The organism is Paraburkholderia bannensis (assembly GCF_014200455.1).
Taxonomy (GTDB): Bacteria; Pseudomonadota; Gammaproteobacteria; order Burkholderiales; family Burkholderiaceae; genus Paraburkholderia; species Paraburkholderia bannensis_A.
Window position 1 is genome coordinate 1 of sequence record NZ_JACHBW010000014.1, and the last position, 57,671, is coordinate 57,671.

Here is a 57,671-nt window from a genome sequence, read left to right on the forward strand (position 1 = left end):
TTCACCAGCATCAGCGTCTGGCCGTACATCGTCGCCACGGAGAGCTTGTGCGGGCGAATCGTCGGCAGATCGACGAGGCGGGTTTCGATGCGTTCAATCGTCACTGAGGTCATGGCGGGCGTTGCATACGTGGAGTTCATGGAATGGTTTTATACGCCCCGCCCAAATGGACCGTCCAATACTTTTGGACACCGGTTTCCATACCCTGCAGGTATAACGGCTTTTGCGTATTCGCAGATAGTGCGGCGCACCATACCTGGATGGAATCGTAAGACGAGATGCCGATGCTTGCTGGGAGGGGCTTTGATGGTGTTGCCGAAGGTTTTGCGCCGTGAACGAAAAACGCCGCTTCAAGGCAAAGCGGCGTTATCAAACCTGGGTGCGAACCGGCGACTGGATTCGAACTTTATCGCAGTGCTGCCCCTGCTCCGGCATCGAGCCGACGGCGATTTGCCGTATCGCGCGTCGCCTGCCAGTAGTAGAGCGGCGAAGTGAGCGCCGTCATCCTGCATGGGCTCTTTCACCCATCGGTTCAGAGGACTGATTGAAGTTTTCGCTTGTATGACACCTGCACGCTGAGCAGACCGGCCGCGTCCTTGACGCACAGCCGGTCATTTGCCCTGCATCACCCGCGCAACTGAATCCAGGTCGTCTTCAACTGCGTGTATTTGTCGAAAGAATGTAGCGAGAGATCGCGGCCAAAGCCCGATTGTTTTCCGCCGCCAAACGGCACGCACACATCCAGCGCGTCCACGGTATTGACCGACACCGTGCCCGCCTTCAGCGCGCGTGCCACGCGATGCGCGCGATTCAGGTCGTCGGTCCACAGCGAAGCAGCGAGTCCATACGCGCTGTCATTGGCGAGGCGTAGCGCCTCTTCTTCCGTGTCGAAGGCGCTGATCGCGAGCACCGGGCCGAACACTTCCTCGCGCGCGATCGGCATGTCGTTGCGCACGCCGGCGAAGATTGTCGGCTCGATGAAATTGTCCGAGCCATTGAAGCTCAGACGCTTGCCGCCCTTGAGCAGTCTCGCGCCGTCGCGCTGGGCCCGTTCGATTGCACTCACGATGCGCGCGGTCTGGCCCGCATCGACGATGGCGCCCGCGCGGCTTGCGGGGTCGAGCGGATCGCCCGGCATCCAGTCGCGCGCCTTGCTCAACAGACGTTCAATGAATTCGTCCTGAATCGAGCGCTGCACATACAGGCGCGAATTCGCCGAGCAGACTTCGCCCTGATTGAAGAAGATGCCAAAGGCCGCTTTTTCAGCGGCAAGATCGAGATCGACGCAATCCTCGAAAACCAGATTCGGGCTTTTACCGCCGCATTCGAGCCAGACCTGCTTGAGATTCGACTCGGCCGCATAACGCATGAAATACTTGCCCACCACGGTCGAGCCTGTAAACACAAGGCAATCCACATCGGGATGCAGGCCGAGCGCGCGCCCCGCCTGCTCGCCCAGACCGGGCACGACGTTGAGCACGCCTTCGGGCAAGCCGGCTTCCAGCGCAAGTTCCGCCAGACGCAGCGCGGAAAGCGGCGACTGTTCCGCGGGCTTGAGCACCACGCTGTTGCCCGCAGCCAGCGCGGGCGCGAGTTTCCACGCGGCCATGTCGAGCGGGAAATTCCACGGTACGACGGCCGCCACCACGCCCAGCGCCTCGCGCGTGATCGTTGCGAACGCATTGGGGGCCGTAGGCGCAACCTGATCGTAGAGTTTGTCGAGCGACTCGCCGTACCAGGCGAACACGTGCGCGGCGCCAGGCACGTCGATGTTGCAGGCATCCGCCACTGGCTTGCCCATGTTCAGCGAATCGAGCAGCGCGAGTTCCTCGCGGTTCGCAAGCATCAACTCCGCCAGACGCAGCAGCACTTTCTTGCGTTCGATGGGCGGCGTGCGCGACCAGACGCCCTTTTCGAAGGCTTCGCGCGCCACGCGCACGGCCAGATCGACGTCTGCCTCGTCGCATGCGGCGACGCGCGCGAGCAGCCGGTTCGTGGCCGGATTCACAGCGTCGAACGTCGCGCCCGAAACGGCAGCAACGCGCCGCCCGCCAATCAGTGCCTGGTCGAAGAAAACCTGCCCGGCAGCGCGGCGCTGCCAGTAGCCGAGATCAAACATGCTGGACTCCTGTAGGGCGGCCTTGGCAGCCCTGTTCATAGGGGAAAGCGAGGGTTAGCGGCGATGGTGAGTGATTTTTTCGCAAAGGAAAATGAATAAGAATATTCTCGATCCATACGATAAAACTAAGCAGAAAAGTTCTTTTCCCGGCTGCGCTGCCAGGGTAAGGTAGTGGCAAAAAACGCCTTACGCCGCGTACAAATAACCACGCATTTCAAACCGATTCATCAAGCCGCACACCTGAACTCCCAAGTGAGCGCGGCCGTGCAGCAGAGGTCCACTTGGCTTTCTACACATTGCGTCAACTCAAGTACTTCGTGACCACGGTCGATGCTGGCAGCGTGGCCGAGGCATCGCGTCAGCTTCATATCGCCCAGCCCTCCATTTCCAGCGCAATCAAAGGGCTGGAAGAGAGCTTCAACATCAAGCTGTTTATCCACCACCACGCGTAAGGCGTATCGCTCACGCCCGGCAATATGCGCTTCTATCGCAAGGTCCAGGAACTGCCGCGCATGGCGCACGAATTCGAACGGAACGCGCTGGCTGATAACGACGTCATCACCGGCCAGATCGACATCGGCTGCTTTGAAACCGTCGCCGCGCTCTATCTGCCACAACTGATCGCGGGCTTTCGCGAGCGCGCCACCTCCGGTCTCGTGAGCGCGCGCCTCAAGCGGGGTCAATTGACCAAGCCCGCGCAGCTATTCGTGGACTTCTGCCGCGAACGCCTCGCTAGCCTGCACGAAGCGCGCGGCTGATATTCAGCTCATGGCGCGCGAGGTACTGCGCGAGCCGTTCAAGCATGGCGTCACAATCCGTGAGCTGTGTCTCGCTGATGAACTCATCGGGCTTGTGGCCCTGGTCCATGCTGCCGGGGCCGCACACCACGGTCGGGATACCCGCCTGCTCGAACAAACCGCCTTCGGTGCCGAACGCCACCGTGCCGAAATCCGTCGAACCGCTGATATGTGCAAGCAGACGCGCGGCCTCGCTTTCGGGCGGCGTCGCCAGCCCAGGATATTCACCGAGCGCTTGCCATTGAATATTGGTATCGGGCTGCACGGCGCGCATGGCGGGCAGCAATTGCGTTTGCGCGTATTGCGCCAGTTCGTCGGCGACGGTTTGCGGCTCGAAACCCGGCAAGGCGCGCACTTCGAAATCGAATTCGCATTCCGCCGGCACGATATTGAGCGCGCGGCCGCCCTCGATGAGCCCCGTTTGCACCGTCGAATACGGCGGATCGAAGCGCTCGTCGCGATGCTCCGGACGTGCGAGCCGCGTGCCGATCTCGTCGAGTTGCCCAATCAGGCGGGCCGCGTAGTGGATCGCGTTGACGCCGTAGGGTGCGTACGCCGAATGACAGGCCGCGCCCTTCACGCAGCAGCGCATCGCCAGTTTGCCCTTGTGGCCCAGCACGGGCTTGAGTTCCGTTGGCTCGCCGATCAGGCACAGCAGCGGCTTGTGCGGCCGCCTCGCCAGTTCTTCGAGCATCGGACGCACGCCAAGGCAGCCCACCTCCTCGTCATAGGAAAACGCCAGATGTACCGGTGTTTTTAGATCAGCCGCGAGAAAAACCGGTACTGCGGCCAGCACCGAGGCGATAAAGCCCTTCATATCCGCCGTGCCGCGTCCGTAAAGACGACCGTCGCGCACGCTCAGGCGGAACGGCTCGACCGTCCACGCCTGACCGTCCACCGGAACCACATCCGTATGCCCCGAAAGCACCACCCCCCCGCGATCCTGCGGGCCGATGGTCGCAAACAGATTCGCCTTGCTGCGTTGCGCGTTGTAGAAAAGCTCGCTGCGTATGCCGAATTCCGCGAGATAGCGTTCGATAAACCCGATCAATTCGAGGTTCGAATCGCGGCTGACCGTCGCGAAACCGATCAGCCGTTCGAGCAAGGCGCGGCTGGTGCGCTCACTCATCGCCTGGCACTCCATAGCTTGGCGCGGCGGTGGGATTGAGCGCACGCGTCAGATAGTCCTGCATCTGCGGACAATAGTCCTGCCACAGGCGGTCAAGCGCGCCCAGCGGATCGTGATCCGCCCAATCGACGCGCAGATCGACCACCGGCCAGGTGTGATCGTCGACGATCTTCAACGCCGCCGAATGCACCGGCCCCGCTTCGCCGCCCGCCGCCATGGCCGCGTGCATGGCGCCCAGCAGCCGATCGGCGAGCGTGCCCGCCGCGCCCTCGAAGGCCCGCACCATGGCCTCGATCACCTCGGGGCCTGCGAGCATATTGCCCGCCGCCACGCACTGCTCGCCCGCCACGGCGTGATAAACGCCCAGCGCTTCCTTGCCGCTGAAAAATGCGGTGCGGCCCAGCGCGTCGATCACCGTGACCTGGCGGTACTGGCTCCAGCCGTTCGAATTCAGCGCCCGGTCCAACGCGGCGGCGGGGTCGAGTTGCCGATGCTCCAGCAGATCGAGCACCTGCGGCCCGAGCGCCGGCAGCGTGACATTCTGCGTGGCCACCACGCCCACGCCCGCACGCGCCCACGGGCAGCGCGCGCCCACCGCGATACTCGACGAGCTGATGGCAATGCCAAGCTGCCCGGTTTCGGCGCAACGGCCCACAATCGAAAAAGTCATGGCGTGCTCTCCTTGATTTTCTGCCTGGGTTTCAGGCCTGAACCGGCGTCCAGCCGTCCGGAATCACGGCGATCACATCGATTTCCATGAGCCATTGCGGCTGCCCCAACGCCGACACCACAAGGCCGGTCGAAATCGGAAACACGCCCTTGAGCCATTTGCCCACTTCCTGGTACACCGGTTCGCGGTAGCGTGGGTCGATCAGATAGGTGGTCGTCTTGACGATGTGCGTGAGGTCGCTGCCGGCTTCTTCGAGCAATTGCCTGACGTTCTTCATCGCCTGTTCGGCCTGCGCGCGCGGGTCGCCCAGACCCACCAGCCTGCCGTCGAAATCGGTGCCCACCTGGCCGCGCACGTAGACGGTATTGCCGGCGCGAACGGCCTGGCACAGATCGTTGTCGAGCGTCTGGTTCGGATAAGTATCCCTGGTATTGAACATGCGGATACGGGTATGCGTAGGCATTTAAGCGACTCCAATTGCGTTGTTGACTTCTGCGCCAGCTTCCACGCCTGCTGTGTGCTGGCCGGGCTTGTTCTGCTCGCTCTGCTCTCTTTGCTTGCGCTGCGTTGCGTCGCGATAGTCGAGGTATTGCGACTGCGTGGCGATATGGCCGGCAACGTGCTTCGCGTCGTGCCACACGCCCCAGATAAACGATGATCCGCGCCGCGAGAGCCACGGCCGGCCCACGAAATAAACGCCCGGCTCGCTGGACACGCCGCGCTGATGCTTCGGCTTGCCCCTCGCGTCGAAGGCATTCACCTGGAGCCAGCCGTAGTCGTTGGCGTAGCCGGTCGCCCAGACCACCGAAGTCACACCGGCGGCGCGCAGGTCGAGCTCCAGAATGGGCTGCGTCACGCATTCAGGGTCCGGCACGCTGACGCGCGCCTCGGGCTCTTCCGGCAGTTCGAGACCATTGCGCGTCACGTAGGCATCGGCCGCGTCGAGCAGCGAAAGATAATTCGCGTCGCCATTCGCAAGATGCGTCGCGAGATCCGCCTCGAACGTCGCGACGCCATCGTTGAAGGCTTTGGTCACGCCCACGAGCGTCATGCCTTCGTGCGCGAGTTTGCGGAAATTCACGGTATGGCCGCCGCGTGCGCCGCTCACCGCGATCGTTACGTGTTCCCGTCCCGGCACGGCGGTTTCCATGTCCCAGAGGCCCAGCACGCCCAGCCACCAGCAGAAGTCACGATTGCGATACGCGCGCGGCGGACGGTCATGCGGCCCGACCGACAGATAAACGCGCTTGCCCGCGCGCATCATTTCTTCGGCAATCTGCACGCCCGATGAACCTGCGCCTACCACAAGCACCGCGCCTTCGGGCAATTGCTGCGGATTGCGATAATCGGCCGAGTGAATCTGCACGAGATCGGCGGATGCCCTGGGTGCAATCGGCGGAATCACGGGGCGCTGGAACGGGCCAGTCGCCACCACGACGCGTTGCGCCTCGATCACGCCACGACTGGTTTCAACGGTAAAACCGGGGCGGCCTTCGTTGCGTACGACCTTCGTTACCTCCACGCCGGTGCGGATCGGTGCGTCGATCTGCTTTGCATAAGCCTCGAAATAGTCGGCCACGCGATCCTTGGATGCGAAAGCGTCCGGGTCGAGATCGTCGAATTCCAGGCCGGGAAAGCGGTCGTGCCAGGCCGGGCCGTTTGCCACCAGCGAATCCCAGCGTCCGGTTCTCCAGCGCTCGGCGATGCGCTCGCGCTCCAGCACGAGATGCGGCACGCCCAGCTTGCCCAGGTGTTCGCTCATCGCCACGCCGGCCTGGCCGGCGCCGACCACGAGCGTATCTACGGTTTCGATTGTCATTGCGGTTTCCTTATGCACGGCGGTCTGTAATCGGCGTCGACAGCGCCTGTGCGACTCCATGGTGAGTGGTGTTGTCTCGTGTTGTGACGTGCTGTGTCGTGCTGTGTCGCGCTGTGTCGTATTGCTTCGTGCCTATTCTGTTCAGAGCCCGCAATCTGCGAAACGATGATTTTTGTCGTTCCTGCCAGGAAAAATTTTCGGCTCTTTTTTGAAATGCCTTTTCATTCGAATTGGCGCGCAATAAAAAAGCGCCCGCACGCTCCCACACGAGAGCGAAACGGGCGTGGAGATCACCCGCGTGATCTGTCGATGACCGTCGCTCTATGACGCCTCGCCGAGCACCTTCTTTGCCGTCGCATCCACCGCCTGGCGCATCTTGTCCACCAGTTCGTCGATCTGCGCATGATCGATCACGAGCGGCGGCGCGACGATCAGGCGGCCATTGGTCGAGCGCACGATCACGCCCAGATCGAAGCCCACGGAACGGCTATGCCACGTCAGATCCGCTTCATTGGCAAAGCGCTCGCGCGTGGTCTTGTCCTTCGCGAACTGGATCGCCGCAACGGCGCCCACACCCTGCACCTCGCCAATTAGCGGGTGATCGGCAAACGCGTCGCGCAAGGCTTTCTGCAGATACGGGCCGGTATCCGTCTTCGTGCGTTCGACGAGGCCGCCTCGGTCGAGCACGTCCAGATTCGCGAGCGCCACCGCAGCTGCCACGGGATGGCCCGAGTAGGTCAGCCCATGCGCGTAGACGCCGCCGCGCTCGACCAGCGCTTCGCCCACGCGACGGCTCATGATGAGGCCGCCCATCGGCACATAGCCCGACGTCAATCCCTTCGCAATGCAGATCAAATCCGGTTCGAAACCAAAATGGCGATGCGCGAACCATTCGCCCGTTCGGCCAAAGCCGCCGATCACTTCGTCCGCGCAAAGCAGCACGTCGTATTGGCGGCAGATGCGCTCGATTTCCTGCCAGTAACCTTCCGGCGGAAAAATCATGCCGCCGGCCCCCTGGAACGGTTCGGCAACGAAGGCGGCCACCTTGTCCGCGCCGAGTTCGAGAATCTTGCGCTCCAGCGATTGCGCAGCAGCCTTGCCGAAGACCTCCGGCGAGAGATCGCCGCCGTTCGCGTACCAGTAGGGTTCGTCGACGTGCGTGATATTGGGGATCGGCAAATCGCCCATTTCGTGCATGAATGCCATGCCGCCCAGCGACGCGCTGCCCACCGTCGAGCCGTGATAGCCGTTTACGCGCCCGATCAGCACTTTCTTTTCGGGCTTGCCCATTACGTCCCAGAAGCGCCGAACGGTGCGGATCAGCACTTCGTTCGATTCGGAGCCCGAGTTCGTATACACCACGTGGCTAAACTTCCCGCCCAGCAGTGAAAACAGTTTTTCCGAAAGATTGATGACCGACGGATGCGTGGTGTGAAAGAACATGTTGTAGTAAGACAGTTCTTTCATCTGCACCGCCGCCGCGTCGACCAGCTCCTTGCGCCCATAGCCAACGTTAGTGCACCAGAGGCCCGACATCCCGTCCAGATAGCGATTGCCGTCGTTGTCCCAGAGATAGACACCCTCGCCTCGCACCATCACGCGCGGGCCTTCCGCGTTCAACGCCTTTTGATCGACGAAAGCATGCAGATGATGCGTGGCATCGCTCGTCTGGTAATCACGGGTGCTGCGCTGGGGAAGATCGTGTGCATTCATTTTCAGATTCCAGAATTCGGACTTCGATTGGTCACCGTTGCTCCTGGTGCTTACCCTCGGTGCTCGCGGCAAGTGCGACCACCCGCTTCGAGCCACTTTCCATCGACAAAATACGAAGGTAAAGAAAGCAATTTCTGGCTATTGCATTGGATTTATCTATGCAATACGACCGCTGTGAATGGTGCACCCAACCCAGACTTTCAGTGTGCTTTCCGCATTTTTACTGTACCGGATTCAAACATAGAGAAAACCTATCCATGAGCTAGCTAAACTATTTTTTTCTCGCGATTTTCACAGTGCTACGCTTCAGCCGTCGTTCGTCACCGCCCTGATTTTTCGTACGTCCATCAACGCTTTCACGCACTGGGCGCATGTCCTCCCGTCTTTTTCATCCGTAGAGAGAACATCATGAGCATCGATCGATTCCGGCAGATTGCGCGTCCCGCGATTGCATTGGCTTCACTGGCCTCTATCGCCAGTGTGGGCAATTTGATGGCCACGCCCGTCATGGCCGCCGAAACGCAGCTGAACATCTATAACTGGTCCGACTACATCGGCAAGGACACGATTCCAGACTTCGAGAAACAAACGGGAATCAAGGTCAAATACGATAACTACGATGGTGACGACACCCTGCAGGCCAAGCTACTCGCAGGCAGCTCCGGCTACGACATCGTGGTGCCCACGTCCAATTACATGGCGCGCCAGATTCCCGCCGGCATCTATCAAAAGCTCGACAAGTCGAAATTGCCCAATCTGGCGAATCTCGATCCCGGCCTGATGAAGATCATCGCGCAAGCGGATCCGGGCAACCAGTATGGTGCGCCTTACGCCTACGGCACCGATGGGATGGGCTACAACGTGCAGGCCGTGCAGAAAGCGCTGGGCGGCAACGCGCCTGTGGATAGCTGGGCGCTGGTGTTCGATCCTGAGAACATGTCGAAACTCAAGAGCTGCGGCGTGTCCTTCCTCGATCAGGCCGTCGACGTATTCGCGGCGACGCTGCAATACCTGCATAAAGATCCAAACAGCACCAACCCCGGCGATTATCAGGTGGCCTACGAGACGCTGAAGAAAATCCGCCCGTATATCACGCAGTTCAATTCGTCCGGTTATATCAACGACCTGGCGAACAACGATATTTGCGTGGCATTTGGCTGGTCGGGCGATATTGGTATCGCGCATCGCCGTGCGGTGGACGCGAAACGCGCCTATGAGATCAAGTTCTCGAATGCCCGGGAAGGCGGACTGATCTGGTTCGACATCATGGGCATTCCCAAGGACGCGCCCCATCCGGAGGCGGCGCTCGCGTGGATCAACTACATCGAGGACCCGAAGGTCAACGCTGGCATCACCAATGAGGTGTTCTATCCCACGCCGAACACAGCGGCGCAATCCTTCGTGACCGCATCGGTAGCCAATGATGCGGGCGTGTATCCGCCGCCGGAGGTGCTCGCGAAAATGACGATGATGAAGGCACTCCCCGCCGACATCCTGCGCCTCGAAAACCGTCTCTGGGCTCAGCTCAAGACCGGGCACTAAAAGCCCATCCGCCTCGCGGTCCGCAGCGTGTCAAGCAAGAACGGCGATGGCGGCTTGGCGCTCAACTGCAACGGCATGGATCCGTACAACGGCTTTGGTATCGGTGCGGACTGCCTGGCAAATTCGCAAGCGAACGACGGGCTGGGCTTCGAGTGCAAGGGCGCGGTGCGTCAGGACGTAGCGCTGGACCTGCTGTTCTACCCGACCCAGCCGATCACGGTGAAGGTGGAATTCCGCCACGACTGGGCGTCGCGGAAGGTGTTCCGGCGTAACGACGGTTCGTACAGCAAGAGCAATGACTTGCTGGGAGCGCAGTTCATCTACTCGTTCTAGCCAGCGAGTCAGGGCCGCGCATACTGGTGCTTGATCAGCTCCTCGGCAAACGAGGCGAAACGCTGCACCACCATGCGCGGCTTCATCGTGCGCGAGTGCGCAATGCCCAAAGTCGTCGCGACGACTTTTTCCTTGAAGCGCTTCACCACGAAATCCCCGCCATCGACGGTTTGCGTCGATTTGAGCGGGAAATTCAGGATGCTGTAGCCCAGGCCATTCGCCACCATACCGCGCACCACTTCAGGTTGCGACGAGCGGAAAACCGGCACGGGCCGCTGCCCGATCGCATCGAATAAAGAAGAAAAATATTCGCGACTATGCGGCAGATCTAGCATCACATACGGTTCGCCGACGAGATTCGCCAGCGACACCGCACGATGTTGCGCAAGCGGATGCTTGCTCGGCAGGATCACATACGGCGGCAGTCGCACCAGCGGACGAAATTCGATGCCGTCGGTGAGATCGATATCGTAAGTCAGCGCAATATCGAGCGAGCCGTCGTGCAGCCCTTCGAACAAGCCATCCTGGTGCGCCTCCATGGTTTTGAAGGCAATGCCCGCATGATCGGCCAGAAAGCGGCTGATCAACCCGGAAAGCAACGGCGGCGCCAGCGAGACGAGACAACCCAGCGCGATCGTCCCCGTCATGCCGGTATCGAGCCCGCGCGCGACCGACTGCAGTTCCTCGGCGTTTTTCAAAAGATCGCGTGTTTTACCGAGCAATTCGCGCCCTGCCTGTGTCAGCGAAAGACCGGCTGCATGATGGCGAATAAACAGTTGAATGCCGAATGCGTCTTCGAGTTCGGAGATCGCACTGGAAATGGAAGGCTGCGAGATATGCATCAGCCGCGCGGCGGAGGTGAACGACAGCGTTTCCGCGGCCGTCACGAAGTAGCGCAACTGGCGCAGGGAAAAATTGAGGCGGGAGCTTTCCATTTCAGGCGAGCGCGAGGGAATGAATGGCTATGACGATGTGATATCACGCCAGAATTCCGCGTGCAGGGCAAGTCATGGAAACGACACTTGCCCCGCACGCGGAAAGCCCCCTCGCCTCGCTTAATGGACCGCGCTTGCTCCGGGTTGCGAAATCTTCGACGTCTGCATCGCCGTGCTGTCCGAATCGGCATTACGCGGCGCATCGCCGGTATTGGCGATCCAGCCGCCGCCCAGGTACTGATACAGATCGACCAGGTTGGTCAGCCGGTCCAGATTGGCGCTGATGAGCGATTGCTGCGCCGTGTACAGGTCCGTCTGCGCGCTCAGCACCGTGAGGTAGCTGTCCACGCCGTTGCGATAACGAAGATCGGACAGCGAATAACGGCGCTGCTGGGTGGTGGTGTACGCGCGCAGATCGCTGATCTGCGTGTCGTACGTGCCGCGCGCCGCGAGACCATCAGCCACTTCGCGGAAGGCCGTCTGGATGGCCTTTTCATACGTGGCCACGTCCTCGTCCTTCTCCAGCTTCGCCACGTCGAGCGCCGCCTTGTTCGCGCCGCCCTCGAAAATCGGCATGGTGATGGTCGGGCCGAAATCCCACGCGAGTTGCCCCGGCTTGAAGAGCGAACCCAGGCTCGCACTCGCATAACCGAACTGCCCCGTCAGGCTGATGCTCGGGAAAAACGCGGCGCGCGCTGCACCGATATTGGCGTTGGCGGCCTTGAGCGTTTCCTCGGCTTCGAGAATATCGGGGCGGCGCGTGAGCAGTTCGCTCGGCAGGTTGGCCGGAATATCGGCAAGCAGATCCTGCGAATCGAGCGGCAGGCCCGCTGGCAGATCGGCCGGCAACGGCGCGCCCAGCAGCAGCACGAGCGCGTTTTCGGCCTGCGCACGCAGGCGCAACTGGCTTTCGTAATTCGCATGCGCCTGTTGCACGACGCCTTGCGCCTCGCGCAGATCCAGCTCAGAACTCGTGCCCGTGTCGTACTCGGTCTTGGTGAGTTGATACGACTTCTGCGCGGAGTCGAGTGTTGCCTTCGTGACCTTGAGCGAATCATCGTAAGCGATCATCGTCAGGTACTGGTCGGCCACTTCCGAGACCAGCGTGATCTCGGCCGCCTTGCGCGCCTGCGCCGTCGATAGATAAGTGTGCAACGCCTGATTCGAGAGGCTGCGCACCTTGCCGAAGAAGTCCAGCTCCCACGACGCGCCGGCCTCAGCCTGATAGTCGCTCGACACGGTCGCGCGGCCCACGTACGAGAGATCGGCGGGCGTGCGCGTGCGCGTGCCGGTGCCGGTCGCGGAAAGCGTCGGCAGCAGGTTCGCGCGTTCGATGCGGTACTGCGCGCGCGCCTGCGCCACCTTCAGCACGGAGACGCGCAGATCGCGGTTGTTCTGCAGCGCCAGCTCGATGAGCTTTTGCAGGCGCGGGTCCTTGAAGAAGTCGCGCCAGCCGATATCGGCCGCTGCGATCCCCTGCGCCGTGCTCGCACCATCGGTTGCACCGGTGGGCTGGCTGTCGTACGCCGGCCCGGTCGGATACGCGGCGGACACGGGCGCGGCGGGTTGCGTGTAATGCGGCTCCAGCGTGCAGGCGGAAGTCAGGCAGACCACCGCCGCGGCCAGCGCGCTCAACGTGAGCTTATTCATGGCCGTCCTCCTGCGCGAGCGCCGCTTCGGGGTTTGCCAATGCATTGGCCGGTTTTTCACCGCCGAACTTCGATCGAATGACCACATAGAACATCGGAATCATGAAAATGGCGAGGAAGGTGGCCGTGAACATGCCGCCGATCACGCCCGTGCCGATTGCGTGCTGCGATGCCGAACCCGCGCCGTTGCTGATACACAGCGGCAGCACGCCTAGCACGAAGGCCATCGACGTCATCAGGATCGGGCGCAGACGCAGACGTGCCGCTTCGAGCGCCGCCGCCACGGCGGACATCCCTTGCTGCTCCTGCAATTCGCGCGCGAATTCCACGATCAGAATCGCGTTCTTCGCCGATAGACCCACCGTCGTGAGCAGGCCTACCTGGAAGAACACATCGTTTTCGAGGCCGCGCAAGGTCACCGCGAGCAGCGCGCCGATCACACCAAGCGGCACAACCAGAATCACCGCGAATGGAATCGACCAGCTTTCATACAGCGCCGCCAGACACAGGAACACCACGATGATCGAGATCGCATAGAGCAAGGGCGCCTGGCTGCCCGACTGGATTTCCTGGAACGACAGCCCCGTCCACGCATAGCCGATGCCTGCCGGCAGTTTCGAAGCGAGTTGCTCCATCGCGTTCATCGCCTGGCCGGTCGATTTTCCGGCTGCGGCCTGCCCCTGGATTTCCAGCGCGGAGATGCCGTTATAGCGTTCGAGCTTGGGCGAACCGAAGGTCCACTTGCCCTTCGCGAAGGCATTGAACGGCACCATCGTGCCCGACGAGCCACGCACATACCAGCGGCCCAGATCGTCCGGGTTCATACGGAACGGCGCATCGGCCTGCACGTAGACGCGCTTGATCCGGCCATCGGTATCGAGGAAGTTGTTGATGTACTTCGAACCCCATGCAATCGAGAACGTATCGTCGATATCGGAAGCGGCCACGCCCATTGCTTCGGCCTTCTCGCGATCGATATCCACCTTGTACTGCTGCGTATCGCTCAGACCGTTCGGGCGCACCAGCGCGAGACTCGGATCCTTCGCGGCCATCGCCAGCAACTGGTTGCGCGCGGCCATCAGCTTCTCGTGGCCAAGCGAGGCGTTGTCGGTCAACTCGAAGTCGAAGCCGGAGGCCGTGCCCAGTTCAGGAATCGAAGGCGGATTGATCGGGATGATCGTCGCGTCCTTGTAGTTCGCGAAGTGCTGGAACACGCGGCCCACCAGCGCCTGCACCTTCTGGTTCGCGGCGCGGCGTTTGTCGAAGTCCTTCATCTGCACGAACACCATGCCGGAGTTCTGGCCACGGCCCGCGAAGTTGAAACCGTTCACCGTGAATACGGATTCGACGATGTTCTTCTCGTCCGTGAGCAGGTAGTCGGCCACGGCCTTGAGCGAGCGCGCCGTGGTTTCCTGGGTCGAGCCCGGCGGCGTCTGGACCTGTACGAACATCGTGCCCTGGTCTTCATCGGGCAGGAACGACTTCGGCAGGCGCACGAACAGGAAGCCCACGCCAACGATCACCGCCAGATAGATCACGAACCAGCGGCCCGAACGCCTGATGACGTGCTGCACGCCGCCGTGATATTTGTCGCGGCTCTTGTCGAAGGTGCGGTTGAACCAGCCGAAGAAGCCCTTCTTGACTTCGTGATGGCCCTTGGGAATCGGCTTGAGCAGGGTTGCGCACAGCGCGGGCGTGAGCACCAGCGCGACGAGCACCGACAGCACCATCGCCGCCACGATCGTCAGCGAGAACTGACGATAGATCGCGCCCACCGAGCCGCCCGAAAACGCCACCGGCACGAACACGGCGGACAGCACCAGCGCAACGCCCACCAGTGCGCCCGTGATCTGGCCCATCGCCTTGCGGGTCGCTTCCCTTGGCGGCAAGCCTTCCTCCGCCATCACGCGCTCGACGTTTTCGACCACCACGATGGCGTCGTCAACCAGCAAGCCGATTGCCAGCACGAGACCGAACATCGACAGCGTGTTGATCGAGAAGCCCACCGCGCCCATGATCGCGAAGGTGCCCAGCAGCACCACCGGCACGGCGATGGTCGGGATCAGCGTGGCGCGCAGGTTCTGCAGGAACAGATACATCACGAGGAACACCAGCACGATGCCTTCGATCAGCGTCTTGACCACTTCCTCGATCGACAGGCGCACGAACGGCGTGGTGTCGTACGGATACTTCACCACCAGACCGTGCGGGAAGTTCTTCGACAGTTCCGCGAGCTTGGCCTGCACCAGCTTCTGCGTTTGCAGCGCGTTCGCACCCGTCGCAAGCTGAATGCCGAAACCGGCGGCTGGCGCGTTGTCGTATCTGGTGTCGAAATTATAGTTTTCGCCGCCCAGTTCGATGCGCGCCACGTCTTTCAGGCGCACCTGCGAGCCGTCCTGATTCACCTTCAGCAGCACATTGCCGAATTCTTCTGGCGTCCGAAGGAACGATGCTTCCGTGATGGTCGCCTGCATCGCCTGGCCCTTCACGGACGGCGTGCCGCCGATCGAACCCGCCGCCACCTGCACGTTCTGGTTCGTGATCGCCGTTTCCACGTCGACGGGTGTGAGCGCGTACTGATTGAGCTTGTTGGGGTCCAGCCAGATGCGCATCGAGAACTGCGTGCCGAACAGCGTGACCGTGCCGACGCCATCGACGCGGCTCAGCGGGTCTTCGATATGCGAAGCCACGTAGTTCGCCAGATCGTAGCGGTCCATGCTGCCGTCGGAGGACACGAAGGCCATCACCATCAGGAAGCTGCTGCTGGACTTGGTGACCTTGATGCCGGCTTCCTGCACCACGGTCGGCAGGACCGGCGTGGCGAGTTGCAGCTTGTTCTGCACCTGCACCTGCGCGATGTCGGGATTGGTGCCCGCCGCGAAGGTCAGCGTGATGGTGGCCGCGCCCGAATCGTCGGACGTCGACGACATATACAGCAGATGGTCGAGACCGCTCATCTGCTGCTCGATCACCTGCGTCACGGTGTCTTCGACGGTCTTGGCCGAAGCGCCCGAGTAGCTCGCGCTGATCTGGATGGAAGGCGGCGCGATGGTCGGATACTGCGCCACCGGCAAGTTGAAGATGGATGCTGCGCTCGTCATCATCAGGATGATCGCGATCACCCAGGCGAAGATGGGCCTGTCTATGAAAAATCGAGCCATTTAATGCAACCTCACACTGCGCCAGCGGACGCGGCCGCGGCCGACGAAGCCGCATCGGTTGCGGGCGCAACGGTCGATGCGGGAGTCACGCCCTGATCGACCGTCTTCACGGTCTCGCCCGGCTGCACCTTCATGCCGCCGGAGATGACCACACGGTCCCCTGCTTCCAGGCCCTTTTCGACGATCCAGTTATCGTTGTTCACGCCGCCCGTGGTGAGCTGGCGCGATTCGATCCTGTTCTGCGCATTGACCACGAGCGCCGTGGCATTGCCCTTCTGGTCGTGCTGGACGGCGGCTTCGGGCAGCAGCACGGCCTGCTCGTTGTAGCCTTCGTCGATGCGCGCGCGCACATACATGCCCGGCAGCAGCACATTCTGCGGATTGTCGAACGTGGCGCGCACGGTGACCGAACCCGTGGTCTGATCGACGGTCACATCCGAAAATTCGAGGTGGCCATCGCCCTGATACGGCTGGCCGTCTTCGAGGATCAACTGCACCTTGGCCGCGTGCGGGCCGGTCAGCGTGACCTTGCCTTCGGCGGCGGCGCGGCGCAGTTTCAGGCCGTCGACGCTCGACTGCGTGAGGTCGACGTAGACGGGGTCGAGCTGCTGCACGGTCGCCAGTTGGGTGGCGCCGCTCGATTGCACATAAGCGCCCGGCGTTACCGACGATTTGCCGATGCGCCCGGAGATCGGCGAATAGACGTTGGTGTAGCCGAGGTTGATCTTCGCGGTTTCGACGCTCGCGGCGTCGGCTTCCACATCGGCCTGCGCCTCGCCTGCGGAGGCCACGGCGTTGTCGTAGTCCTGCTTGCTGACGGCGTTGGCGGCGACCAGCACCTTGTAGCGGTCGGCCTGCGCCTGGGCGGCGATCAGCGTCGCGCGCGCCTTGGCGAGCGTGCCCTTGGCGTTGTCGAGCGAGGCCTGATACGGCGCCGGATCGATCTGATAAAGCAGTTGCCCGGCCTTCACCTGGCTGCCTTCGATGAAGGTGCGCTTGAGCACGATGCCGGTTGCGCGCGCCTGCACCTCGGCGACGAGATGCGCGCTGACGCGGCCCGGCAATTCGACGGAAACGGGCACAGCGGTGGTCTGCACGCGCATCACGTTGACTTCCGGCGTGGCGGCGGCGGGGGCTTGCGGCTTGTCGGAGCAGGCGGCAAGTCCGATGGCGGCGCACATGACTGCGATGGCGCGAAGAGTGGGCGTTTCCGGTGTGATGGCGTGGATTCCTGAATGTCTTGTCATATTCGCTTGAGGCGCGGCGGGCTTGCGGCCCTACCGTCTTACCAATCCCTTAAACATTGCTTCACGCGCAATGTACGCGGCATGGCAAAGCGCTGTGTTACGCGCCAAACGCTCCGTAAGATTCACTAAGCAAGCGAGTAAAACAGGCAGGTAAGATCGCCCCAACTCGATGCCCAACGAGCGCCCAGCCTTTGCTGGTGGCGCTGCGCAGCGGGGTCGGATACCGTTCGTGCGCACCGCGATGCGCGCGAGGTGAAGAGAATTTGAAGGGCGGTCTGATATGAGAAGGACGAGAGAGCAGTCGCTCGCATTGCGTAAAACGCTGCTCGACTGCGCGGAACAGATATTCGCGCGCAAGGGTTTCGCGCAAACCACGCTCGACGAAATCGCCGCCAAAGCCGGTGTGACGCGCGGCGCGATCTACGTGCATTTCAGGAACAAGGCCGATGTGTTCGAAGCGCTGTTCGAGCGCCCCGATCTGTCGCTTGCGCCCTTCGATCTGCCCTCGCGGCCCGCCAGCATGCGGCCGATGGCGTGGCTCACGCAGGAATTGCGCGGCAAGCTCAAACGGATGCTGGGCAATCGCTCGGCGCGACGGCTCTACGGCATCGCGCTGGCGGACGCCGAATCGGTGCGCCGTAACGCGGCCCTCGCCAAACGCATGGAACTGGCGGTGGCAAACGCCGAAACGAAAATCGCCGATGTGCTCGGCGATGCGGCGCGCGGCGGCGAGATCGACAGTGCGCTCGACACGCACGCATCGGCGCGCTTTATCTACGCAGCGCTCACCGGGTTCTTCTGCCGCGAACTATCGGGCGGCCAGCCCGGCGCCGACGATACGCTCGTCGCGCGCGTGGTCGATACGGTGCTGTGTTGCGTACAGCTCAGCACTCCAGATCATCTTGCTCCGCAGGCCGTGCGCCGTGTTGACTGTGTGGACGCCGCCATTCAACCCGCCTTGCGCGGATAAGGAAAGCTCATCGTCACGACCAGGCCGCCTTGCGCGGCATTGGTCACGTCCATCGCGCCATCGTGATGACGCACGAGCCGGCGCACGATCGCCAGCCCCAGTCCGCAATGGGCTTCGCCGCTGCGCGCGGCGTCCAGCCGCACGAACGGGCGCTGCACGCGATGCAGATCGTCTTCGGGCACGCCCGCGCCGTGATCTCGCACACGCAGCACGTAGCGCCCTTCTTCCTTTGAGGTGGACACTTCCACCGGCGGCTCGCCATAGGTGAGCGCGTTTTCGATCAGGTTCGACAGAATGCGGTCGAGATCGACAGCGGGCAACTGGAAGCCCTCGCCCGCGCGCAGATCGAGTTTGACGAGCGCTTCGTCGTCCTGTTGCGCGCCGTAATCGCGGCGGCAATGCTCATCGACACCCACCAAAGCCGATTGATTCACGCTCTCGCGCGCGAAGTCCAGGAACTGCGTGACGATGCGCGACATCGATTCGGTCTCGCGCAGGAAGGCGGCGCGGTCCGTATCAGTGGTGAGCAGATCGGCGCGCAACTGCATGCGCGTGATGGGCGTGCGCAGATCGTGCGCGATGCCCGCCAGCATGACGGCGCGCTCGCGCTCCGCTTCCGCGAGTTCGCTCACCATGTCGTTGAAATCGCTGGCTAGTTCACGTATTTCGCGCGGCCCCGCTTCTTCCACGCGATGCACGCCGCGGCCGATACGATATTCGCGCGCGGCCCGCGCCAGCGAGCGTACGGGACGCTGCACCTGCCACGCGAACACCACCGCCACGATGATCGCGCCAATCAAGGTCAGCGCCGAAAAACCCTTGAAATGGCTGAGCGGCGGCATAAATGCGGGCAACACGATCCAGTACGACGCGCCCTGTTTGCGCACCCACACGCCGCCGTTGTCGGGCTCGACCACGACGTGGCTGCCCGGTCCAAGGCGCGGGCGCAGCGTCTCTTCGAACGGACCGTTGGTATCGGCGCAAGGCGCGGGACAACCCGCGGCGATGGCACGGTCCACGCCGACGTACTGGATGCCCAGCGTCTTCGCCACTTGATCCGAGAGCACGGGATCGCGCTCGCGCACCTGCGCGGCCACCACCATATAGTCGATCGAGCGCTGCGCATCGATGCGCGCGCGCGCCTGGTCGATCAGCAACAGCGCCGCGAAATGCGCCGCGACGATCAGACCGATCGTCATCAGCGAAAGCCGGACAAACAGCGTGTCAAAGGTCCGCTTGATCTGCATTTCAGTCGGCGTCCTGAGCGGCGTTGTTATCGACGTCTTCATCGGGCACGAACATATAGCCGACACCGCGCATGGTCTGCAGGCGGCGCGGGTTGGACGGATCGACTTCGATCAGACGGCGCAGGCGCCAGACCGGCACGTCGATGCCGCGCTCGGTCACTTCCGCACCCGGCCCGTGCAACAGGTCGAGCAGGCGCGAACGCGAGAGCGTTTCCATCGGATGCAGCGCGAACACTTCGAGCATGGCGTATTCGCTGCCGGTGAGCTTGATGGGCTCGCCGTCGCGCAACAGCGTGCGGGTGGCGAAGTTCAGCTCGAACGGGCCGAAGCGGCACGGCGCGCGGCGCTCGGCGGGCGCGCCGCGATCGGGGTCGCCCTGGCGGCGCAGCACGGCGCGAATGCGCGCGAGCAGTTCCTGCGGCATGAAGGGCTTGCCCAGGTAATCGTCGGCGCCCAGTTCGAGGCCGACCACGCGGTCGGTGCCGTCGCTACGGGCCGTGAGCATGATGACGGGAATACGGTCTCCGCGCCCGCGCAACTCTTTCAGCGCGGTGAGGCCGTCGACGCCAGGCATCATCACGTCGAGCACGATGACCGAGGGGCGCTCGCGTTCGAGTCGGCGCTCAAGCTGCATTGCATCGTGCAGCACGGAAAATTCGATATTGCGTTGCTGGAAGAAGACGCGCAGGAGATCGCGCAAGGCTTCGTCGTCGTCGACCAGCAGGACCTGGAACTCAGGATCGGACATCGGGTGCGCCTCCGGAAACGGCAAGGCAACGGTCAACGTGCCGGGATACGGTTATGTGCTGCAAATTCAGTGGCAAGGCGGGTGAGTCGTTAGGGTAAAGCGGTGCGGATCTGCGTGAATCGGCGTGAATCGGCGTGAATCAGGTCACCGCGACTATTTTGCCCTGGCGGCGCCTGTCCCGACGGAACGCATGCGTGAACTCGCGGTACAACTCACGACGCCGCGAGCCGCTGGGCCGAAAAGCGCAGCCCGTCGAACAGACGCTCGGCGACGCGTTGCGGAAAGCCTTCGGGCAGGTTCGCTCCAACGGTATCGATCACCTTTGGCGTGCGTTCGACGAGGCGCTCGATGATCGGCGCGGCATCGGGACCGTAGTGGCACAGCTGCGCGGTAGCGTCGAAGTGCGCGCGCGTCACGTCGCGCATGCGGTAATGGCGGCTCTTGCCCCACACGGCCATCGCGAGCGTGGCCTTGTGCCACGACCATTGATTGCCGCCGTCGCCCTCCACCGGCCAGATCGACATGACGTCGTAGAGCGGCGCGAGTTGAAAACGCCCGCCCGCCAGCAGGCGCAGGCTGAAATTCTTGGCGTGGCCGTCGGGCGCGGCCATCATCCAGAAGGCGATCTGCGCGGCCAGAAAGGTTTCGATATCCTCGCGCGCCGCTTGCGACTGGCGCAGAAGATCGGCGATCTCGCGCACGCCGGGGCCGCCCTGCGCTTCGTACTTGAGATGGGGCGCCACGCCCAGCGCCTGGCAAAAATCTTCCTGCGGCAAGCGTAGCAACGCGCCGCTGCGCGAGACGGCGCGATCGAAACGCTCGACCGCCAGCACCTTCTGCGCGCCAAAGGTCGCAATGCTCGCCGACGAGACCGGCAGCCCATAGGCCTTGAGCACGGCCAGACACAGCCACTCGTTTTCGACCGAGGTATTGAAGTCCACCTTGCGATGGCCGATGAAACCAAGCGGCAGCTTGAGGATGTGCGTGGTGGGCGTCGCGCCGTGCGGCAGCAGCCAGCGGCCCGCGTGATAGAGCAGCGCGGTCTTTTCCTGCGCGCCGGCCAGCGAAATGCGCAGTTCTTCTTCGGTGTCGCCAACGCCGGGCAGCACCGCGCCCGAGGTCTCCAGCAGCAGCTTTTCGATGGCGGCATCGTCGAGCGGCGTGCCGTCGATATGCGCGAGCGGCGCGGGCGTTTCGTCCTCATCGAGCAGTTGCACCGCGCCCACGCAGTCGCGCCCGATCGCCTTGAGCAGAGCGAAGGCCTCGATGGAATCCGTGCGAAAGCGCGCGGCGATACGGCGGCGGATCACCGCGCTATCGGGCAGCAGATTGTCGAAGTAGTGATAGACGCGCGTGCCGCGCAACGGGCGCTCGCCCACGCCGAACGGCAGCGAAAGCGACAGCGGACGCCCTGCTTCCGACGCCTTCCAGCGCGCGTCGTAACGCAGTTCGGCCTCGCCCGCGCCGGTCAGCGTCCAGCTGCCGACGCGCTCGCCATTAGCCCAGATCGACAGGGTGCGCGAATGCGATTTGCGGCCCATCGGCTACCACTCCGGCCCGTCTTCGCGGGCTTCGTATTGCGGCGTTTGGCCGTGGCGCGTCTGCACGCACAGTTCGAGATCGTAGAGCGCGAATAGCGCCAGCATCTGTTCGAGCGAGATGCTGGCCGTGCCGGTGGTTTCCAGCGCGGACAGGCGCGGCTGGCCGATGCCGAGCCGGGCCGCGACCTGCGTCTGGGTCAGGCCGCGCTCTTTTCTGGCCGAATGGAGGATCTCAGCCAGTCCCGCCGGCGTATGGACGATGATCTTCATGCGATATTCCTGTAAAGCATAAAACGAATCTATGCCTGTAGACGATATCTTAACAATATCGCTGACGAGCATAAACAAGAAATATCGCTGATACCAATAATACCGGTAGGCAGATCAAGAAATCGATCAAGAAACGACCCAGCAAGCCGATCGGACAGCTCAGGCCGAAGCCGCCACCTCCTGACGGAACGATGCGCCCGCATGCCGCTGCGGCAGCGTATCGCCCTGCCCGAACAGCTTCTTGCGCAGCGTGCCCTCCTCGTACGCCGTTTTGTAGATGCCGCGATTCTGTAATTCGGGCACGATCAGATCGACGAAATCCTCATAGCTTTCGGGCACCACGGTGCGGCTCAGATTGAAACCGTCCACATCGGCCTCGTCAACCCAGGCCTGCAACTCGTCGGCGACCTGGGCCGGCGTGCCGACGATGGCCGGATAGCGCCCGCCCAGCTCGAACATCTCCAGCAGCGAGCGGCGCGTCCAGCCGTGCTGCTTTGCCGTACGCGTAGCCGATTCGATGGCGTTGCCCGGCGTGTAGTCGACCGGCTCGTCCAGATCGTACTGGGCGTAATCGATGCCCGTGCTCGCCGCGAAATGCGCCAGTCCCGCCTCACGGCTCGCATAACGCCGATAATCCGCGTACTTCTCGTGCGCCTCGCGCTCAGTGGCGCCCGTCACCACCGCCGCGCCGACGAACACCTTCACATCGTCGGCACGCCGCCCGGCGCGCACCAGTTGCTCGCGCAGCGCGCGCACCGTCTCGCGCCCCACCGCGCGGTTGGGCGGCGAGATGAACACGCATTCGGCGTGACGCGCGGCGAAGCGCTGCCCGCGTCCCGAACTGCCCGCCTGGAACAGCACCGGCGTGCGCTGCGGTGAAGGCTCGGCCAGATGGTAGCCATCGACGTTGTAGTAGCGCCCCGCATGCTGCACGCGATGCACCTTCGCCGGATCCGCGTACACGCGCGCGGCCTTGTCGCGCAGCACCGCATCGGCTTCCCAACTGCCTTCCCAAAGCTTGTAGAGCACGTCGAGGTACTCGTCGGCACGCTCGTAGCGCTCATCGTGCGGCAATTGCTCCGACACGCCCATCGCCCGCGCCGCGCTGTCCAGATAGCCGGTCACGATATTCCAGCCGATACGCCCCTGCGTCAGATGATCGAGCGTGGAGAAACGCCGCGCCAGCAGATACGGCGCTTCATAGGTGAGATTAACCGTCACGCCGAAACCCAGATGCTGCGTGACCGCCGCCATCGCCGGCACGAGCAGCGTGGGATCGTTCACGGGCAACTGGATCGACTCGCGCAGCGTCACATCGACATTGCGCTGATATACGTCGTAGACGCCGACGATATCGGCCAGAAAGAGGCCATCGAACAGGCCGCGTTCGAGCGTGCGAGCGAGATCGGTCCAATAGGCGATCTTGCGGTAATCCGCCGACCGGTCGCGCGGATGCGTCCACAGCCCATGATTGATATGACCCACGCAATTCATATTGAACGCGTTGAGCAGGAGCGTCTTTTTGTTCGCTTGTGCCATGGTTGCAGACCTCACAAAGCGCCGTGGCGCGGCGGCAGCGCATCGTTCAGATAGAAGTTGCCGATCGCGTGATACTTCCAGCGCACCGGGTCGTGCAGCGTGTGCGTGCGCGCGTTGCGCCAGAAACGGTCGAGACCCAGACCGTCGAGCGTCGCCGCCGTGCCCGCGAGTTCGAACAGGCGCGAACCGGCGTCGAGCGAAATCGTGGTGGTGAGCGCGCGCGCCTCGGCCACCGCAATCGAGGCTTCGGCGACCGATTGCTCGTTGGGCGCGGCCTGCGCGGCATCGACGAAACGGCCTGCGCGCCGCACCAGCGCCTCGGCGGCGCTCAGACGCGCGGACAGATCGCCGAACTGCGCGATGGTGAGCGGGTCGTCGGCGGCGCGCTCGACCTTCGCGTCGATCCACGGACGCGAGCGTTCGCGCACGAAACGCAGCCCGGCGTCGAATGCGCCGCGCGCCTGGCCCAGATCGATCGCCGCGTGAATGATCTGCGCGAGCGGGCCGATGGTGGTCGCGCGCTCGAACGAAGTCTGGAACGGCACGATCCATTCCTGCTCCACGCGCACCCCGTCGAACTGCACCGATCCGCTGCCCGTCACGCGTTGGCCGAAGCCGTCCCAGTCGTCGGTGATCGTCACGCCATCGGCTGCGCGCGGCACGAACACGAGATACGTCACGTCGCGCCCGGCCTCCTCGCTCACCACCAGCGTGGGAATCCAGTGTGCATAGAGCGCGCCGGTGCAGTAGAACTTGCGCCCGTCGATGCGCCAGCCCTGTGCGTCGCGCGAAAGCCGCGTGCGACGCACGAAATCCTTGTGGCCGATCTCCGCCAGCGCGTTGCCGAAGCGTTCGCCAGCCAGCACGCGGTCGTAGAAAAAGCGCTTCTGTTCCTCGCTGCCGCCCACGCGCAGCACTTCGAGCGCGTAGAAGTGATTCTGCGGGATCTGTCCCAGCGAGCCGTCCGCCGCCGCGATGGTCGCCGTGACCTCGGCCAGCGTGCCGCTGTTCACGCCCGGACCGCCGAATTCGCGCGGTACCGTGATCGCCCACAGCCCGCTTGCCACGAAGGCGTCGAGTTCGTCCCAGGGCAAACGGCGCTCGCGGTCGCGCAACGCTGCGTCCTGCGCGAAGTCATGGGCCAGGCGCTGTGCCACGGCGATGGCCTGCGCATCGCTTGCGATACGCGCAGGCGTTTGTTGCGGGGCTCGCGCCGGCGGTTCGCCGCCGCGCTCCAGCAGCGCTGAAGAAATATCGACATTCATGCTTCTATTCCCGATCGGATTCTGTCCGATGCCTGTTCAATTCCACGAATGGCGCGCGGGTAGCGCACCGTTGAGGTGATAGTTGCCCAGCAGATGCAGCTTCCAGCGCACCGGATCGTGCAGCGTGTGCGTGCGCGCATTGCGCCAATGGCGGTCGAGGTTGTGCGCCGCTCGCGTCGCCGACGAGCCCGCGAGTTCGAACAGCTTTTCGCTCGCTTCCAGTGCGATGCGCGTGGTCAGCACCTTCGCCGCTGCGACCGCCACCGAGGCGCGCGCGCTGGCCTTCTCGCTCAGGCCGTTGCTGAAACGCTCCACCGCGAGTTCGTCGAGCAGGCGCCCGGCGTCGAGCAGCACTTCATGCGCGGCGTGCAGATCGATCTGTAGACGGCCGATATCGGCGATGATGTAAGGATCGTCCGCGGCCCGCGCAACGCCCGAGTCCATCCACGGACGCGCGCGCTCGCGCACGAAGGCGATGGCGTCGGCAATCGCCGCCTGCGCGATGCCTTGATCGATGGCGGCCTGAATGATCTGCGAAGTCGGGCCGAAGAGACCCGGCTGATCCGCCAGTTGCCAGAGCGGCAAGACGTCTTGCGGGTCGATGGCGACGTTGTCGAAGCGCACCGTGCCGCTTGCCGTGGTCCGCTGGCCAAATGAGCTCCAGTCGTCGATCACGGTGAGACCCACGGCGTCGCGCGGCACCCAGACCTGCACGGCACGGCCTTCGTCGTCGGTGGCGCGGGTGGGCACACGATGCGCGAACAAGGCGCCCGTCGAGTAGAAGCGCTCGCCGTTCAGGCGCAAGCCATCGGCTGTCGAGGAAAGACGCGTGGCGCCCTGCAGGATCGTGGGCGCAGCAACTGAACGGCGTTCCGGCCCGGCGTTGCCGAAGCGATGCCCCGCCAGCGCCTCGCCAAACAGGCGCTGCTTTTGCGCAGGCGATCCGCTTTCGCGCAACAAACCCAGCACACCGAAATGATTTTGCGGAATCTGCCCGAAGGCAGGATCGGCTGCGCAGAGAATCACGAACACTTCCGCGAGCGTGGCGTACGAGACTTCCGCGCCACCGTATTCGCGCGGCACGGTGATCGCGCCCAGCCCGCTTTCGGACCAGCGCTCCAGTTCGTCCCACGGCAGCGCGCGTTCGCGGTCGCGCTGCGAAGCGCTGGATGCAACGGATTGCGCGAGCCCGCGCGCCGCTTCGAGCGCCTGGGCATCGTTGGCAATGCGCCTGACTCGGCGCGGATCGGGTAGCTGCGGCACACGCGCCGCGGCGTTGGAATGATCACTAGTGGGCATGGCAATTCGACTGACCAGATTGGCGTCCCGCACGCACTGACTCTCGATGTCACATGATGTCAGCGCTTGAACGCGGGTCCTGCTGGCATTTGAACAGTGCGAACTCCAATCCCCTACTAGTTTTTCTGCGATTGCATATGACGTTATCGGCTATGAGCGCATGCATGCGGGGCATTCGTCGGCGTTCGCCCTGGCGCGTGCGTGACGCTCGGCCGCGGCATCGCCATAGTCTTCGCTGTCGATGTCATAGCCGGACGGCTCCCAGCGAATCGCCAGCAAGACGAGCAGCGACGTCAACGGCGCAATCGCAATCACCCAGAACACCTTGGTGCCCAGCGCCGCCGCCAGCACCGGGAACAGGAACAACGATACGGTGGAAGACGAGCGCACCAGGGTCTGATTGAACCCCACGCCGATACCGCGCAGCGAAGTCGGATAGCTGAGCGACGCATAAGTCATCGAATGCGAGCCCGGCCCGAAACCTTGCCCAAACAGATAGGCCCCAAGCAGCAGAATGGCAAGCGCGACAAACACGCCGCTCGACGGATGGCCGATCAACGCGAGACCCACCAGCGCGATCACCTGCAAGGTATGACCGAGCACGGTCATCTTCCACGCGCCTACCGTAGGCGCGGTGCGCACGCCGATCAGGCCGCCCACGAACGCGAACAGCAGATTGAGCAGCAGCGACGCGACGATGGTCGTCAGCGGCCCCTGCTTAAGGAAACTCGCGATGATGACGGGCAAGCCGAAGATGATCGCGTTGTAACCGAACGAAGACGCCGCGCCGATGGTGGCCGCGAGAATCGTACGGCGGCGATAGGTGGCATTGAACAGCACGCCGTAGTTGCGCCACGTTGCGCGCGGCGCGATGGCGGCCTGGGCTTGCGCCGCGGTTTGATCGGCGGGACGTTCGACCACCGCATCGATACCCCACGAACGCTTGAGAATGCGCGCGGCTTCGTCGAGATCGCCCTGATTCGCGGCCCATACCGGCGACTCGCTGATATAACGGCGGCGCACCAGAATAATGACGATCGCGGGCACCGCGCCGAAGGCAAGCGTCAGCCGCCACAGCCAGTCCGTGTGATGCGCGGGCAGGATCGCGTAGAGCCCGAGGATCAGCAGATAGCAGGTGCTGGTGGCCGCATACCAGGCGGGGCACCAGGCCGCGACGCTCGCCGCCTTGTTGCCGCGCCCCGCCACGCGCGAGAATTCGGCGAGAAAGGCCATCGCCACCGGCAGATCCAGCCCCACGCCAAAACCCATCAAAAAGCGCGCGCCGCCCAGCACCCAGGCGTTGGGCGCGAGGCCTGCGATGATGGCGGCCACCACGAAGAACAGCATATCGGCCATGAATACCCGATATCGGCCGATGCGGTCGGTCAGATAGCCGCCGAACAGCGCCCCCAGAATCGCGCCGAAGGTGATCGCGGCGGACACCAGCCCCACCTGCGCCGGCGTCAGCGCGAACTGGCGCGCGATGTCCTTCACGCCATAGGCGAGCGAAGTGAGGTCGTAGGCATCGAGAAACACGCCGCCCAATGCGATGGCAATCACCGCACGTGTGCGCGTGCCCTGAGCGGGGCCTGAATTGACGAGCCGCGCCACGTCTTCGGCGCTCCGAATGACGGTGTGGGCGGGGGCATCGGCGTGATTCGAGGCGCCGTGTGCACCGAAACCGGCATCGTGAGAAGGAACAGCAATGGTTGACATACGCGAAATCCATCCAGATAGCATTCGCAGCATCGTAGACAGGGCATCGCACCAGTCAAAGCGACGTTTTCACATATGCTTTGCGCAAATCGCGGAAACCGCCGCGCGTCAGAACAGCGCTGGTACGAAGGCACTTTGCACGCCGCATCATGTGCTTATGACAATCCGTTCGATAACCAACGCGCGCGAAATTATTTGGCGGCGGCGCGGGCACCCCCTAGCATCGCCCCATCTTTCACTACGTCACGGTAATACGGATATGAACAAGAGCAAGAGAACCCTGCTGGCATCGGCGCTGGCCTCCATCGCGCTGGTCGCGGGCGCGGCCCTGGTGCCGTTCGGCCAGTCCGCCGCAGCGGCGCAGCATACGGTGCGCGTGGGCATCATGTCGGGCGAGGACGAGGACGTCTGGCGCGTGGTCGCCGCCAACGCCGCGCAGCACGGCATCGACGTCAAGGTGACGACGTTCTCTGATTACACGCAGCCTAACGAAGCGCTCGCGCAGCACGATCTGGACGCCAACTCGTTCCAGCACAAGCCGTATCTGGATGCGCAGATCGCCGCGCGCCACTACGCGATCGTGCCGGTGGGCTTCACTTATGTGCAGCCGATCGGCCTGTATTCGCGCAAACATCATTCGGTTGCCGAACTGCCGACCGGTGCGACCATCGGCGTGCCGAACGATCCCAGCAACGAGGGCCGCTCGCTGTTGCTGCTGCAATCGTATGGGCTCATCAAGCTGCGCGACAATGTCGGCCTGCTGCCCACCGCGCGCGATATCGCAAGCAATCCGAAGCAAATCAAGATCAAGGAACTCGATGCGGGTATCGTCGGGCGCGCCATCGGCGATCTGGACGCCGCCGTCGTGAATACCGACTGGGCCGTCAAGGCCGGCATCCGCATTCCGCAGGAACGCATCGCGCAGGAAAAGGTGGACGGCAGCCCGTATCGCAACTTTATCGCCGTCAACGAGAAGGACGCCAACGCACCGTGGGTGCGCGATCTGGTGGCGAGCTACCAGCAGGCTAACGTCGCGCAGAAGATTCTCGCGGTGTATCACGGCACGACGCTGCCGGCGTGGAACGGCGCGCCGCAGCAATAACGCACCGGTGTAGCGGGCGTGGCCGCTTTCAGCGCGAAAGCGGCCACGGGTGTAACGTTGCGTTTCCAGCCGAAAAGAAAGGAACGCCGCCATGACCGCCAATGCCGCTAATGCCTCCGGTACTGCCAAACCCACCAAAGCCGTCAAAATCCCCGGTCCCGACCATCCCATTACGATCGAGCGCAATCCTTCGCGCGTGGTCGTGAAAGTGGCGGGCAAGATCGTCGCCGATACGCGCCGCGCGCTGACGCTGCGCGAAGCCAGTTACCCCGGCGTGATCTACATCCCGCGCGAGGACGCCGACATGGCCCTGCTCGCGCGCACCGATCACAGCACCTACTGTCCCTACAAGGGCGACGCCTGTTACTACTCCATCGCGCCGGGCGGCGAGCGCTCGATCAACGCGATCTGGACCTACGAAGCGCCTTACGACGCCGTCGCGCAGATCAAGAATCATCTGGCGTTCTATCCAGACCGCGTCGATTCCATCGAGGAACTGCCTGGCTGAGTCCGCTTGCCTGCAAGGACGCTTAGCGACGCTGCGCGCTCACCGCCGGCACGCCAATCAGCAGGGCCAAGCCGCTCACCGCCAGCAATGCGGCGAGCGCGTACAGCGCGTTATCCATGCTGCCCGTGTGTGTCTTGATGAGGCCGATTGCCCACGGGCTCACGATGCCGCTGGTGATGCCGATACTGCTGATCAGCGCGATGCCTCCCGCCGCCGATTTGCCCGAGAGATACGCGGGCGGCACGGCCCAGAAGATCGGCAGCGCGGCGAAGATCAGCACGGCGGCGATCGACAGAATCGCCATCATCGCGGCAAAACTCGCCAGATGCAGCGTGAGCAGGGTCAACGCAATGCCTCCGCCGACCGTGCAGGCCGCGAAGTGCCAGCGGCGCTCGCCGCGACGGTCCGAACGGCGCGCAATCAACATCAGCCCCACCGCGCCGACCGCATTCGGAATCACCGTGTACAGACTGATCGCGAGCACGTCATGCACGCCGAAGTCGCGGATCATCAGCGGCATCCAGAAGTTCAGCGTGAGCGAGGCGCAGGTCAGCGAAAAATAGATGAACGCAAACAGATAGACGCGCGGATTACCCAGCGCAGCGAGGAATGCGCGCGACGAATGGGCGTGCTTGCCGTCGCGCGCGGTATCGCCGTCGCCGTCGCGCTGCGCAATCAGATGCGCTTTTTCCGTGTCGCTGAGCCAGCGCGCCTGCGCGGGGCCGTCCACCAGCTTGAACGCCGCCATCAGCCCGAGCAGCACTGCGGGCAGGCCTTCGATCGCGAACATCCAGCGCCAGCCTTCGAGCCCCATCGCGCCATTCAGATCGCGCATGATCCAGCCGGAAATCAGTCCGCCCAGCACGCCAGCCACCGCCACGCCCGCGAAGAAGATCGAGAACACCGCAGCGCGACGGCGCGGCGGGAACCAGTAGGTCAGGTACAGCACGATGCCGGGAAAGAAGCCCGCTTCGAACACGCCCAGCAGGAAACGCAGCGCGTAAAAGTGCGCGGGGGCATGCACGAACATCATGCAGGTCGAGGCGATCCCCCACAGCAGCATGATGCGCATGAAGGTGCGGCGTGCGCCGAAGCGCGCGAGCAGCAGATTGCTGGGCACTTCGCACAGCACGTAGCCGACGTAGAACACAGCCGCGCCGAGGCCGTACATCGCATCGCTGAAGCCGAGATCGTGCTTCATCTGCAATTGCGCGAAGCCGATGTTGATGCGGTCGAGAAACGACACGACGTAGCAGACGAACAGGAACGGGATGACGCGCCAGGCGACCTTGCGGTACAGCAGGTCATCGCCGGCATTCAACCCCTGGGCTTGCGATGCGGCGGCGTTAAGGGCGAACGCAGACTCGGACGCGGGGTCCGTGACGATCGATTGAGGCATGAGCCTGTCTCCAAACCATGTGGTAACGGCGTCTGATGCGCCTTTGTAACGACCCGGCCGATAACGGCTCAGGTCAGCGACGGCAGCTCTGACCGGCATCGCGCGTCGATGTTGCGTCGCAGCATCGACACTTGCGCCTGCCGGTCACTTTCTGACTACCGTAGGCGCATCATAGGAGTGGCACAAATTATTTGTCAATGGCAAATCGTTTCGCCAAAGGTAAACCGCTTACCTCAGCCGGCGCGGCCATCCTTGCGGCAGGCAGGGCGACGGCGCGTCTATGCTTCGTCTGTTGGGCGTTTGCGCGCCTTTGTTTTTGAGCCCTTCCCCCTCCCGGAGTCATCAATGAAAGCCATCAAACTGATCGCGCCCGCCGGTCTGGACAACCTCAAGCTCGTCGATATCGCCACGCCGGGCGAGCCGCAGGCGGGCGAAATCCGCGTGCGTGTGCACGCCAGTTCGCTGAACTACCACGATCTCGGCGTCGTGCTCGGTCGCATGGGCGCAGCCGATGGCCGCATTCCGATGTCGGACGGCGCGGGCGTCGTCGAAGCCGTGGGCCCGGGCGTAACGGAATTCGCCGTGGGCGATCACGTGGTCTCGACGTTCTTCCCGCCCTGGCTGGATGGTGCGCCGACGATCCCCGACTTCTCCGCCACACCCGGCGACGGGGTGGACGGCTATGCGCGCGAAGCCGTAGTCGCACCCGCCACCGCCTTCACGCACAGCCCGCGCGGCTACACCCACGCCGAAGCGGCCACGCTCACGACAGCCGGCTTGACCGCGTGGCGCGCGCTGGTGGTGGACGGCGCGTTGAAAGCGGGCGAAACCGTGCTGGTGCTCGGCACGGGCGGCGTGTCGGTGTTCGCGCTGCAATACGCAAAGGCGATGGGCGCCACGGTGATCGCCACCTCGTCCTCCGACGAAAAGCTCGAACGCGCGCGAAAGCTGGGCGCCGACCATCTGATCAACTATCGCCGCGAGCCGCAATGGTCGCGTCAGGTGCTGGAATACACCAACGGACTGGGCGTCGATCATGTGGTCGAAGTGGGAGGTCCCGGCACGCTCGAACAATCGATTCTGGCAACGCGCGTGGGCGGACATATCGCGCTGATCGGCGTGCTGACCGGCATCGAAGGCCCCGTGCCGACCGGCACGATGATGCGGCGGCAACAGCGTCTACAGGGTTTGATCGTCGGCAGCCGGCAGCATCAGATCGATCTCGTGCGCGCCATCGACGCCACCGGCGTCAAGCCCGTGATCGACCGCTCGTTCCCACTCGAAGCAATCGGCGACGCCTTCCGGCTGCAACAGGCCGGTGGGCACTTCGGCAAGATCGTTCTGGAATACTGAACGATCAATCGTGAGCGAGAGGGCGAATGAGTCACCGCCGCGCGAATTGCTCGCGATACGCAGCGGGACTCGTCAGCGCGATGCGGCGGAAATGCCGCCTGAGCGATTCCTCCGAGCCGAAGCCCGCAAGATCCGCTACGCGATCCATCGGCAGATCGGGCCGCGCTTCGAGCAGATCGCGCGCAATGCTCACGCGCTCGCGCACGATCCAGGCGTAAGGGCCCATGCCGGTCGCGTCGAGAAACTGGCGCTGGAGCGTGCGCGCGCTCATCGCGGCACGCTCGGCCAGCGACGCCACGCTATGGTCGAGGCGCGGATTCGCGCGCACCCAGTCCATCAGCCTCGCAAGCGGGCTCGCCTCGTCGCGCGGCATCGGTCGCGGCACGAACTGCGCCTGCCCGCCCTCCCGATGCGGCGGCACGACGAGCCGCTGCGCCACGCGGTTGGCCACTGCGCCGCCGTGGTCGCGGCGGACCAGATGCAGCAACATGTCGATGCCCGCCGCTGAACCCGCCGAGGTCAGCACCTGGCCTTCGTCGATATAGAGCGCGTCGGGCTCGACTTGCAGTTCGGGATAGCGCTGCTGCAAGCGCTGCGCGTAACGCCAGTGCGTGGTCACACGCTGACCGCCCAGCACGCCCGCCGCCGCCAGCACGAACACGCCGGAGCAGATCGAGCACAACCGCGCGCCGCGTGCATGGGCAGCACGCAACTTCTTGAGCAAGGCCTCGGGCGGCCGCTCGTCCGGATCGCGCCAGCCCGGAATCACGATGGTCTGCGCGCGATCGAGCATCGCCAGCGTATAAGGCGCGCAAACCGTAATGCCGCCCGCGGCTCGCAACGGCCCGCGCTCGGCCGAGCAGACGGCGAAGCGATACCACGGCACATCGAGTTCAGGGCGTTCGAGCGCGAACAGTTCGGTCACGCAGCCGAATTCGAATGTGCAGAGGCGGTCGTAGGCGAGCGCCACGACAAGATGGGCGCGATGGGTGACTTGGCGGGCAGGATCGGACATGGCGCGATGTTACCGGAGATTGGCAATCGCGCCACTGTCGCGTTTTCGGGGCGGGCCCGAGAATGACCGCTATCGACACCACCAACAGGAGCCAGGCATGTCATCCGTATCCGAAATCCCCGCCGCGCCCAGCGAAGAAGCGCTTGCCCATTTCAGCGCCTCGCTGAGGTTCGAGACCGATTGCGCCGACGTCCACGCCGCGCTCGCTGCCGCCGCGCCGCCCGACTTCGTGCTGCTCGATGTGCGTGGCCCGGCGCTCTTTGCGCGCGGCCATGTTCCGGGCGCGGTGAATCTGCCGCATGGCAAGATCGTGGAATCGAAGCTCGCGGGCTATCCGCCTGAAACGCTGTTCGTCACCTACTGCGCCGGCCCGCACTGCAACGGCGCGACGCGCAGCGCGATCCGGCTGGCGCGGCTGGGGCGTCCGGTCAAGATCATGCCGGGCGGCATCACGGGATGGATCGACGAAGGATTTGCGCTAAACGAACTAGAATCGCATGCCCTGGCCACCACCGAAGGTATTGCCCAACCATGATCACCTGCACGCTGCGCTACGTCCTCGACCCTTACCGTCTTACCGAATTCGAAGCCTGCGCCAAGATGTGGATTCCCCTCGTCGAGCGCTTCGGCGGCCAGCATCACGGTTATTTTCTGCCCGGCGAAGGCGCGAACAATATTGCGCTCGCCCTGTTTTCATTTCCGAGCCTGGCCGCCTACGAGACCTACCGCGAGCAATCCCGGCACGACGCCGATTGCCAGGCGGCCTTCCGGTACGCGGACGAAACCCGCGGCATCGTGAGTTATGAACGCAGTTTCATGCGCCCCGTATTCGGGTAGGATGCTGCGTAGCGCGCCGCACGGACCGCAGCGCGCCTCAACTTCTCACTTTGCACCCGACATGCAACAAGGCACTCCGGCCACCGCCGCCAGCTTTGCCAGTATGGGCGTCGATCTGCTCGACTTCTTCGACGTCACGCCCACCTCCCTGTGGCTCGAAGACTATAGTCTGCTGCGCGCCCTGTTCGAGCGCTGGCGCGAGGCCGGCGTGACCGATATCCGCGCCTGGCTCGAAGAGGATCCGCGCCGCGTAGCCGAATGCTCGGCGTGCATTCGCGTGCTCAAGGTGAACCGGCATACGCTCGCGCTCTATGGCGCGCGCAGTCACGAGGAACTCACCGCCCACCTCGCCGAAGTCCTGCGCGACGATATGTTCCAGGCGCACGTGGGCGAACTCGAACAGATGTGGCAAGGCAGTTCCACCTTCGAAAGCAAGAGCGTGAACTACACGCTAGGCGGCCGCCGCATGGATATTTTGCTGCGCGGCGTGATCCTGCCGGGCCACGAAAACGACTGGAGCCGCGTGCTCGTTTCGATCGAAGACGTCTCGGCGCTCGAAGAAGCGCGTCATCGGGCGGCCGCGAGCGAGCAATACGCGCTCGGCGTTTTCGAGCATGCGCCGGTGTCGCTGTGGGTCGAAAATTTTTCGGCGATCCGTGAGTTGCTGGACGAAGTACGCATGCAGGGCATCGTCGATTTCCGCACTTTTACCGACGTGCACCCCGAATTTGTCGAGCGCTGCATGAGCGAAATCCAGGTGCTCGACGTCAATCACTACACGCTGGGCATGTATCGCGCGCCGGACAAGGCAACGCTGCTCGCGCGCCTGCCGCAGGTTTTCCGCGACGAAATGCGCCCGCATTTTCGCGAGCAATTGCTCGACCTGTGGGAAGGCCGTCTGTTCCAGCAACGCGAAGTCATCAATTACGCGCTCGACGGCAGCGAACTCAACGTCCATCTGCAATTCTCGGTGTTTCCGGGTCATGAACAAAGCTGGGATCTCGTGCTGCTCGCTCTGACCGACATCACGGCGCGCAAGAAAGCCGAGGCTTACCTCGAATTCCTCGGCAAGCACGACGTTCTCACCAAGCTCAAGAATCGCTCCTTTTACGTCGATGAAGTGAACAGGCTGCAGCGCAAGGGCCCGTTCCCGGTCAGCGCGATCGTACTGGACATGGACAATCTGAAGACCGTCAACGATCAGCTCGGCCACGCGTGCGGCGACGCATTGCTGCGCCGCGCCGGCGAAGTGCTGGCGAAAGCGATCCAGAAACCCTACCAGGCCGCACGGATTGGCGGCGACGAATTCGCGGTGCTGATGCCCGGCGCCGACGCGCGCGATGCCGAAATTGTCGCGGACAGCATCGGCAAGCTGGTCGAGCTGAACAACCAGTTCTATGGCGGCCCGCGTTTGAGCTTTTCGCTGGGCTGGGCCTGCTGCGAGGAAGGCGAAAGCGTGGAAGGCATGCTGCGTAGCGCGGACGCGGCCATGTACGAGGCCAAGCGTCGCCGTAACGAACTCGCGCGCCATGGCGCTGCGTCGCCGGAACAGCTCGCGACCTCGCGCAAGGACGCTCTCTAGGCCATCACTTCGGACAACGCATATTTTGCCGATGTAAACGGCAACCGGGAGCGGGACGCAATGCGTTCCGCTCCCGGAGTGTGATGCAACCTACCGCCGCGCATGCGCAGCCGAAACCGCGCAGTGGGCGTGAATCGGTTCGAACGCAACCAAGGCGCAAAACGCCCGCGTCACGTCATGAACCGCGCACGCGCCGCGCGGCGGCGGCCAGGCATCACGACGCGTTGACGGCGTCCTTGAAGGCCTTCCCGGCCGTGAACTTGACCGTCTTGGCCGCAGCGATCTGGATTTCCGCGCCCGTGGCCGGGTTGCGGCCGACGCGTGCTGCACGCTGGCCGGTCGAGAACGAACCGAAGCCGACGAGCTGCACGGAATCGCCCGACGTGACCGCCTTGGTGACCACTTCGAGGATCGCGTCGATTGCCGCGCCCGTGGCTGCCTTGGTCTCGCCCGTGCTTGCGGCGACTGCGTCAATGAGTTCCTGTTTGTTCATCTGCTACCTGTATTGAGTTGAGAAAACCTGCATACCCTACCTCACGCGGGCAAAACAGGCAAATCGCGTTGCATATCGAAACGTAAGGCACACGGGGCTTACAGACGCCCCGGGTGGGCAGGAACGATTCATGCAAGGCGATTTTCTCAGCTATTTAGTGTCTATTTCGCGTATTTTTACAAAAACCACCGATATTCGCGTGCGGCAATTGCGTTCATAAAATCGAGGTGGTCCTGCCGTCTATTTTCGCAATAGACCATCACAAAGTCCTCGCCGAGCGCCTCGCGCACCCCGGCGTGGCTGCGCATGGCGGCCACCGCCGAGAGCATATCGCCCGGAAAATCGACCCCGCTCGCGCGGTTTTCGTTGAGCGGCGCGATTGGTTCGCGACCCGCATCGAGCCCATATTCGATCCCGGCGAGGATGGCGGCGAGCACCAGATAGGGGTTGGCGTCGGCGCCGGCGAGCCGATGCTCGATGCGCAAATTCGCCTCGTCCGACTCCGGAATGCGGATGCAGGCGTCGCGATCCTCGAAGCCCCAGCTCGCCCGGCTAGCCGCATTCACCATCGCGCCATAGCGCCGGAATGCGTTGTGACTGGCGGCAAAAATCGGCATGCAATGCGGCAGCAGCGCCAGACACCCCGCCACGGCATGACGCAGGGCGCGCCGCTCGTGCGCCGCCAGCACGTTGCGGCCCGCCTCGTCGTAGAGACTGACGTGAACGTGCATGCCGCTGCCCGGCGCATCGAGCCAGGGCTTCGACATAAAGCTCGCGCGGTAGCCGTGTCGCATTGCCACGCCTCGGGTGCTGCGGCAGAACAGCGCCGACCAGTCAGCCGCGCGCAACGCGTCCTCGCAGTGGCCGAAGTTGATTTCGAACTGGCCGGGGCCCAGCTCCGCAGTGATGACCGTTGCGTCGACACCCTGTTCGCGCGCCGTCTCGACCATCTCGTGCAGCACCGGCGCGAAACGCGAAAGCCGTTCGATATGCATATTCGGCTGATCGTCGGGATCGTCGCACAGCGGGTCGCGCGCGTGCTGCGGCAGTCCCTCGCGCAGCTTCGCGTCGAACAGATAGAACTCCAGCTCGAAGGCGACCACCGGTTTGAGACCCCGCCGCGCGAAACGCTCCAGCACGCGCGCAAGCACTTCGCGCGGCTCGAATGCAATCGGCGCGGCCGTGCCGTCCGAGGTGATGAGCATCTGCGCGAGCGGCTGCTGCTCCCAGCGCACCCGTTTGAGCGTGCCCGGCACGAGACGGCGCGCGGCGTCGGGATCGCCATCGTGAAAGCAGTATTCGCCGATCGGATACACACCGCCCTGCGCGCCCAGCAGGATGCAGTTTTGCGGCAGCTTGAGCATGGCGCCGGCGGCGACTTTTTCCAGCATGCCGATGGGGTAACGCTTGCCATAGAAATGGCCCGGCAGATCGAGGCAGATCAGATCGACATACTGCACGTCGGGATGGGTCGCGCGAAAAGCGCGTACTTCGCTCAGGAGATCGGGGGCGAGGTCGGTCACGTCGGGTCCTTTTATACGCCAGCAGTTTTAATCTGGATTACGAACTAATTAAAAGACGAGCACGCGTTGAAAAGCGTGCTGAAACTCCATCAATCGTGGCTTTGACCTGCGATCAGGTGAACACCCAAAGCACGCGCGCCGGCTGCTCCGCGAGATTCGCATAACTGAAGCGGCAACGCGAAGGCAACTGGAAACTGTCGCCGGCTTTGAGCGTGACCGGTTCGCCGTCACTGTCGAGCCAGATCGTCAGCTCGCCATCGAGCACGAAACCGCCCTGCTCGTCACTATCGTCGACGGGACGCTCGCCGCTGGTCGCACCTGGCTCCAGCAGACTTTCGAGCATCGAAAAGCCCGACGACATGCTCGGCGACACCAGCACATCCGTGATGCCGCCACCGTAATAAAGCGTGCGGCGCTCGCCCGGACGCGTCACCCACGGCAGCGCGCGCGGCTTGCTCACGCTGTAGAAGTAGGTCGTGGGCGTCTGCAAGGCCTCGCCGATGGCAGTGAGATCGGCAACAGTCGGTCGCGACAGGCCGCGCTCGACCTGGGAGAGAAACCCCACCGAACGCCCGATGCGCTGCGCCAGCTCCGAAAGCGTCACCTTCTTGTGCTTGCGCAGATCGCGAATCAGGATCGCGAGTCCTTCGATCTCTTCCTGCCTGTCCATGCCGGTTTCCCCCTCTAAACGACGTCGCGCAGGCGATACCAGAACTTGCCCAGCGCTTCGAGCGGCGCAGCCAGGGCATCGCCGCCCGGAAAACGCGGATTATGGATGGCCTCGTAGTGCGAGAGCAAGCGCGTATCGCCGAGGATCGCGTCGGATACCGCGCGCGCCGCGGCCAGCGTCGGCAGCACGCCATGACCGGAGAAACCTTGCAGCCAGTAGCGTCCGCGTGCATGCCCCACGTCGGGCGTGCGCCGGATGCTGATGTCGATATGACCGCCCCACGCATGCTCGAATTCGACGCCGCGCAGTTGCGGAAATGCGCGTTCGAGACTCGGCCGGATGGCCGCACGGATGTCCTTCGGGATACCGCCCAGATAAGTGCAGGCGCCGCCGAACAGCAGCCGGTGATCGGGACTCAAACGGAAATAGTCGGGCACGAACTGATTGTCGATCACGCAACTATTGCGCGGCAGCAGTTCGCTCGCGAGCGCGGGATCGAGCGGCGCGGTCGCCACCTGATACGTGCCGACCGGCAACACGCGGCGCGCCAGTTCGCTGTCGAGCCGGTCGATATAGGCGTTGCAGGCGAGCACCAGGGTATCCGCGCGAATTGATCCATCGGGCGTGTTCGCGATGAAACCGGATGGCGTTTCGCGCCACTTGAGCACGCGGGTCCGCTCGAAAATGCGGCCGCCCGCGCGCTCAATGGCGGCGGCGATGCCCAGCGCGAGCTTGAGTGGATTGAGGTGGCCCGCTTCGGGATCGTAGAGCGCGGCGCGATAGCGCGGGCTGCCGATCCAGTCGGGCATGTCCTGTTGCGGGATCACGCGCAACGCGTCGTAGCCCCACTTCTGCGCCGCCTCATCGCGTGCCTCTGCGAGCAGCGCGACGCGGTTGCGCTTCACGGCGGCCCACAGACTGCCGGGCCGGTAATCGATGTCGAAACCATGACGCTGCGACAACTCGCGCACTTCGCGCGCAGCCCAGCGCATGCTGTCCCAGAGTTCGCGGGCGCGCTCAACGCCCAGCGAATGCTCAAGCGGCCCCATATCGCACGACCAGCCCAGCAAAGCCTGACCGCCGTTGCGGCCCGATGCGGCCCAGGCCACCCGGCTCGCCTCGACCACGACGACGCGTTTGCCGGCAAGCGCGAGACGCAAGGCCGTATGCAGACCGCTGAATCCCGCGCCGACGATCAAGACGTCCGCGTCGCAATCCTCTTGCAGCGCCGGGCGCACGGGCGCTGCGGCAGGCAGCGTGCGGGCGTAGTAACTCTCTACGTGCTGGGGCGACTCGACGAACATGGCGGCATCCGTGAAATTTTATCGGCTTAATTTCATGAAAAATTAGCACGGCAATTTCACGGAGGCAAGCGGGGGGTTTCCTGCCCCCTTATCGACTCATCGGCCGGCAGCAGCGGCCCGGCGCGCCCATTCGCGCACATACGCCGGTTCACCGTCTGGCAGCAAGTCGCCGTCGCGCTCGGGCGCGAGCGGTTGAAGCGCCATCGGCAGCACACCCGCCCAGACCGGGCGATCGAGATCCTCCTCGTCGTCCTTGACGCCGTGCGCGCGTACTTTCGCGACCGCTTCGTCGAGCGGCAGGCGCAGCACCGTGGTCGCGGCCAGTTCGTTGCGCTTCCCCGCGCGCGCTTCGTGCACACGTCCGGGCGCGATGTGCTCCATGAATGCGTCGAGGGCGGCGCTCTTATGGTCGTCCGCGACGACTTCGAAGGCCCCGTAGATCATCGCCGAGCGATAGTTCATCGAGTGATTGAACGCCGATCGTGCGAGCACCAGGCAATCGATGTGTGTGACGGTCACGCAGACCTGCGCGCCCTCGGCGGCGAGTTTGAGCATGCGGCTGCCATTGGAGCCGTGGATGTAGAGATGATCGCCCTCGCGCCAGCACGCGGTGGGAATGCAATGGACGCCTTGAGCATCGGCAAAGGCGACGTGGCAGACGTAGGCTGCATCGAGAATCGCGTGCAGCGTGGCGGGATCATAATCGGCGCGCTGGGCGATGCGTCGCACACGCGTGCGCGACGACGGCGCGCCCTGGGTTGCGACGGAATCGACGGAGTCGGTATCGTTGTTGTCGCTCTGGGACATCCTCGGCTTCTCCTGTTCAGGGGTGGGGAAAGCCGATCACGTTAGCGAAGCCGTGGCTCCAACGGTAGACCCAGCATGAGCTCAAGACATAGGGCCAGCATGCCTCGCGGATTCTGCAGGGCTATCGTCAGTCCTTTACCGGCTTTTTGCGCATAACACGCAACGGCTTGGCCGCGCTGTCTGTCGCCCGAGCCGCGCGCCGTGGCGTGCGGCGCGCACCCGGCGCGACATGCGCGGGTGCTGCCGCATTCGCCTTGCTGCGTAATGTTTCGAGTTCTTCCGTTTGCGTAGCGTGCGCCGTGCGCAGCGCATCCAGACGCCCTTCGAGCATCCCGGCCTGATGCCGCAGATCGCCCAGTTGGCCTTGCAGCGCCTGCATTTCAGTGCGCGCGGTCTCTTCGGCGAGCGTGGCGCGTTTGCTTGCGGCCTCAAGATCGCGTTGCAGGCGCGCATTGGCGGCGCGTTCGCGCTCGATTTCGAGCAGCGCGCGTCTTTCTGCCGCCTGCAGACGCGTTTGCGCGAGTTCGGCGCCCGCGCGTAGCTTGTCGAGTTCCGCGGCGAAGTCGGCACGCGCCTGGACGAGTGCAGCGTCGCGGTCCCGGCCCGCCTGCTCAAGGCCGGCGATTTGTCCTTCCAGCGCCACGCGGGTGGCTTCGCCCGCTGCCTGCGCCTGCTCCAGTTCGTGGATGCGGACCTGCGCGGCGAGCAAGGCCGTGGTCCGCTGCTCCAGCGCCGTTTCCGTGCGCGCGAGATCGTTCTGCAAGGCAATGACGCGGGCCTCAGCTTCGCGCCGCGCCTCGCTGACTTCGCCTCGCAACACTTCCAGCGACGCCTGCGCGGCTGCCGTGGCGCGCGTCCACAACGCAGCGACCAGTTCCCCTGCTGCGCCCTGCAACTCTTCTGGCAGATCCGCATGCTCAATACGCACGCGGCTCTTTTCGCGCAATTCGGCCCAGAACTCGGAGAGAACCGCCGTGGGTGTGCCCATGCTGCCGCGTCGCACCAACTGATAGAGGCGGTTGGCGGTAGGCGTCACGCCGAAGCGGAAGAACAGCAGGGCGCAGACCTCCCGATACAACTCCCGCGTCTTGGGAAATTCAACCTTAAGACGTTCGATTTCAGCGGTGATGCGGACTTCGTCGGGAGCAGCGTCGGTCATAGTGGGGCTCAATGCTTTTGATTGATAAATATTACAACGTAAACCGTCAATTTTCTACTTTTTGTTATCATTATTTAGACATTACTTTTATAATGTTCGAATTTAAAGTGCAGCATGCTTGATTGAGCGCGCCTTGCGCCCGTGCCTGTCGATTTGTGAGAAGTTGCGAAGCTCGCCGGGCGCGAGCCGCCAGAAAGGAAACGCGATCAGCCCTGCTCTTGGCGAGCCAGGCGCTCGTGCAGCGCGCCAATCTCCGAATCCGCGAACACTTCGATGCCATGCGCGCGGAGCAATGCCGCGGTCACCCCTGCCCCTGCATGACGCCGGGCCGAAAAACTGCCGTCGTAAATAAACCGGCTACCGCACGAAGGGCTACCGTCGATGAGCAAAGCAAAGCGGCAATCATGCTCGCGTGCTGCCGCGAGGGCCGCCCGCGCACCCACCACGAACAGCGCCGTCACATCGGCCCCAGCCAGATCGACCACCTGCGCATCACCCGCCAGCACCGCTTCACCCGACTGCGCCTGTGCGATTTCCGCCGCCGGTCGCGGCACACCAAAACCACCCATCAATTCGGGGCAAACGGAAACGATGCGCCCTTCGCGCTGCCACTCGTCAAGCAGCGGATGCGCGAGCGTCTTCGCCGCGCCGTTGTATCGGACCGGGCTGCCAAGCAGACACGCACTGACGAGAATCTTGTGAATCATCGAAATTGAGGCGGAGGCGGCAAGCGGAAAACTGGAACCGCGCAACCGTCACTGATCCTTCGCAGCGCGCATCAACGCTTCAGAGAGTTTGTCGAAATGACGCAACGCGGCAGGCGTGAGTTCGACCTGCTTGCGGCGTGCGTCCTCGGTATCGCCCAGACGGATCCAGCCCTTCTCGCGCATCGATGTCAGCCGCGCATGCAGCGTGGCCGGCGACCCCAGTTCGCTCTTGCCCATGATGTCCCGCACGGACAGGCGTTCGTGCGTCTGATTAACGCGCGCCACCAGTTCAAGGATGCGCTGTTCGAGCGGATCGAGCGCCGGCAGCGCGGGCAGGCCGCGCAGCGCATCCGCCAGTTGCAGGAAACGGAAGTAGATATCAGCAGGGCGCGTCATGGTGAGGAAGTCGCCTATCGTCGACTGCAGTCCTTCCCATGCATGTCGCGCGCATGGGAGCGCGAGGCATTCTACCGCGCCGATAAGCGCACCACTGCTTTTGCATCGGGGATCTGGCGCCACGATGCCGGAGGCTTTCTTCTAATTATTTCTATCAGGTGCTATTCGAACCAGACCGGGTTCGCGCGAGACCCATAGGTCATCGAAACTTCGCCCATAAACACTTGCTGCGGGGCTTGCTGCGCGCTCGTTTTCCAGCACGCGCGCGATGCGCTCGTACAACGTGAACCAATCTACCGCCAGCACCGGCACGTTGATATCGCCGCGGGCGCGATAGACGAAAAAGCGCATCCAGCTATCGAGGAAAACGCCCTGGCCCGGCATCAGCAGACACGGCGGCCTGGCAACGCGCGGATAGTGCAGGCGCGTTTCGCCAATGGCGTGATTGAGGGATGCGTCGTCATCGCCATCGGGCACGCGATGATCGCGCACCGCCTGATCGACTAGCGACATGGGCAACTCCACGTACGCCACGCGCACGTCGCTGACGACGTGCAGCGCCGCGCTGCCGGCGATGTCTTTTGCGCCGTCTCCCGCGAATACGCGCTTGGCCACCACCGCGCGCGCCTGGGGAGGCAATGCGCCAAGCGGCATGGCGCCATGGAAAAGCGCCTCGCGAAACAGGGGATATCGGACCAGCCAGGTGTCGGATGAAGCCATACGACCAACCGCGCGACGCGGCGCGCCCGCGCAATGTGCGGGGCGCGCTGCGTCGCTTCGGAGCTCTCTCAGGTTCTATTGTTATAAAAAATATAACGTCAATCCGTTCGATCGACAAGAGGCACGGTGGAAATTTGCACCATACGAAACGCCCCTCAACGTAATGAGGACACGCCGGCCCGATGGGAATGGCCCGCAAGTTGGCTTCATCGTCATGCAAACGCAATAAAACGCATGCCCTGAATATTTTTCGATTTTTTTTCGTGGCGCGCGATTTATTTTCGGAACCATTCTATAGAAAGCTATTCGTAAACACCAAATTCGACGCTGGCGATGCGGGCCTTGCCACTCGCCCCACTTCTGGAGCCTCAAACGATGAACCCTCCGAAACGCTTTCTGCTAGCCAATCTCGCCTGGTCCGCTGAAGTCGCCACCCGTGAGCCGGACTTCTTCAGCCAGCTGGCACAAGGACAACAGCCGCGCGTGCTCTGGATCGGTTGCTCGGACAGCCGCGTGCCCGCCGAACGCATCATCAACGCGAGGCCCGGTGAATTATTCGTACACCGTAACATTGCGAACCTGTTCGCCGCCGACGACACCAACGCCTCCAGCGTGGTCGAATACGCCGTCCACGTGCTCGAAGTGGAACACATCATTGTGTGCGGCCATCATCACTGCGGCGGCGTGCGCGCCGCGCTGTCGGCGCCCTCGCCCGCGCTGCCTCTCGTGAACCGCCGTATTGCCGGGCTGCGCGAACTCGCCGCGCGCCATCGCGCCAAACTCGACGCCATCGCGGATATGGACGCCCGCGTCGACCGCCTCGCCGAACTCAACGTGATCGAGCAGGTCCAGCGCCTCGAAGCATCGCCGATCCTGCGCGACGCCAAACGCAGACCGCAGGTGCATGGCTGGGTCTTCGGCCTGCGTGAAGGCCGGCTTCTGCAATTGCACGAAGCGAACGACGCAGCCAGCACGCAAACCGCCATCGCCGCCGCCTGAAAGTCCTGCCGACTTCCCTCCCCACTCCTGGAATTTCCATGTCGAAATCACGCTCCATCGACTTCACGACCCTGCGCAGCGACCTGTTCGCGGGCATCGTGGTCTTTCTCGTCGCGCTGCCACTGTGCCTGGGCATCGCCACGGCTTCCGGCGTCGAGCCGTTTGCCGGGCTGCTCTCGGGCATCGTCGGCGGCCTGGTGGTCGCGCTGCTCAGCGGTTCGCATCTGAGCGTGAGCGGCCCGGCTGCGGGCCTCGTTGTGATCGTGGTGTCGGCGATCGGCACGCTCGGCAGCTTTTCGGCCTTCCTCTGCGCCGTGCTGATCGCGGGCGCGCTGCAAGTGGTGTTCGGCCTGCTGCGCGCCGGTCAACTGGCGAGCTTCGTGCCGGTGCCCGTCATCAAGGGCATGCTGGCGTCGATTGGCCTGCTGCTGATCGTCAAGCAGGTGCCGTTGGCGATGGGTGTCGGGGCGCCCGCATCGTCGGCCACACTCGCGACGCCGGTTGGTCCGGTGCTTCTGCCTGCACTCGCGCTCGCCGTCGTATCCGTCGCATTATTGTTCGTGTGGGAAACGCCGCGCGCCAAACGCTTCGCGCTGGTGCGCGCCGTACCGGGACCGCTCGCGGTGGTGGCGCTCGGCATCGGCGTGACGGTGTTGCTCGATATGGTCGCGCCTGCTCTCGGCTTGCCGGCCGGGCAGCGCGTGGCGCTGGATTCGCTCGGCTCGTTCGACGCGCTGGCTGGCGCGCTCGCCCTGCCGGATTTCACGCAACTGGTGGACGCCGATGTCTGGCGCGTCGCGCTCACGCTTGCCGTGGTGGCAAGCCTCGAAACCCTGCTGAGCCTCGAAGCCGTCGAGCAGATGGACCCGCAGCGTCGGCGCGCCTCGCCCGACCGCGAACTCAAGGCTCAGGGCATCGGCAATATGGTTGCCGGTGCGCTGGGCGGCTTGCCGATCACCGCGGTCATCGTGCGCAGTTCCGCCAATCTCAACGCGGGCGCGCGCACGCGTCTTTCAGCCTTCGTGCATGGCGTGTTGCTGCTGGTGAGCGTGTTTGCTTTGACGAGCGTGCTCAATCTCATCCCGCTCGCCTGCCTCGCGGCAATTCTGATCCAGACCGGCTACAAGCTTGCGAAGCCACAACTCATCGTGGCGATGATGCGCGAAGGCGCGGAACGCCTGATTCCCTTCGTCGCCACCATTGTGGGCGTGCTCGCGACCGATCTGCTGATCGGCATCGGAATCGGCATTGCGGCGAGCATGCTGCTGGCGATGCGCGCCAACCTCGACGACACCTTCGCACTGGCCGAACACGACGACCACTACCTGCTCTCGTTTCGTAAGGATGCCTCATTTCTTGCGAAGCCGATGCTGATGCGCTGCCTCGCCCGCATCCCCGATCACGCGACCGTGCTGATCGATGCGGAGCGCGCCGATTTCGTCGATCGCGACATACGCGAAACGCTCGATCGCTTCATTGCCGATGCACCGCGACGACATATCGCCGTGGAGCGCATGCAGTGGCCGCGCATCGATGCAAGCGCGCGGCGGCGCCTGCCCTGGGCACGTCCGGCGAGCACGACCTGAATCGGCATTGACGAAAAAAAAGCGCGCCCGAGGCGCGCCTGAATGATCGCTACTTGCTCCCCGCGCCGCCGTGCGATGTGACATGCACGGCGGCGCAAGAATCTTGCTGCTGCGTCAATCGAAATTCTCACGCAGCCATTTCTTGTTCAGCTTGCCCACGCTGGTTTTCTCGATCGCATCGACGAATTTGACGATCTCAGGCACCGCATACTTCGAGATCTTGCCGGTCTCGACGAACTGCATGACATGCGTGCGGATGTCCTCGGCGCTCACGGGCATGGCGCACTCCGGGTGCAGGACGACTACGGCGGCCGGGCGCTCGCCCCACTTCTCGCTCTTGATGCCGATCACCGCCACTTCGGCCACCGCCGGATGCTGCGAAATCAGACTTTCGACATCCAGCGACGAGACCCATTCGCCGCCCGACTTGATCACGTCCTTGATGCGATCAGTGATCTGCAGATAGCCATCCGTGCCGATGCGCGCCACATCCTGCGTATGCAGGTAACCGCCTTCCCACAGCACCTTCGAAGCCTCGGGATTGTGCAGATAGCCTTGCGTGAGCCACGGGGCACGCACCACCACCTCGCCGCTCGCGAGACCGTCGTGCGGCACGTCACGCATTTCCTCATCGACGATGCGCAGATCGACGAGCGGAATCGGCAGGCCCGTGCGGCAGCGCAGGCTCACTTCTTCGTCGAGCGTGCGCGGCTCGCGCGACGGCATCAGTTGCGCGAGCGTGAGCACCGGACAGGTTTCGGACATGCCATAACCCGTGAAAATATCGATGCCGCGTTCGAGCGCCGCACGTGCAAGCCCGTTCGGCAGCGCGCCACCGCCAATCACCACCTTCCACTTGCTGAAATCGGCGGTCTTCGCCTGCGGACAACTGAGCATCATGTGCAGGATCGTGCCCACGCAATGCGAGTAGGTCACCGCTTCTTCGCGAATCAGCTCGACGATGCGATCCGGCACATAACGGCCCGGATAAACCTGCTTCAGACCCATCAGCGTCGCGATATACGGCATGCCCCACGCGTGCACGTGGAACATCGGCGTGAGCGGCATATAGACGTCGCCGCGATGCACACGCTGGCCGTCCTCGGGACTTGTGAGCGCAGCCATCACCGTGATGGTGTGCAGGACAAGCTGGCGATGCGAGAAATACACGCCTTTCGGCAGACCGGTCGTGCCAGTCGTATAGAACGTGGTGGCACGGGTATTTTCGTCGAAGTCCGGGAAGTCGAATTGCGTACCGCTGGACGCGAGCAAACGCTCGTATTCGTCGGCAAATTCGAGGCCCGGCGGCGGCGTCACATTGCCTTCGTCGTCGATCAGCACCAGGGTGTGCACGCGCGGCAGTTTCTCGCGAATGGCCTCCAGAACCGGCAGGAAATCCGTGTGCACCAGCACCACTTCCGCACGAGCATGATCGATCGTATAAGCGATTTCAGCCTGTGAAAGACGGATGTTGACGGTCTGCAGCACTGCGCCCATCATCGGGATGGCGAAATAACATTCGAGGTAGCGGTGGCTGTCCCAGTCCATCACCGCCACCGTGGTGCCGTGCTTCACGCCCAGACGCTCGAGACCGTTCGCGAGCCGCGCAATGCGTTCCTGCAACTGCGCATAGCTGATGCGAACCTTGCCGCGATAGACGATCTCCTGCTCGCGCGCATGCGCCATCGGCGTATGCAGCAGGCGCTTGATCAGGAGAGGATAGGCATAGGCGGACTGAGCGTCCTCGTTCTCGTCGCTCGCGTCGTTGGCTTGATTCGCCTCGTGATACATGTGTTTCTCCAGTCTCGTGCCGAACGCTAATGGGATTTAGCCCGGATTCGGGATTTAGCCCAAACTCGGGATTTAGCCCAGATTCTCGAAAATCGCCGCAATACCTTGACCGCCGCCGATGCACATCGTCACCAGCGCATAACGCCCGTTCACACGCTGCAATTCGTGCAGCGCCTTCACTGTGATGAGCGTGCCCGTCGCGCCGATCGGATGGCCCAGCGAAATACCCGAGCCGTTCGGGTTCACCTTCGCCGGATCCAGCCCGAGTTCCTGCGTCACCGCGCACGCTTGCGCCGCGAACGCTTCGTTCGATTCGATCACGTCGAGGTCTTCGATACGCAGGCCCGCACGTTGCAGCGCGAGGCGCGTGGCCGGCACCGGGCCGATGCCCATATGCAGCGGATCGACGCCCGCATGCGCGTAGGCGACGAGGCGCGCCATCGGCGCAAGACCCCGTTTTTCGGCGGCTTCGCGCGACATCAGCAGCACGGCGGCGGCGGCGTCGTTAATGCCCGAGGCGTTGCCGGCCGTGACCGTGCCGTTTTCCTTCGCGAACACCGGCTTGAGCTTCGAGAAGTCTTCGATCGTCGCGTCGGTGCGCAGATGCTCGTCGGTATCGAACACGACTTCGCGGCCCTTGACGGTGCGCGTAACCGGCACGATCTGGCTGGCGAAACGGCCTTCGGCAATTGCCTGCGCGGCACGGCGATGCGATTCGAGCGCCAGCGCATCCTGGCGCTCGCGCGAGATATCGAACTTGCGCGCGACGTTCTCGGCGGTCACGCCCATCGGCACCGTATGGAACGGATCGTTGAGCGCGCCCAGCATCATGTCGACGAGGCGCACATCCCCCATGCGCGCGCCAAAACGCGCGTCCGGCGTGATATAGGGCGCGCGGCTCATGTTCTCAGCACCCGCGCCGATGGCAACATCGACGTCGCCCAGCAGAATGGTCTGCGCCGCCGAGACGATCGCCTGCAGGCCCGAGCCGCACAGACGGTTGACGTTGAAGGCGGGCGTCGATTCCGGAATACCCGCGTTGATGGCCGAAACGCGCGACAGATACAGATCCTTCGGTTCCGTGGCGATCACATTGCCGAACACCACATGGCCCACGTCTTCGGGCTTGACCTCGCTGCGGGCGAGCACTTCGCGCAGCACCAGCGCACCCAGTTCGGTAGGCGACACATCCTTCAGGCTGCCGCCGAACTTGCCGATCGCGGTCCGTACGCCACCAACGACTACGACTTCCTTGCTCATTTTGCACTCCTCATTCGATGGGGCTGCGCGCCTGCGCAGCGGGCATTACATGTTCGGATAGTTGGGACCGCCGCCGCCTTCGGGCGTGACCCACACGATATTCTGCGTCGGGTCCTTGATATCGCAGGTTTTGCAGTGCACGCAGTTCTGCGCGTTGATCTGCAACCTGTCTGCATTCGAATCGTCTTTCACGAATTCGTAGACGCCTGCCGGGCAGAAGCGCGCTTCCGGTCCCGCGTAGGTCGTCAGATTGATGCCGACCGGCACGCTCGCGTCCTTGAGCGTCAAATGCGCGGGCTGATTCTCTTCGTGATTCGTGTTCGAGATGAACACCGAAGAAAGCCGGTCGAATGTGAGCTTGCCGTCAGGTTTCGGGTAGATGATCGGCTTGCATTGCGAAGCAGGCTTGAGCGTTTCGTGATCGCGATGCTGGTGATGCAGCGTCCAGGGCACCTTGCCGCCCAGCACCTTCTGTTCAAGGCCCACCATGATGGTGCCCAGATACAGGCCCTTGCTCATCCACTGCTTGAAATTGCGCGCCTTGTACAACTCTTCATGCAGCCACGACTGCTTGAACGCTTGCGGGTACGCCGTGAGTTCGTCGCTTTGACGACCAGCCTGCACTGCTTCGAACGCCGCCTCGGCAGCCAGCATGCCGGTCTTGATTGCCGCGTGGCTGCCCTTGATGCGCGAGACATTGAGGAACCCCGCATCGTCGCCCACCAGCGCGCCACCCGGGAATACGAGCTTGGGCAATGACATCAAACCGCCCGCCGTGATCGCGCGCGCGCCATACGACACGCGCTTGCCCCCTTCCAGATATTTGCGGATCGCGGGGTGCGTCTTGTAGCGCTGGAATTCCTCGAATGGCGAGAGATATGGATTCGTGTACGCGAGCCCGACGACAAAGCCCACCATCACCTGGTTGTTCTCGGTGTGATAGAGATACGAGCCGCCATAGGTATCGCTTTCGAGCGGCCAGCCAGCCGTGTGCACGACGAGGCCCGGCTGATGCTTCGCGGGATCGATTTCCCAAAGCTCCTTGATGCCGATGCCGTAGACCTGCGGATCGGCGTCCTTGCCGAGCTTGAGCTTTTCGTTGAGCTGGCGTCCAAGGTGACCACGCGCGCCCTCGCAAAAGAGCGTGTATTTCGCGTGCAATTCCATGCCGAGCTGGAAATTCTCGGTCGGCGCTCCATCCTTGCCGATACCCATATTGCCGGTCGCAACGCCCTTCACCGAACCATTGTCGTTGTAGAGCACTTCGGCAGCGGGAAAGCCCGGAAAAATCTCGACGCCCAGCGCTTCGGCCTGCTGGCCCAGCCAGCGCGTCACGTTCGCGAGGCTGATGACGTAATTGCCGTGATTCTTGAAATTGTCGGGCAGCGCCCAGTTCGGTACGGATTTCGCGCCCGTTTCCGAAAGAAACAGGAATTTGTCTTCCGTGACCGGCACGTTCAGCGGCGCGCCTCGCTCCTTCCAGTCGGGAAAGAGTTCGGTGATGGCGCGCGGATCCATGACCGCGCCCGAAAGAATATGCGCGCCGATTTCCGAGCCTTTTTCCAGCACGCATACGCCGATTTCAGCGCCCTTTTCGGCCGCCAGTTGCTTGAGCCTGATCGCCGCCGACAAACCCGCCGGGCCGCCGCCGACGATCACCACGTCGTATTCCATCGATTCGCGCGGACCGTATTGCGCGATCAGATCGCTTGCGTTGTTCGCATTCATGCTGTGTCTCCCCCAACTACCGGAGCGCGGCCCATGTCAGGCCGCGGCTCTCGTCACAATCTGGCCAGCATCCAGAATCAGAACTGGTCTTCGGCAAGCGCGAGCACGCCTTCGTCGCCGCGCGCGGTCAGCACCGCCGTCGCGAGACCGCCGGCCTGCGAAAGAATGTGCTCGGCGTAGAACTGCGCCATCGCGATCTTCGCGCCATAGAACGCGGGATCGTCGGCGAGATTGCGTTGCGCCGCCAGCAGCGCGCGGCCCATCTGCCAGCCGCACAGCACGATGCCCGCAAGCTTCAGATAAGGCACGCTGCCGCCGAACACCGCGTTCGGATCGCGCTTGACGTTTTCCAGCACGAAATCCACCACGCGCGACAGCGCCTGCACGCCCTGCTCAAGCTGCGTGCGCACCGATGCCGCCGCCGCGCCGTCCGCCTGAGCGAGCGCTTCGATGGTCTGCGCGACTTCGTCGAGCAACGCCTTCGCCACTGCGCCGCCGTCGCGCGCCGTCTTGCGGCCAATCAGATCGTTCGCCTGGATCGCCGTGGTGCCTTCGTAGATCGCCAGGATGCGCGCGTCGCGATAGTGCTGGGCCGCGCCGGTTTCCTCGATGAAGCCCATGCCGCCGTGCACCTGCACGCCCAGGCTCGTGACATCGTTGGCCATCTCCGTGCTCCAGCCCTTGACGATCGGCACGAGGAATTCGTAGATCGCCTGATGACGCGCACGCACGGCTTCGTCCGGGTGATGATGCGCGATATCGGCATGACCGGCCGCCACATAGGCCAGGGCGCGGGCGCCTTCGGTCTGCGAGCGCATGGCCGCGAGCATGCGGCGCACGTCCGGGTGATGCACGATCGTCACCGACTGCTTCGCGGAACCATCCACCGGACGGCTCTGCACGCGCTCCTTCGCATAGCCCACGGCCTGCTGGTAAGCGCGCTCGGCGATCGCCACGCCCTGCGTGCCGACGCCAAAACGCGCGGCGTTCATCATGATGAACATGTATTCGAGGCCGCGATTTTCCTCGCCGATCAAATAGCCGGTCGCGCCGCCATTGTCGCCGTACTGGAGCACCGCGGTCGGGCTCGCCTTGATGCCCAGCTTGTGTTCGATCGACACGCAATGGACGTCGTTGCGCTCGCCGAGCGAACCGTCTTCGTTGATCAGGAACTTCGGCACGATAAAGAGCGAGATGCCCTTCACGCCTTCCGGTGCATTCGGCACGCGCGCCAGCACGAGATGGACGATGTTTTCGGCCATGTCGTGTTCGCCCCAGGTGATGAAGATCTTGGTGCCGAACACCTTGTACGAACCATCGCCCTGCGGCTCGGCGCGCGAGCGCACCAGCGCCAGGTCGGAGCCTGCCTGCGGCTCGGTCAGGTTCATCGTGCCGGTCCACTCGCCCGAGATCAGCTTCGGCACATAGCGCTGCTTCTGTTCCTCGGTGCCGGCCGTGAGCAGCGCTTCGATCGCGCCGTCGGTAAGCAGCGGGCACAGCGCGAACGACAGGTTCGCCGCGTTGAGCATTTCGTTGCAGGGCGTGCCGATCAGCTTGGGCAGACCCTGGCCGCCGTATTCGGTGGGATGTTGCAAACCTTGCCAGCCGCCGGCGGCGAATTGCTCGAACGCGGCCTTGAAACCCGGCGTGGCCGTGACTTCGCCATCGCGCCAGCTGCTGGGCGCGCGGTCGCCTTCGACGTTCAACGGCGCGAGCACTTCGCCGCTGAGCTTCGCGGCTTCTTCCAGCACCGCCTGGGCGGTTTCGAAGCCGGCATCATCAAAGCCGGGCAGCGCGGCGACATCGTCGATACCGGCCAGCTCTTTCAGTACGAACAGCATGTCCTTGACGGGGGCAGTAAAGCTCATGGCGAACCTTTCAATCACGCGGTAGATCGGAGAAGCCCGCGGGCGCAGCGGCTACGCGTGTTGCATAAGCCGATGCCGCAGGGGCAGTGTCCGGCCAATCGTAGCGGCAAAGGCCCCGCGCCGGACTGTCCAAACCGGCCCATCTAGTGACAAATCTGGCCACGCTCTGCCTGTCGAGCGCCTGAATAAAAGGGAGCTCAGGGTTAAACCTGGTGCGGTATGCGCCCTTTCCACCCGCGTGTGGGGTTGCGCGTCAGGCGCGGCCGCGATAGGTGCCGGGCGTGCTGCCGGTCCAATGGCGAAAGGCGCGATGGAAGGCGCTGGGATCGTCGAAACCGATATCCGCGCCGATGGCGGCGATGGTGTCCTGGGTGTCGGTGAGGCGCTGGATCGCCACGTCGCGGCGCAACTCGTCCTTGAGCGCCTGGAAGGACGTGTCCTCGGCGGCGAGGCGTCGGCACAAGGTGCGCACCGAGCAATGCAGATGGTCCGAGGCGGCCTCGATGGTCGGCAGATCGGGCAACGTGCTCGCCAGGTACTGGCGCACCTGATGGCTCACCAGTTGTTCGCTGAAGGACTCGAAGATCCAGTCGCCGGGCGAGCGCGCGAGAAACTGGCGCAGATTGCGCTTGCTCTGCCGGATCGGCATGTCCAGATAGGCCGCGCTGAAGCGGAACAGCGCCGTCTCGCAGCCAAAGCGCACCGGCCCGGAAAAAAAATAGCGGTGATCGTGCGCATGGGCCGGGCGCTCGCAGGCCAGCTCGACCTGGAGAAACGGAATTTTCTGGCCGATCAGCCAGGACGACACGCCGTGCGCGAGCTTGAGCATCAGCTCCTGGCCCAGAGGACTCAGCGCGCCAAAGGCCGGATGCGGGCGTAGTTCCACCTGCGCCACCAGCGCGCTGCGCCGCGATTCGAGGCGAAAGTCGTCCAGCACGATATGGAAAAACTGGCCAAAGCGATGCAGCGCGGTCTCAAGATTGCGCGCGTCCAGCAGGCTCAGGCAGAGAAACTTGAGCGTGCCGCTGCGAAACGGCCGGCTGAAGACGCCTGGCATTTCGTCGTCCAGCTCGATGGCGAGCATGCGGTAGAGCGTGGAGAACTGCTCTTCGGTCACGCGCGCGCCGGGTTCGCTCAGCAGTTCCCCGGCGATGCCCGCTTCCTCCAGATAGCGCTCGACCACTTCGGGCCGCGCGCCGGCAGCAGCAAGAAAACCGAGGACGAGCGAAATGGGGACGGTGGAGCCGGGAAGTTGCATGCCTGGGTGATACCGGCCAAGCCGGGGAGCGGGTAACAGGAAAAAGGCGCCTGAGCGCGACAACGCATCATACGCTCGCGCATCGCTATTCACACCCTCCAGCCGGCGTTTCGCGACGCCGCCCCGCCGCCCGTCGCAATCGTCTCGCCGATCGCCCCGCGCGGCCCGACCATGAGCGGCATCGAAGCATCCGATATAAACCACGGAGGTCGCCGCCATGTATATCAGCCTGATCCAACACACGCCCCACTGGGTTTGGGGCGTGCTCGCCGCTCTTATCGTCCTTGGCGTGCGCCAGAGCGTGCCGCGCCGCCGGTCGCTGCGCAGCGCCACGTCCCTGCCGCTCGTGATGACCGTGTTCTCGCTGTATGGCGTGGCCTCGGATTTTGCGCACGAACCGCTTGCGCTCGCGGCCTGGGCGCTGGGCGCGGGCGCGCTGTTTTCGGTGATGACGACGCAAGGCGCGTGGCGCGGCGTGCGCTGGTCGCAGACGCAGCAAAGCCTGATCGTGCCGGGCAGCTGGCTGCCGCTGGCGCTCTATCTGGGCCTGTTTTGCGTGAAATTCGCGGTTGGCGCAATGCTCGCCATGCATCCGGCGCGCGTGGACGATGCGGATTTCGCCTGCCTCACCGGCCTCGCCTACGGCGCGTTCAGCGGCGTGTTCCTCTCGCGCAGTTATGCGATGTGGCGCATCGCCCGTCACGTCCTCACCCAGGACGCCGCGCTCTGGTAGATAAGGGCTGCGGCGCTAGAATCTGCCGGGAATCTGCTGAGATTCGCACCTACGCGCCGCGCCCCTTTCTTTGGGTATCGACTCCGGAAGCCAACATGCCTCCTTACCGCAATGCACTTGTCTGGCTCTGGCGGGAAATCCGCATCGCGATTCCCATCGGCGTGCTCAGCACCGTGCTGTTCGGCGCATTCGCGCAGGAGTCGTTCGCATCCAATCTCAAATACTCCTTGAGCATCACATTGTGCATCCAGACGCTGATCGAGGCTGGCCGCTACGGTCTTGCCGCGCTCGTGCAGCGCCGCCGCGCCGCCGCGGCGAGCGCAACAAAAGCAGGCGCGGCCCAGCGCGCGTGGCCCGGCTGGGCGCTGATGGCGCCGTGGCTGGTGTTCTCGGTGGCGCTCGGCTACTTCGCGGGCCACGCGCTTGGCGACTGGCTCACCGGCGTGCACCGCGATCCGTTTGCATTCTTTCGCGACCGCTCTGTGCTGTTGCCGACGTTCGGCCCGTCCCTGGCGCTGACGCTCGGCTGCACCTGGTTCTTCTACGCGCGCGGCCGGCTCGCCACGATGCAGGCACGTACCGAAACCGCCCTGCGCGCGGCCGCGGAAACCCAGTTGCGGCTACTCGTCTCGCAGCTCGAACCGCATATGCTGTTCAACACGCTGGCGAATCTGCGCGTGCTGATCGGCAGCGACCCGCCGCGCGCGCAGGCAATGCTTGATCATCTGAACGGCTTTTTGCGCGCGACGCTCGACGCCTCGCGCGCCGATGCCCACGCGCTCACGGCGGAGTTCGCGCGGGTGCGCGACTATCTCGAACTGATGCAGGTCCGCATGGGGCCGCGCCTGCGCGCCACGCTCGACTTGCCCGCGACGCTCGGCGCGCTGCCCGTGCCGCCGCTGCTCCTGCAACCGTTGGTGGAGAACGCGCTCAAGCATGGGCTCGAACCGAACGTCGCGGGCGGCGAGATCGTAGTGAGCGCGCATCGCGAAGGCGCGACGCTGATCCTGAGCGTACGCGACACCGGCGCGGGCCTGCAGGCACCACCCGCCGATGGCACGCGCTTCGGCCTGCGCCAGGTGCGCGAGCGACTGGCCGCGCTTTATGGCGACGCCGCGCAACTCACGCTGACCGAACCCGAGGACGGCCGCGGCGGCGCGCTCGCCATCGTGCGCCTGCCGATCGGCAACCCCGCGCCCGCGCTTGCGTGACTGACTTGACTGCTTTAACGGCTATAACTGCGAGACGACCATGCAAGCCACCGCCCTGATCGCCGAAGACGAACCCCTGCTGGCCGCCCATCTGCACGCCGAATTGCAGCGCCTTTGGCCCGAACTGCGTGTGCTGGCGACGGTGGGCGACGGGGCGTCGGCGTTGCGCGAGTGCCTGGCGCTCGCTCCGGATGTCGTGTTTCTCGATATCCGCATGCCCGGCATGAACGGGCTGGACGCCGCGCAGGCGCTGGCCGAAGACTGGCCCGATGGCGACGCTGCCGCCGTCGGCGCGCCGCCGCTCGTCGTGTTCGTCACGGCCTACGACGAATACGCGGTGCGCGCGTTCGAGCGCGCCGCGCTCGACTACGTGCTTAAGCCGGTGCAGCCGGAACGGCTCGCGCGCACCTGCGAGCGGCTGCGCGAAGCGCTCTCCAGGCGCAGCACAGCGCCAGACAGGCTCGAACCGCTAGTCACCCAGTTGCGCGGCCTGCTCGGCATCGAGGGCGAGGCAGCCGAAGCTGGCGTCGCGTCGGGCGTCGAACCGCTGCGCATGATCCAGGCGAGCGCGGGCAACACCATCACGATGATTCCCGTCGACGAGGTGCTGTTTTTCGAATCCGCCGATAAATACGTGCGTGTGGTCACGGCGGATCGTGAGCACCTGATCCGCCTCTCGCTGCGCGATCTGCTGCAACGTCTCGACGCGCAAACGTTCTGGCAGATCCATCGCGGCACGGTGGTGCGCGCGGACGCCATCGCCAGCGCCTCGCGCGATGAGGCCGGCAAGCTCACGTTGCGGCTGCGCGGCCACGAGGCGCGGCTGGTCGTCAGCCGGCTTTATGCGGATCGTTTCAAGGGAATGTGAGATCTGCCGCCACGGCGCGCAACTTCTGGTAAGGCCTGGTAACAAGTTGACTCTCAAGAACTGCGCAATCGCGACCGTTATCCGGTTCAGGGGTATTTATCGCGCAAGTCAGTCGCGCCGCATCATTACGAAGGGAAGGAATCCATGCAGATCCAGCCGACCGGCGCGGCCACCGTCGCCGCCACGACGAGCTACACCGGCACGACCAGCAGCAATGGCGGCACGACGTCGTCGAACGCCTCGAACCCGGCCTCGACCGCCAGCAGCAGCACGGATAGCGGCACTGATCGCAGCACGGCTTCGGCGAGCAGCACGTCGGCGGGTTCGTCGACTAGTTCCACGACGTCGACCAGTTCGACTTCAAGCACGTCCAGCGCGAAAAAATCGGGCGGAGGAGGAGGCGGCGGAGGCGGAGGTTCGTCGTCGTCGAGCGATGCGACCACGGCCGCCATCGACAAGCTCAAGGCGCTGATCAAATCGCTCGAAGCGCAACTGGCGCAGGTTCAGAGGTCGGGCGGCTCGACGCAGGCTGCTTCGTCATCTTCGCCTGCTACGTCGTCATCGCAATCGGGTTCGCCAGGCGCCGCCGACACAACGGTGGCCACCGCAAAATCGGGCGCTTCAGCACAGCAGAGCGCCAAACTTTTGCAGGCGAGCCAGATCGAATCCGCGATCCAGGTCGCGCAGGGCGAACTGGTGCAGCTGATGCTGGCCAGCGGTCAAACCACCGGCCTGGTCTCAACGACGGCCTGAGGTTCAGCGCCCCGCGCCGCGCACGCCCACGTAGACCGAATAGACCGACGAGGTCGCGGTAATAAACAGCCGGTTGCGGTTCAGGCCGCCGAACGTGAGGTTCGACACCACTTCCGGCAGCAGGATCTTGCCAAGCAGCTCGCCTTGCGGCGAGTAACAATGCACGCCGTCTGCGGCGCTGCTCCAGACGTTGCCGTATTCGTCCACGCGAAAGCCGTCCGGCATGCCATTCGACATTTCGATGAAGACGCGGCTATTGCGCAGCACGCCGCCCTCGACGTCGAACACGCGGATATGGCGCGGGCCGCCCTCCACGTGTGACGCGCCCGAAT

General features: G+C 63.8%; 48 protein-coding genes and 3 pseudogenes (1 of these 51 running past the window's edge). 16 read left to right on the top strand and 35 right to left on the bottom strand.

Translation table 11 applies throughout. The annotated features are described in order from the left end of the window. Nucleotides 1-625: 625 nt before the first annotated feature. Nucleotides 626-2,119, bottom strand: coding sequence for an aldehyde dehydrogenase (locus F4827_RS22615; protein WP_183727637.1), 1,494 nt, complete (start codon nt 2,117-2,119; stop codon nt 626-628). 281 nt (nt 2,120-2,400) lie between these two features. On the opposite strand from F4827_RS22615, the pseudogene F4827_RS22620 reads away from it, so the two are divergent. Further along, nucleotides 2,401-2,799: pseudogene (locus F4827_RS22620) on the top strand (LysR family transcriptional regulator); the annotation flags it as partial. Nucleotides 2,800-2,851: 52 nt separating this feature from the next. Here the strand turns inward: F4827_RS22620 and argE are convergent. From argE to F4827_RS22645, 5 genes are all read right to left on the bottom strand, one after another. Next, complete coding sequence (gene argE, locus F4827_RS22625) at nt 2,852-4,045, bottom strand: acetylornithine deacetylase (RefSeq protein ID WP_183727635.1); 1,194 nt, start codon at nt 4,043-4,045, stop codon at nt 2,852-2,854. Then, on the bottom strand, nt 4,038-4,715 hold the full coding sequence (locus F4827_RS22630; RefSeq protein ID WP_183727633.1) for a DUF1028 domain-containing protein: 678 nt from the start codon (nt 4,713-4,715) through the stop codon (nt 4,038-4,040). The genes argE and F4827_RS22630 overlap by 8 nt, the downstream gene beginning before the upstream one ends. 31 nt (nt 4,716-4,746) lie before the next feature. After that, a complete protein-coding gene (locus F4827_RS22635; RefSeq protein ID WP_183727631.1) occupies nt 4,747-5,178 on the bottom strand; it encodes a RidA family protein in 432 nt (143 codons plus the stop codon). After that, entirely contained in the window at nt 5,179-6,534 is a 1,356-nt protein-coding gene (locus tag F4827_RS22640; protein WP_183727628.1) for an NAD(P)/FAD-dependent oxidoreductase, read from the bottom strand. It lies immediately after the preceding gene. Nucleotides 6,535-6,855: 321 nt separating this feature from the next. Beyond that, entirely contained in the window at nt 6,856-8,247 is a 1,392-nt protein-coding gene (locus tag F4827_RS22645; protein WP_183727626.1) for an aspartate aminotransferase family protein, read from the bottom strand. A gap of 408 nt (nt 8,248-8,655) precedes the next feature. Between F4827_RS22645 and F4827_RS22650 the strand changes: the two genes are divergently transcribed. Next, nucleotides 8,656-9,789: a polyamine ABC transporter substrate-binding protein gene (locus tag F4827_RS22650; RefSeq protein WP_183727624.1), complete on the top strand. Its 1,134-nt coding sequence runs from the start codon at nt 8,656-8,658 to the stop codon at nt 9,787-9,789. Nucleotides 9,790-9,816: 27 nt separating this feature from the next. Continuing rightward, nucleotides 9,817-10,122 (top strand): annotated as a pseudogene (locus F4827_RS22655) (DUF3138 family protein); the annotation flags it as partial. Nucleotides 10,123-10,130: 8 nt separating this feature from the next. Here the strand turns inward: F4827_RS22655 and F4827_RS22660 are convergent. The 4 genes from F4827_RS22660 to F4827_RS22675 all read right to left on the bottom strand — a co-directional run bounded on the left by F4827_RS22660 (nt 10,131) and on the right by F4827_RS22675 (nt 17,087). Then, nucleotides 10,131-11,057, bottom strand: a complete 927-nt coding sequence (locus tag F4827_RS22660) for a LysR family transcriptional regulator (RefSeq protein WP_183727622.1) — start codon at nt 11,055-11,057, stop codon at nt 10,131-10,133. Between the two features lie 120 nt (nt 11,058-11,177). Then, a complete protein-coding gene (locus tag F4827_RS22665; RefSeq protein ID WP_183727620.1) occupies nt 11,178-12,707 on the bottom strand; it encodes an efflux transporter outer membrane subunit in 1,530 nt (509 codons plus the stop codon). Further along, entirely contained in the window at nt 12,700-15,867 is a 3,168-nt protein-coding gene (locus tag F4827_RS22670) for an efflux RND transporter permease subunit (RefSeq protein ID WP_183727618.1), read from the bottom strand. The genes F4827_RS22665 and F4827_RS22670 overlap by 8 nt, the downstream gene beginning before the upstream one ends. An 11-nt stretch (nt 15,868-15,878) precedes the next feature. Then, nucleotides 15,879-17,087 carry an efflux RND transporter periplasmic adaptor subunit gene (locus tag F4827_RS22675; protein ID WP_409258846.1) on the bottom strand — a complete coding sequence of 403 codons (1,209 nt, stop codon included), beginning with the start codon at nt 17,085-17,087 and terminating at the stop codon, nt 15,879-15,881. Between the two features lie 307 nt (nt 17,088-17,394). Between F4827_RS22675 and F4827_RS22680 the strand changes: the two genes are divergently transcribed. Continuing rightward, on the top strand, nt 17,395-18,084 hold the full coding sequence (locus F4827_RS22680) for a TetR family transcriptional regulator (protein WP_183727616.1): 690 nt from the start codon (nt 17,395-17,397) through the stop codon (nt 18,082-18,084). Here F4827_RS22680 and F4827_RS22685 read toward each other — a convergent pair. From F4827_RS22685 to F4827_RS22720, 8 genes are all read right to left on the bottom strand, one after another. Continuing rightward, nucleotides 18,063-19,325, bottom strand: coding sequence for an ATP-binding protein (locus F4827_RS22685; protein ID WP_183727667.1), 1,263 nt, complete (start codon nt 19,323-19,325; stop codon nt 18,063-18,065). The two genes, F4827_RS22680 and F4827_RS22685, sit on opposite strands and share 22 nt — an antisense overlap. A 7-nt stretch (nt 19,326-19,332) precedes the next feature. After that, nucleotides 19,333-20,079 carry a response regulator gene (locus F4827_RS22690; RefSeq protein WP_183727614.1) on the bottom strand — a complete coding sequence of 249 codons (747 nt, stop codon included), beginning with the start codon at nt 20,077-20,079 and terminating at the stop codon, nt 19,333-19,335. Nucleotides 20,080-20,291: 212 nt separating this feature from the next. Next, nucleotides 20,292-21,620: a type II toxin-antitoxin system HipA family toxin gene (locus F4827_RS22695; RefSeq protein WP_183727612.1), complete on the bottom strand. Its 1,329-nt coding sequence runs from the start codon at nt 21,618-21,620 to the stop codon at nt 20,292-20,294. A gap of 3 nt (nt 21,621-21,623) precedes the next feature. After that, nucleotides 21,624-21,890 carry a helix-turn-helix transcriptional regulator gene (locus F4827_RS22700; RefSeq protein ID WP_183727610.1) on the bottom strand — a complete coding sequence of 89 codons (267 nt, stop codon included), beginning with the start codon at nt 21,888-21,890 and terminating at the stop codon, nt 21,624-21,626. Nucleotides 21,891-22,049: 159 nt separating this feature from the next. After that, nucleotides 22,050-23,429: an LLM class flavin-dependent oxidoreductase gene (locus F4827_RS22705; RefSeq protein WP_183727608.1), complete on the bottom strand. Its 1,380-nt coding sequence runs from the start codon at nt 23,427-23,429 to the stop codon at nt 22,050-22,052. Between the two features lie 11 nt (nt 23,430-23,440). Further along, nucleotides 23,441-24,694 (bottom strand): SfnB family sulfur acquisition oxidoreductase, encoded by a 1,254-nt coding sequence (locus F4827_RS22710; protein ID WP_183727606.1) that lies wholly within the window; start codon nt 24,692-24,694, stop codon nt 23,441-23,443. 36 nt (nt 24,695-24,730) lie between these two features. Then, nucleotides 24,731-25,993 carry an SfnB family sulfur acquisition oxidoreductase gene (locus F4827_RS22715; protein WP_183727604.1) on the bottom strand — a complete coding sequence of 421 codons (1,263 nt, stop codon included), beginning with the start codon at nt 25,991-25,993 and terminating at the stop codon, nt 24,731-24,733. A 150-nt stretch (nt 25,994-26,143) separates the two neighbouring features. Beyond that, a complete protein-coding gene (locus tag F4827_RS22720) occupies nt 26,144-27,709 on the bottom strand; it encodes an MFS transporter (RefSeq protein ID WP_183727602.1) in 1,566 nt (521 codons plus the stop codon). Between the two features lie 259 nt (nt 27,710-27,968). Between F4827_RS22720 and F4827_RS22725 the strand changes: the two genes are divergently transcribed. Both F4827_RS22725 and F4827_RS22730 read left to right on the top strand, forming a co-directional pair. Continuing rightward, nucleotides 27,969-28,811 carry a MetQ/NlpA family ABC transporter substrate-binding protein gene (locus F4827_RS22725; protein ID WP_183727600.1) on the top strand — a complete coding sequence of 281 codons (843 nt, stop codon included), beginning with the start codon at nt 27,969-27,971 and terminating at the stop codon, nt 28,809-28,811. Nucleotides 28,812-28,902: 91 nt separating this feature from the next. After that, entirely contained in the window at nt 28,903-29,319 is a 417-nt protein-coding gene (locus tag F4827_RS22730; protein ID WP_183727598.1) for a DUF427 domain-containing protein, read from the top strand. 22 nt (nt 29,320-29,341) lie between these two features. Here the strand turns inward: F4827_RS22730 and F4827_RS22735 are convergent, their stop codons facing one another. Further along, nucleotides 29,342-30,718: an MFS transporter gene (locus tag F4827_RS22735; RefSeq protein WP_183727596.1), complete on the bottom strand. Its 1,377-nt coding sequence runs from the start codon at nt 30,716-30,718 to the stop codon at nt 29,342-29,344. 345 nt (nt 30,719-31,063) lie between these two features. On the opposite strand from F4827_RS22735, the gene F4827_RS22740 reads away from it, so the two are divergent. After that, nucleotides 31,064-32,071: an NAD(P)-dependent alcohol dehydrogenase gene (locus tag F4827_RS22740; protein WP_183727593.1), complete on the top strand. Its 1,008-nt coding sequence runs from the start codon at nt 31,064-31,066 to the stop codon at nt 32,069-32,071. Between the two features lie 31 nt (nt 32,072-32,102). Here the strand turns inward: F4827_RS22740 and ftrA are convergent, their stop codons facing one another. Continuing rightward, complete coding sequence (gene ftrA, locus F4827_RS22745) at nt 32,103-33,086, bottom strand: transcriptional regulator FtrA (protein WP_183727592.1); 984 nt, start codon at nt 33,084-33,086, stop codon at nt 32,103-32,105. A gap of 97 nt (nt 33,087-33,183) precedes the next feature. Here ftrA and F4827_RS22750 point away from each other — a divergent pair, with 97 nt between their 5' ends. The 3 genes from F4827_RS22750 (at nt 33,184) to F4827_RS22760 (ending at nt 35,505) form a co-directional block, all read left to right on the top strand. Continuing rightward, a complete protein-coding gene (locus F4827_RS22750; protein WP_260175382.1) occupies nt 33,184-33,621 on the top strand; it encodes a rhodanese-like domain-containing protein in 438 nt (145 codons plus the stop codon). Then, a complete protein-coding gene (locus F4827_RS22755; RefSeq protein WP_183727587.1) occupies nt 33,618-33,923 on the top strand; it encodes an NIPSNAP family protein in 306 nt (101 codons plus the stop codon). Before F4827_RS22750 ends, F4827_RS22755 begins: the two co-directional genes overlap by 4 nt. A 61-nt stretch (nt 33,924-33,984) precedes the next feature. Continuing rightward, complete coding sequence (locus F4827_RS22760; RefSeq protein WP_409258845.1) at nt 33,985-35,505, top strand: diguanylate cyclase domain-containing protein; 1,521 nt, start codon at nt 33,985-33,987, stop codon at nt 35,503-35,505. Nucleotides 35,506-35,719: 214 nt separating this feature from the next. Here the strand turns inward: F4827_RS22760 and F4827_RS22765 are convergent, their stop codons facing one another. From F4827_RS22765 to F4827_RS22805, 9 genes are all read right to left on the bottom strand, one after another. Further along, complete coding sequence (locus F4827_RS22765; RefSeq protein WP_027818693.1) at nt 35,720-35,998, bottom strand: HU family DNA-binding protein; 279 nt, start codon at nt 35,996-35,998, stop codon at nt 35,720-35,722. 176 nt (nt 35,999-36,174) lie between these two features. Beyond that, nucleotides 36,175-37,521 carry a glutamine synthetase family protein gene (locus F4827_RS22770; RefSeq protein WP_183727585.1) on the bottom strand — a complete coding sequence of 449 codons (1,347 nt, stop codon included), beginning with the start codon at nt 37,519-37,521 and terminating at the stop codon, nt 36,175-36,177. Nucleotides 37,522-37,633: 112 nt separating this feature from the next. Next, the gene (locus tag F4827_RS22775) at nt 37,634-38,191 is read right to left on the bottom strand and encodes a helix-turn-helix domain-containing protein (protein WP_183727583.1); all 558 of its coding nucleotides are present in this window, start codon (nt 38,189-38,191) and stop codon (nt 37,634-37,636) included. Between the two features lie 14 nt (nt 38,192-38,205). After that, nucleotides 38,206-39,495 (bottom strand): FAD-binding oxidoreductase, encoded by a 1,290-nt coding sequence (locus F4827_RS22780; protein WP_183727581.1) that lies wholly within the window; start codon nt 39,493-39,495, stop codon nt 38,206-38,208. Nucleotides 39,496-39,591: 96 nt separating this feature from the next. After that, nucleotides 39,592-40,302: a pyridoxamine 5'-phosphate oxidase family protein gene (locus tag F4827_RS22785; protein WP_183727579.1), complete on the bottom strand. Its 711-nt coding sequence runs from the start codon at nt 40,300-40,302 to the stop codon at nt 39,592-39,594. Nucleotides 40,303-40,429: 127 nt separating this feature from the next. Continuing rightward, entirely contained in the window at nt 40,430-41,461 is a 1,032-nt protein-coding gene (locus F4827_RS22790) for a DNA-binding protein (protein WP_183727578.1), read from the bottom strand. Between the two features lie 206 nt (nt 41,462-41,667). Further along, the gene (locus tag F4827_RS22795) at nt 41,668-42,168 is read right to left on the bottom strand and encodes a DUF523 domain-containing protein (RefSeq protein ID WP_183727575.1); all 501 of its coding nucleotides are present in this window, start codon (nt 42,166-42,168) and stop codon (nt 41,668-41,670) included. Between the two features lie 48 nt (nt 42,169-42,216). Then, complete coding sequence (locus F4827_RS22800) at nt 42,217-42,564, bottom strand: winged helix-turn-helix domain-containing protein (protein ID WP_183727572.1); 348 nt, start codon at nt 42,562-42,564, stop codon at nt 42,217-42,219. A 141-nt stretch (nt 42,565-42,705) separates the two neighbouring features. Beyond that, nucleotides 42,706-43,284 (bottom strand): hypothetical protein, encoded by a 579-nt coding sequence (locus F4827_RS22805; RefSeq protein WP_183727571.1) that lies wholly within the window; start codon nt 43,282-43,284, stop codon nt 42,706-42,708. A gap of 375 nt (nt 43,285-43,659) precedes the next feature. Between F4827_RS22805 and F4827_RS22810 the strand changes: the two genes are divergently transcribed. Together F4827_RS22810 and F4827_RS22815 are read left to right on the top strand one after the other, a co-directional pair. Then, nucleotides 43,660-44,283: a carbonic anhydrase gene (locus F4827_RS22810; RefSeq protein ID WP_183727568.1), complete on the top strand. Its 624-nt coding sequence runs from the start codon at nt 43,660-43,662 to the stop codon at nt 44,281-44,283. Nucleotides 44,284-44,321: 38 nt separating this feature from the next. After that, on the top strand, nt 44,322-45,869 hold the full coding sequence (locus F4827_RS22815) for a SulP family inorganic anion transporter (RefSeq protein WP_183727566.1): 1,548 nt from the start codon (nt 44,322-44,324) through the stop codon (nt 45,867-45,869). Between the two features lie 114 nt (nt 45,870-45,983). On the opposite strand, the gene F4827_RS22820 is transcribed toward F4827_RS22815, so the two are convergent. The 5 genes from F4827_RS22820 to F4827_RS22840 form a co-directional block, all read right to left on the bottom strand. Beyond that, nucleotides 45,984-47,660 carry a fatty acid--CoA ligase gene (locus F4827_RS22820; protein WP_183727565.1) on the bottom strand — a complete coding sequence of 559 codons (1,677 nt, stop codon included), beginning with the start codon at nt 47,658-47,660 and terminating at the stop codon, nt 45,984-45,986. A 72-nt stretch (nt 47,661-47,732) separates the two neighbouring features. After that, nucleotides 47,733-48,920 (bottom strand): beta-ketothiolase BktB, encoded by a 1,188-nt coding sequence (bktB, locus tag F4827_RS22825; protein ID WP_183727563.1) that lies wholly within the window; start codon nt 48,918-48,920, stop codon nt 47,733-47,735. Between the two features lie 45 nt (nt 48,921-48,965). Beyond that, nucleotides 48,966-50,648: an electron transfer flavoprotein-ubiquinone oxidoreductase gene (locus F4827_RS22830; RefSeq protein ID WP_183727561.1), complete on the bottom strand. Its 1,683-nt coding sequence runs from the start codon at nt 50,646-50,648 to the stop codon at nt 48,966-48,968. A gap of 77 nt (nt 50,649-50,725) precedes the next feature. Further along, nucleotides 50,726-52,516 (bottom strand): acyl-CoA dehydrogenase, encoded by a 1,791-nt coding sequence (locus F4827_RS22835; protein ID WP_183727559.1) that lies wholly within the window; start codon nt 52,514-52,516, stop codon nt 50,726-50,728. Between the two features lie 253 nt (nt 52,517-52,769). After that, a complete protein-coding gene (locus F4827_RS22840; RefSeq protein ID WP_183727557.1) occupies nt 52,770-53,774 on the bottom strand; it encodes an AraC family transcriptional regulator in 1,005 nt (334 codons plus the stop codon). Nucleotides 53,775-53,988: 214 nt separating this feature from the next. Between F4827_RS22840 and F4827_RS22845 the strand changes: the two are divergent. The 4 genes and pseudogenes from F4827_RS22845 to F4827_RS22860 all read left to right on the top strand — a co-directional run. Further along, nucleotides 53,989-54,507, top strand: a pseudogene (locus F4827_RS22845) (DUF6622 family protein); the annotation flags it as partial. 95 nt (nt 54,508-54,602) lie between these two features. Beyond that, nucleotides 54,603-55,718 carry a sensor histidine kinase gene (locus tag F4827_RS22850; RefSeq protein ID WP_183727553.1) on the top strand — a complete coding sequence of 372 codons (1,116 nt, stop codon included), beginning with the start codon at nt 54,603-54,605 and terminating at the stop codon, nt 55,716-55,718. A 40-nt stretch (nt 55,719-55,758) separates the two neighbouring features. Continuing rightward, nucleotides 55,759-56,586, top strand: coding sequence for a LytTR family DNA-binding domain-containing protein (locus tag F4827_RS22855; RefSeq protein WP_183727551.1), 828 nt, complete (start codon nt 55,759-55,761; stop codon nt 56,584-56,586). A 144-nt stretch (nt 56,587-56,730) separates the two neighbouring features. Further along, entirely contained in the window at nt 56,731-57,339 is a 609-nt protein-coding gene (locus F4827_RS22860) for a hypothetical protein (protein ID WP_183727550.1), read from the top strand. A gap of 3 nt (nt 57,340-57,342) precedes the next feature. Here the strand turns inward: F4827_RS22860 and F4827_RS22865 are convergent, their stop codons facing one another. Then, on the bottom strand, nt 57,343-57,671 hold the end of the coding sequence (locus tag F4827_RS22865) for an SMP-30/gluconolactonase/LRE family protein (protein WP_183727549.1). Its footprint extends 577 nt past the window's final position; only the last 329 of its 906 coding nucleotides appear in the window; the start codon falls outside the window, past its right edge — the gene reads right to left on this strand; the stop codon is at nt 57,343-57,345.

What these genes read in the sequence shown, in the direction of transcription:
- F4827_RS22830 (WP_183727561.1), bottom strand. Translation starts at nt 50,648, where the DNA reads ATGAATGCGAACAACGCAAGCGATCTGATCGCGCAATACGGTCCGCGC.
- F4827_RS22760 (WP_409258845.1), top strand. Translation starts at nt 33,985, where the DNA reads ATGCAACAAGGCACTCCGGCCACCGCCGCCAGCTTTGCCAGTATGGGC.
- argE (WP_183727635.1), bottom strand. Translation starts at nt 4,045, where the DNA reads ATGAGTGAGCGCACCAGCCGCGCCTTGCTCGAACGGCTGATCGGTTTC.
- F4827_RS22800 (WP_183727572.1), bottom strand. Translation starts at nt 42,564, where the DNA reads ATGACGCGCCCTGCTGATATCTACTTCCGTTTCCTGCAACTGGCGGAT.
- F4827_RS22815 (WP_183727566.1), top strand. Translation starts at nt 44,322, where the DNA reads ATGTCGAAATCACGCTCCATCGACTTCACGACCCTGCGCAGCGACCTG.
- F4827_RS22795 (WP_183727575.1), bottom strand. Translation starts at nt 42,168, where the DNA reads ATGATTCACAAGATTCTCGTCAGTGCGTGTCTGCTTGGCAGCCCGGTC.
- F4827_RS22720 (WP_183727602.1), bottom strand. Translation starts at nt 27,709, where the DNA reads ATGTCAACCATTGCTGTTCCTTCTCACGATGCCGGTTTCGGTGCACAC.
- F4827_RS22775 (WP_183727583.1), bottom strand. Translation starts at nt 38,191, where the DNA reads ATGGACAGGCAGGAAGAGATCGAAGGACTCGCGATCCTGATTCGCGAT.
- F4827_RS22665 (WP_183727620.1), bottom strand. Translation starts at nt 12,707, where the DNA reads ATGAATAAGCTCACGTTGAGCGCGCTGGCCGCGGCGGTGGTCTGCCTG.
- F4827_RS22730 (WP_183727598.1), top strand. Translation starts at nt 28,903, where the DNA reads ATGACCGCCAATGCCGCTAATGCCTCCGGTACTGCCAAACCCACCAAA.
- F4827_RS22855 (WP_183727551.1), top strand. Translation starts at nt 55,759, where the DNA reads ATGCAAGCCACCGCCCTGATCGCCGAAGACGAACCCCTGCTGGCCGCC.
- F4827_RS22780 (WP_183727581.1), bottom strand. Translation starts at nt 39,495, where the DNA reads ATGTTCGTCGAGTCGCCCCAGCACGTAGAGAGTTACTACGCCCGCACG.
- F4827_RS22735 (WP_183727596.1), bottom strand. Translation starts at nt 30,718, where the DNA reads ATGCCTCAATCGATCGTCACGGACCCCGCGTCCGAGTCTGCGTTCGCC.
- F4827_RS22715 (WP_183727604.1), bottom strand. Translation starts at nt 25,993, where the DNA reads ATGCCCACTAGTGATCATTCCAACGCCGCGGCGCGTGTGCCGCAGCTA.
- F4827_RS22790 (WP_183727578.1), bottom strand. Translation starts at nt 41,461, where the DNA reads ATGACCGACGCTGCTCCCGACGAAGTCCGCATCACCGCTGAAATCGAA.
- F4827_RS22805 (WP_183727571.1), bottom strand. Translation starts at nt 43,284, where the DNA reads ATGGCTTCATCCGACACCTGGCTGGTCCGATATCCCCTGTTTCGCGAG.
- F4827_RS22840 (WP_183727557.1), bottom strand. Translation starts at nt 53,774, where the DNA reads ATGCAACTTCCCGGCTCCACCGTCCCCATTTCGCTCGTCCTCGGTTTT.
- F4827_RS22700 (WP_183727610.1), bottom strand. Translation starts at nt 21,890, where the DNA reads ATGAAGATCATCGTCCATACGCCGGCGGGACTGGCTGAGATCCTCCAT.
- F4827_RS22810 (WP_183727568.1), top strand. Translation starts at nt 43,660, where the DNA reads ATGAACCCTCCGAAACGCTTTCTGCTAGCCAATCTCGCCTGGTCCGCT.
- F4827_RS22680 (WP_183727616.1), top strand. Translation starts at nt 17,395, where the DNA reads ATGAGAAGGACGAGAGAGCAGTCGCTCGCATTGCGTAAAACGCTGCTC.
- F4827_RS22710 (WP_183727606.1), bottom strand. Translation starts at nt 24,694, where the DNA reads ATGAATGTCGATATTTCTTCAGCGCTGCTGGAGCGCGGCGGCGAACCG.
- F4827_RS22725 (WP_183727600.1), top strand. Translation starts at nt 27,969, where the DNA reads ATGAACAAGAGCAAGAGAACCCTGCTGGCATCGGCGCTGGCCTCCATC.
- F4827_RS22630 (WP_183727633.1), bottom strand. Translation starts at nt 4,715, where the DNA reads ATGACTTTTTCGATTGTGGGCCGTTGCGCCGAAACCGGGCAGCTTGGC.
- F4827_RS22615 (WP_183727637.1), bottom strand. Translation starts at nt 2,119, where the DNA reads ATGTTTGATCTCGGCTACTGGCAGCGCCGCGCTGCCGGGCAGGTTTTC.
- F4827_RS22755 (WP_183727587.1), top strand. Translation starts at nt 33,618, where the DNA reads ATGATCACCTGCACGCTGCGCTACGTCCTCGACCCTTACCGTCTTACC.
- F4827_RS22740 (WP_183727593.1), top strand. Translation starts at nt 31,064, where the DNA reads ATGAAAGCCATCAAACTGATCGCGCCCGCCGGTCTGGACAACCTCAAG.
- F4827_RS22835 (WP_183727559.1), bottom strand. Translation starts at nt 52,516, where the DNA reads ATGAGCTTTACTGCCCCCGTCAAGGACATGCTGTTCGTACTGAAAGAG.
- F4827_RS22860 (WP_183727550.1), top strand. Translation starts at nt 56,731, where the DNA reads ATGCAGATCCAGCCGACCGGCGCGGCCACCGTCGCCGCCACGACGAGC.
- bktB (WP_183727563.1), bottom strand. Translation starts at nt 48,920, where the DNA reads ATGAGCAAGGAAGTCGTAGTCGTTGGTGGCGTACGGACCGCGATCGGC.
- F4827_RS22705 (WP_183727608.1), bottom strand. Translation starts at nt 23,429, where the DNA reads ATGGCACAAGCGAACAAAAAGACGCTCCTGCTCAACGCGTTCAATATG.
- F4827_RS22670 (WP_183727618.1), bottom strand. Translation starts at nt 15,867, where the DNA reads ATGGCTCGATTTTTCATAGACAGGCCCATCTTCGCCTGGGTGATCGCG.
- F4827_RS22690 (WP_183727614.1), bottom strand. Translation starts at nt 20,079, where the DNA reads ATGTCCGATCCTGAGTTCCAGGTCCTGCTGGTCGACGACGACGAAGCC.
- F4827_RS22850 (WP_183727553.1), top strand. Translation starts at nt 54,603, where the DNA reads ATGCCTCCTTACCGCAATGCACTTGTCTGGCTCTGGCGGGAAATCCGC.
- ftrA (WP_183727592.1), bottom strand. Translation starts at nt 33,086, where the DNA reads ATGTCCGATCCTGCCCGCCAAGTCACCCATCGCGCCCATCTTGTCGTG.
- F4827_RS22640 (WP_183727628.1), bottom strand. Translation starts at nt 6,534, where the DNA reads ATGACAATCGAAACCGTAGATACGCTCGTGGTCGGCGCCGGCCAGGCC.
- F4827_RS22820 (WP_183727565.1), bottom strand. Translation starts at nt 47,660, where the DNA reads ATGTATCACGAGGCGAATCAAGCCAACGACGCGAGCGACGAGAACGAG.
- F4827_RS22650 (WP_183727624.1), top strand. Translation starts at nt 8,656, where the DNA reads ATGAGCATCGATCGATTCCGGCAGATTGCGCGTCCCGCGATTGCATTG.
- F4827_RS22750 (WP_260175382.1), top strand. Translation starts at nt 33,184, where the DNA reads ATGTCATCCGTATCCGAAATCCCCGCCGCGCCCAGCGAAGAAGCGCTT.
- F4827_RS22765 (WP_027818693.1), bottom strand. Translation starts at nt 35,998, where the DNA reads ATGAACAAACAGGAACTCATTGACGCAGTCGCCGCAAGCACGGGCGAG.
- F4827_RS22785 (WP_183727579.1), bottom strand. Translation starts at nt 40,302, where the DNA reads ATGTCCCAGAGCGACAACAACGATACCGACTCCGTCGATTCCGTCGCA.
- F4827_RS22660 (WP_183727622.1), bottom strand. Translation starts at nt 11,057, where the DNA reads ATGGAAAGCTCCCGCCTCAATTTTTCCCTGCGCCAGTTGCGCTACTTC.
- F4827_RS22645 (WP_183727626.1), bottom strand. Translation starts at nt 8,247, where the DNA reads ATGAATGCACACGATCTTCCCCAGCGCAGCACCCGTGATTACCAGACG.
- F4827_RS22635 (WP_183727631.1), bottom strand. Translation starts at nt 5,178, where the DNA reads ATGCCTACGCATACCCGTATCCGCATGTTCAATACCAGGGATACTTAT.
- F4827_RS22695 (WP_183727612.1), bottom strand. Translation starts at nt 21,620, where the DNA reads ATGGGCCGCAAATCGCATTCGCGCACCCTGTCGATCTGGGCTAATGGC.